This window comes from Alienimonas sp. DA493 (assembly GCF_043951915.1).
Lineage (GTDB): Bacteria > Planctomycetota > Planctomycetia > Planctomycetales > Planctomycetaceae > Alienimonas.
The window spans coordinates 1-57,671 of the sequence record NZ_JBINJD010000007.1; the positions used below are offsets into that span (position 1 = coordinate 1).

Sequence of the window (57,671 nt, forward strand, 5' to 3'; positions counted from 1 at the left end):
GAGCGGGAACTCGGCCGACGCACGGCCGGAGCTCGCGCTCCGGGCTCATGCACTCTCGCCGCCTCGCTTACCGCTGGGAGACGTCGCCGCTCTGCCAGGCTTTTTGCAGAAAGGCGTCGATCCGCTCCATCGTGGGGGTGAACCACGGTTCCCAGTTCCATTCGCCGTGCAGGCCGCCGGTGAGGACGAAGGTGTCCACGCTGACGCCGAGGTTCGACAGCTTGCCGCGGAGGCTCTCGAAGCTGTCCAGCGAGTTCTCCCCGATCAGCAGCATCGGAGGGGCGTCCGCCGTCGCCCAGTGGGCCGGGGAAGCCGCCGTGTACTGCTCCGGGACCTCGTCGTACGTGCCGCCGAGGAACAGCCGGTAGTTGCTGTCCGGCCGGCGGGAGCTTTCGATCGCCCGCTCGGACTCCGTGTCCGTCGGGCCGGCGATGACCACCGCGGCCTGCACCCGGGCGGAGACGGCGTCGATTCCCTCCTGCTCCTCGGCCGGCGGGTTCATCGCGGCCAGCAGGGCGGCGAGGTGAGCCCCCGCGGAACTGCCGACGGCGGCGAAGCGGTCCTCGTCGTAGCCGTACTCGCCGGCTTTGCTCCGCAGGAACTGCACGGCGGACCGCACGTCCTCGATCGCCGCGGGAAACTTCGCGGTGTCGGCAAGGCGGTAGTCGATCGTCGCCGCGGCATAGCCGCGTTCGGCCAGCCAGAGGGCCTTGTTCCGTTCGCCGCCGCGGTCGCCCTTCCGCCAGCCGCCGCCGTGGATCAGCACGACCAGCGGCGGCTCCTCGCCGGGCTTGGCGTTCGGCCCAGGCAGATACAGATCGAGCTTCAGCGGACCGGTCTCCCGCTCCGCGAAGGTCACGCCGAGCCGCTCCGTCACGCCCTCGGCCGGTTCGAGGTTCGGCCGGACGACCTCATACCCCAGCGGGGCGAGGGCCGCCTTCAGCTCCTGGAAGTTCTGCGGCCGCTTCCCCTCCGGCAGGGCCGGCGGCATCGCGGCGGTCCCGGCGTTCGACTCGGCCGGCGCCATCGCGGCGTCGACCGCGGCGCCCGGCTCCAGGCCGCGGAGGTAGGCCAGCAGCTCGAAGATTTCGTCCTCGGTGAACCGGTCCAGGAGGGCTTTCGGCATCAGCGAGACGTCCGACTGGACCATGTCGAGCACGTCGTCCCGCTGGATCACCGTCGGCTCCTTCGCCTCCGGGTCAGAGAGGATCGACACGGAGTCCTCGTTCTCCGCCACGACCAGCCCGGTGAACACCTGCCCGTCGAGGGTCAGCACCTGCCGGACGGCGTACTTCGGGTCGACGTGGGCGCTGGGGTCGAGCATCTCCCGCAGCACCTTGCGCTCGTCGCCCTTCCACCGCTCGAATACGCCGACGAGCGACGGCCCGACAAGGCTCTCCGCGGAGTCAGACCGGTGGCACTGGGCGCAGGTGGCCTCCGTGAAGATCCGCTGCCCGATCTCCGGCGAGCGGCCGGCGAGCTTCTGCTCCGCGTCCGCCCCCTCTGGCAGCAGGTCGTTTACGGTCCACTTCTGCACGAACTCGCGGGTGTTGCCGATCGGGTCCTCCGGCACGGTCGGGTTCGCCAGCCAGGCGTCGAGGTCCGGCACGACGACCATCACGCCGTACATCCGCATCCAGTGGCGGGGGAAGGTGCAGACGTAGGGATACTCGCCCGGTTCTTCGGGGGCGGTGAAGGTCAGGCGGGAGTCGGCGTGGGCGGCGACCAGTTCCGTGGCGAACAGCACGTCGTCGCCGTCCGGCACGTACGGATTGCCCGCCGAGCCGCCCTGCGGGCCGACCTCCATCCCCCGCTGGGCCACGTCCCGCAACTGCCCCGGCGCCGTGACGACCAGGTTGTGCGGCATCAGGTCCTCGTTCTCCAGCCAGATTTGCACCGGCCGGCCGGCCTCCACGGCGAAGTAGGGCAGATCGTAGCGCATCTCCTCCTCGACGGTTTTGACGCGGACGACCCGCACCGTGACCTCCCGCAGCCGGCTCCGCAGGGCCTTGGCCTCCTCGACCGGCAGCCGGGCGAACAGGCCGTCGGCCAACTGCATCGCGTTGAGGAAGTCGTCGGTGGTGCGATCGGCGGCGGCGGTGTTCTCCGCCAGTTCGACCAGCACCGCGGCCGCCGCGGCGCTGACGGCGGGGTTGCGGTCCTCGGCCGGCACGGTCAGCAGCGTGCGGACCGCCGTGGGCCGAAGGGCCGGGTTCTTCAGCAGCGGGGCGAGCCGCACGAAGGTGTCCGCCCGCTCCGCCGGGATCGCGGCGAGGGCGGCGATCGCGGCCTGCTTCACCGCCGGCTCCTGCGCCCCGAGCAGTCCCACGACCTCCTCCCGCAGCCCGTTGCGGGCGTCCTCCGAGGGGACCAGCGGCACGGCGGCGAGCCAGTCGACGGCGGCGCCGCTGTTTCGGTCGGAGAACTCTCCCGCCTGGATCAGCGCCGCGAAGGCCGCGACCCGCAGCGGCCGGTTCTCCGCCGTCGTCGCCTCGGTCAGGGCGTCCGCCTTGGCGGCCAAGGCGTCGACCGGCTGTTCGAGCAGCAATTTCGTCAACTGGTCCGCCGCCCGGCGGTCGCCGCGGTCCTCCTCGCCAAGCGGTTCGAGCACCCGCAGCAGTTCGGTCACGGCGTCCGAGGCGTTCAGTTCGACCAGCCCCGCCAACGCCGCGGCCCGCTCCTTGGGGGAGACGCCGGGGCGGGAAACGATCGCCTCATAGACCGGGGCGTACTTCGGGTCGGTCGTATCCCGCTCCACCAACAACAATCGGGCGTCGTCCAGCCGTTTGAGCTGGTATTCGACGATCCGCGGGCTCTTGTCGAGGAACACCGTCGGCGGCTTGGGCTTCTCCGCCGTCATGCCGGGCAGGTCGTGACCGGCGTGCCCGCCGTGGTCGTGCTGGGCGAATCCGGGGGCCGCGACGAGGCAAAGCGCCGCGGCGAAAGAGAAACGAAGCATTGGGGAAGGGTTCAAACGGGCGAAGAGGGAAGATCAATATAGAACCGAAGCGGAGACCCGATCGGGGCTCCGCTTCGGACGGGGCGGCGCCGAGCCGGCTACTCGTCGAGCGCCCGCATCGTCTCGTCCAGCGTGTACTGGAGGAACGTGTCGAGGTCGTTCTCCAGCACGCCGAGGGCCAGCTCGATCGCCTCGGGGCCGTCGAGGAAGCTCAACGCCCGCACCGCCTCCAGCCGCACGCGGGGGTGCTCGTCGGCGATCCGCTCCTCGAGCAGCGCCAGCGGCTCCTCCACGCGGTCCAGCCAGAAGGACAGAACCCGCACGGCGGCGGCCCGCGCCCGGTGGTCGTCCGCGGTCAGCAGTTCCTTCAACAGCGGCTCGTTGAGCGTGTTGTGGGTCTGGTACTGCCAGAGCCCCTCCAGCCGGGAGCGGACGTAGTTCGGGTCGGACTCGTCCAGCCCCTGCAGCCACTCGTCCACGGCCGGCAGCACCTCCGCGGTCTCCCGGGCGGCGAGTTGCCGGCGGGCCCGGTAGCGGGTGCGGTACTCCGGCGCGTCCAGCAGGTCGAGCAGCGCCGGGATCTCGGCCCCCTCAATTTGAGGGGCGTCGACCAAGGGCCGTTCCGGATAGGTGACCCGCCAGATGCGGCCGTGAGAGTGGTCGCGGTTGGGGTCGCGGAGGTTGTGCTGGAGGTGGCCGATCAGGGCGTTGTGCCAGTCGACGATGTAGAGCGAGCCGTCCGGGGCGAACTGGAGGTCGACCGGGCGGAAGTTCCCGTCGCCGCCGTTGACCAGCAGCATGTCCCGCTCCGTCGCGGTGAAGCCGGAGCCGTCCTCCTCCACGTCGTACTGCAACACGGCCCGGTCGCCGATCACGTTCGTGATTAGGTAATCGCCCTGCACCTCGTCCGGGAAGTGCCGGCTGGAGACCAGCTCGTTCCCGGCGGTCGGACGGATCCGCTTCTTGAAGAAAGGCGGGTACGGATTGTTGGGGTCGAGGTTCATCTCCTTCACGACCCGGTTGCCCTGGCTGCCGCCGGGGTGCTTCTCCGGCCAGTCGATGCGGCCGGAAATCGGCGTGCCCCAGTAGTTCTCGCCCGGGGAGGCGTCGGCGAGGAACTCCTGCCCCCAGTCGTCGAAGACGTGGCCCCACGGGTTGGCGAAGGCGAAGGAGATGTGCACGTCCGTGCGTTCGGTGCGGGGGTTGTACCGCCACACGCCGGCCTCGCTGAGCCGATCGACGCCGTACGGGTCCTCGACCTGGCTCATTTTGAAGGTGCCCTCCTGGAAGTAGAGGTTTCCGCCCGGCCCCCACTCGAACGCGGCGATGCCGTGGTGGCTGTCCGCGGTGCCAAAACCGGAGAGTTTGCGAATCCGCACGTCCTGCCCGCCCTCCGTGAACTCCCGACGGACGTCGACGTGGTCGTCGCCGTCGTTGTCCTTGAGGAACAGGATGTCCGGCTGCTGAGCGACGAAGACGCCGCCCATGCCGAACTCGAACCCGGTCGGCTGGTGCAGGCCGCCGGCGTAGGTCACGCAGCGGTCGGTTTTGCCGTCGCCGTCGTCGTCCTCAAGGATCAGCAGCTTGTCGTTCAGTTCCGTTTTGGGCTTCCAGTGCGGGTAAGACGGCATCACCGCGACCCACAGCCGGCCGGCGTCGTCGAAGTTCAACGCGACGGGATTCGCCAGTTCCGGGAACTGCTCCTCGGAGGCGACCAGTTCAATTTCGTACCCCGGCGGCAGGGTGAAGGATTTGAGCTGTTCCTCCGCCGACAGGTAATCCAGCGACCCCAGCTTGCCGCGTTTGCGGTTCGGGTCGTCCTCCCCGCCGACGTTCGACTTCGGGGTGATGAACGGCAGCGTGTTGGAGTCGTCCACCTCGTCCGGCACCGTCCCGCCGCCGGCGAGCGTCCAGACGCGTTCGTCCCGGTTGGCGGTCATCTGATCCAAGATCGCCAACTCCCGGTTCATCACGTCCCGGTTGTTGTACGTCCCGTCGGAGCCGGCCAAACCGCGGGGTCCCCAGATGGAGTAGCCGTTGACGGCCCGGTAGCGGTGCCACCAGTGGAAGTTTTTATCGTTCAGCTCCGCGACGACCGCGGGGTTCGGAGACTCCGGCGTCCCCTCGCCGAACAGGCCGGCGTCGAGAATCGGGGCGAGGGCTTCGTAGCCGGCCTCGTTGAGGTGGGCGCCGTTGAGCGTCAGCCGTTCGTCGGTCTCCCGGAACAGCTTGAGCGTCGGCCGGAACAGGTCCACGAAGCCGACGCCGGTCGTCTCGGCGACGCTTCGGAGGGCGTCCGTATACATCTCCAGCCGGGCGTTGTGCTCGCTGCCGTCCGGCAGGTTCGGGTCGCCGGTGTTTTCGAAGGCGATCGGGGAGACCAGCACGATCCGCGGGGGGCCGTCGCCGCTGTAATCCTTGGTCTTCGTCTCCTCGACCAGCTTCTGCATGTCCGCTTTGAAGTCCTCCAGCCCGGCCTCGCCGGCGAAGGACTCGTTGAAGCCGAAAAAGTACAGCACCACGTCGGCGCCGACGTGCTTCAGATGGTCGTCCGGGGAGCCGAAGTCCCGGGTGCGGATCCGCAGGAACGGTTCGTCGCCGGGGAAGGCGAGGTTCCGCACGACCAACTCCCGATCCGGGAACCGTTGATAGAGCAGCGCCTCCCACTCGTTGTGATGTTGCAGGCCCTCGGCCAGGGCGTTGCCGACCAGGGCGATGCGGTCGCCGGGTTCGGGATCGAGTTCCGCGGCGAACAGCGGGGCGGGCAGGAGGCAGGCGAAGAGCGCCAGCGGCGAAAAGCGAAGCATATTCCGGGGGGCGAGCGGACCGGGGGCGGGGCGGCGTCCGCCGACGCGGTCGCGTCGGCGTACGCCGATCCGAGGACTGTACGGGCGCGAAGGGGAGAAGGCGACCGTCGGATCGACGCGGACCGCTCCGAAGCGGCCGACCCGCCTCACGTCGGCCGCATGACCGTCAGTCGGCCGCGGGGGGAATCGGCGCCTCGTACCCGGCCAGATCCGCCGGACGAACCCCCTTCACGTGCCCGCCGTGCCGGAACGTGGTCGGCCGGTAGGGGCCGACGAGGTCGACGTTCAGGTCCGGCGTGATTTTGTCCTCCAGCCCCGCGGCCCAGAAGCAGGCGTTGACCAGCATCCGCCGGAACCCGTCGTTCCGCAGGTCCTCGGAGGCGCCGTAGGTCGTCGTGAACACCCGACCGGACCCGGCGTCCTGCAGCGACGAGGCGCCCGGCAACCGGTAGGTGCGCACCCAGGCGCCCGGGCAGGGCTTTTTGTCCTCGGCGGGCGGGCTGTCCGGCGTCATCCCCTGCAACGGCTGGGCGTACGCCAGCACGGTGGCGTCGGCGGGCGGCTCCGCCCAGTACCCGCCCGCCTCGACCCACGCCCGCTCCACGCCGCGGAGGACCGGGTGGTCGGCCTGCTGCTCGTTGACGTCCAGCCGGGTGCTCATCTGGTGGTTCTTGCCGTAGTGGCCGACCCACGTTTCCCCCAGCACCTGCTCGCCGAAGCCGCCCTCGTAGCCGGGCGCTTTCGACTGGAAGTCGAACCGGGCGTAGTCGCTGTCCTTCGACATCTTGAAGGCGTGCGTCGCCGTCCGCAGGCCGATCACCGGCCCGCCGCGGCGGAGGTAGGCGTCGACGTGGGCCATCTGGTCGTCCGGCAGGTCCTTGAACCGCAGGAAGTTGACCATCAAATCGGCGTCCGCCAACGCCTCCAGGCCGGGAATGTTGTCGGCGGCAGGGTCGATCTCGCCGGCGTCGTTCAGGCTGAACAGCACGGTGCAGTCGAACCCGTGCCGTTTGGCCAGAATGCGGGCCAACGCGGGGATCGTCTCTTCGGAGCGGTACTCGTGATCGCCGGCGATCAGGACGACCTTCACGCCCTGCCCCGGCCCGGCGTCGCCGGCGTAGGTGAGGGGGGCGGGAGCCGCGTCGGCGGGGGCCGCGGCCAGCAGGGCGGCGAGGAGGGGAAGCGCGCTCATCGTCTTCGGTCCGGGGAAGGAAGGATCGGAGAATCCCAACGGATCCCGCTCCGAAACGCCAGCGTCGCCGGGCCGCCGCGGCCTCTCCCTCACCCGCGGCGCCTCAAAAAGAAATCGGCCCGCCGAACCGTCGGCGAGCCGCTGACAACAAATCCCCGACTAGGGGACGAACTCGACGGGACCGACCCCTGTATTTGTAGCATTACCGTGGTCACCTCACGAGGAGGCGACGCAGAATCCGACGCATCTGACTCACGGGCCCCCGCAGACCCGGGTCTGGCCCGCCTGGTGGCCGCGTGGCCCCACTTGCCTACGGTGGTGCAAGCCGGCGTACTGGCGATGGTAGAGGCGAGCGCCAGGGCTCGTGAGTCTGGCGAGGGCGAGCCGTAATCGGTGCGAGCGGCTGACAATGCGGCCACACTCTCTCCGCTACAGTCGCCACTTACGCTCGACTTTCTGCTCATCTGTGCCGACCGCTGACGCTCTGTTCGCGCTATGCGAAATGCCTCCTCAGCAACGGGCGCGGACCCGTGCCCCCTCCCGCGGCACGGGAAGGAACTGCTTACCCGAGAAACACCTTCCGCCGGTGCCATCGCAGACACTTCGGGTCCGGCCGGTTCGCCTCCACGTTCGGCAGCCGCACAGCTCGCCCGGCGTAGTCCGCCAACGCCCGCTGGTCCGGGGCCGCCTCCCGGAAGTACCGGTCGCTCGCCACCAGCACCGTCAGGTCGTCGGTCAGCGACCACAGCCCGTTGTCGAATAGCCAGTGAGGCAGCTTCGACAGGGCGATGCCGTTCCGCGGGGCGTTGTTGCGGCTGGCGGCGTGGGCGTGGATGTGGGCCGCGTCCACCGGCGAGCCCACGTCCACCGCGTCCAGCCGGTAGCCGGTCAGGGCGCGGGTGTAGTCGTAGGAGCTGAGCACCGTCAGCCGGAACCGGGCCGCGTTGCCCAAGCTCGGTGTGGCCTCGGGGCATAAGACTCTCAGTGCTTATGCAACGTGACCTTCAAGCGACCTGAATGGAAGCATTAAGACGCGAGACCGTCAATCAACCCCTGACACCCCTGACAGTTCCAGCCGCCTGCTTTCGCCGAGCCCTCGCGAACATCCACTGACCGTGGGCATTCATTCTGTTCACCGACCTGCTGCCCGGACCATGTCAGCGTGCCCCACTCCTACGACCGAGGCAAACGACTCCGCCACACCCGGGCGCCCCGGCTGCGGGCGAAGTACGGCATCGAACTGACCCGCACCGTGCTAGGGCACAGCGACATCGGCACCAGCGAGATCTACGCCGAACGCGACCTCGCCGGCGCCGAGCGGGTGATGCGGGCGGTGGGATAACGGTGGGGGGCTCTGAAAGATTCGCCGGACGATGCTTCGACTGCGTCGCTGCGTCGCCCGGCGGGCCGGGGCTGGCGCGGCGACGCAGCGATGAGCAGGGTTTGGCCGAGGTAGCCTGTGTCGGTCGGCAACGGCGCGGTGAACTGCGTGTCATCACGCTATGCCGATCGTCGACCGGATGTTCTGTGTGCGCTAAGTATGCGGCTAAGCGGCGGAATCCGAGGCGGAGCAGGGCGTGCCTGTCGCTACAGAGTTCCCATGCCGACGGGCGTAGGTTCGCTTCTCAACTTGACCCGTTCGAGGATTCGGTCCGCCATCTCGACGTGCAGATCGACGCCCGTGCCGACCGCGACGTCGAGCGTCACCGCCAGCCCGTACCGAACCGCCCCCGAGAATCTCCCCGCCGCTTCTCTGCAGTGAACGTGGAAGTCGGCCTCGTCGGCGACGGCGAACGGCCGGTGGTGCTCCCAGACGGCGTGCTCTACGGTCCCCCGCTGCGACGCCTTCTGGTTCAGGCTCGTCCGCTTCACGTCGAGCGGGTCCTCTTCACAGTCCCGGTCGCCCGGCCGGGTCATCCAAAGGTGCGCCTGCCGGTAAGCTCGGTGTCGGACGTTGATCGGGCTGTTCCACGCCAGCGTCGCCGTCACCCGCCGCTTAATATTCGACGCGGCGGGGATGGATGCGGGCAGCGGCAACTTATAAGCGTGGGCCTCCCCGCCCTTCAGCACCCCCGTGGCGACCGCGGTGACGCGAGACGGGGTGTTGAACAGGACCTTCTCGGGATCGACAAGCCCGTAACCGAGGAACCGGCTGAACATGTCCTGCTTCAAGAAGTAGGACACCTTTTTATCCTTCGTGCTGACGAACTCCTCGAACTCCTCCATGAGCGTCTCGGTCATCCCGCCCCACGACGCCCCGTGGACGAGCAGGGCCTTGAGCAACACGGCGACGCCCTCGGGGGAGATCGATCGCGTGTCGCCCGTGCGGGTGCCGATCTCGACGACACGTACGGCGGCGAGCCCGGCCAGACGCGAGGCTAACGCCGCCGCGTTACTCGACCCGCGGGTGTGGATCGCGTGCCCGGAACCCTTCCCGGGCGGCGGCGGGGCCGCGGTCAGCTGTCCCGGGGGGCGGGTGTAGTTGCTTGAGACGAGCCGGGTGACCCCGTCCGGCGCGGTGCCGTAATCGCGGTCGTACATCACCCGGCCGCCGGGCATCAGGATCTCGGGTTTCACCATCCGGCCGAAACCGGTCGCGACGGACGCCTGCGGGCTCGGGAGGGCCGCCCCCTCGAACAGATCGAACCGCCGCCGGTCGTGCTCCGAAAGCGTCGAGGCGTCGCTGTGGTGCGACCCGACCGTGAGCGCGTTGATCGCCTCGGCCGGCGCGAGGGGTCGCCGGTGCCGGCGGACGTCCCACAGCGCCCGCAGCACGGCCCGCCGGCGTTTCGCGACGTCAGCCGCCTCCCAGTCCTTCGGCGACATCGCGACGTCGATCTTCTCTGGGTGGTTGCCCACGCTGACGACGAACAGCAGGTCGTATTTCCGGGCCAGCCAGTCGAGCAGGCGGGCGAGGGGGCTCATCTCCCACAGGAACGGGCGGTCCTCGTCCCCCAGCGACAGGTTGACGACCTTCACCGACGGGGCGACCGGCTCCGGCCCGTCCTTCATACGGACGACGGCCCGGTGGATCAGGTCGACGATCAACTCGTCAGGCGGGAACTGCTCGGCGAGACCGCTCGGCGTACTCGCCGGCTGGGGCAGGAGGACCGGCCGGACGTACAGCTTCGACGGGAGCGGCTCCCCCCGGTCGTTGAGGTCGCCGTGGACGATCAGGGACGCCATCGCCGTGGCGTGGCTGCGGTGACGCACCTCGACCTCCGACTGCCAATCGTCCGGGTCGTCGAGGACGATCCGCTCGTGCAACGCGTCGTGGGCCTGCATCGGCACGCCGTCGAGCAATGCGACGACGGGCGGCGCGTCCGGCAGCGGTTCACCGGCGGCCTCCTGAACCGGGTCGGGCGGCTGCGCGTCCCCGTCGTCGGCGGGCACGGCGAACGACGTCTGCGGCCTCGGCCGGAAGAACATGACGCCCTCGCACCGCAACATGGCGGTGTGGGTGTCGTCCTCGATCCCGTCCAGCAGTTCGCGGATGCCGTCGGCCGGCAGTTCCGCGAGAAGCCCGTGGTAACGGATCGCGGGCAGCACCGACCTCGTGACAATTTTCCCCCCGGCCTCCCTCACCAGCACCCGGGTCGCGGTCTCCGCGGCGGCCTGCCGCTCCGGCCGATCGTGAAACCATAACTCGATCTCGAACCGGGCGGCGTCCCGCCGCTCCTCAAGATCCGCGCGCCATGCCTCGACGACGCGGTTGTCCGCCAGGCGGTCCTTCACCTCCCACCGCCGGACGTCCTTCAGGAACTCGAACACGTCCTTGAACCGCCCCAGCCCGTGCGGCACCGCCCCCGTCGCCTTCCAGCTCCGCCATAGCCCCAGCACCGTTTCGATTGCCGCCTGCGTCGCCGATACGCCGTATATGCGGACGGGGATCGATTCGCCCGGCTTCTTTTCGACCGCGAACCCGTCCGCGGGCGGCGCCTCGTCCACGTCGATGTCGGCCAGCCAGTACAGCTCCTCCACCTCCCTGGCGGCCATCGCGAAATCGGCCACCTTATCGCCGTAGGTCTCGAACACCACGACCTGCTCGACCGCCACCCCGGACGGGTCGAGCGTCGCCCCCGTGAACCCGGACAGCAGCGCCTCCATGCGGGCGTCCAGCCGGCTCACCTGCGCGTCCCGGCCCGGCGGGACGACCTTCGGGCGGGGGCGCTGACGCTTCGCCCTCTCGATCGGGTCGGGGTCGGGGAACTGCAGGAGGGGGCGGTCGTCCATGGCGGCCAAGATAGCACCTGTTCAGGATGCCCGCGCCCTGCTGTCCCAGTCCCGCAAACGCTCCCGGACGATAGCCTTCACGTCGGCGTCCGGTTGGTTCAGGAGTGCCCTGCGGGCCACGTCCGTCACGAAATCCTCGAGCTCCGAGAAGCTGGCCCCGTCCAGTCTGCCGGCGAGCGCGCGGGGCGAGAGTCCCTCGGCTAGCCCCCGGGCACGCTTCGCCGCAGACAGGAACGCCTCCCGCTGGGCCCGCGTCGGGGCGGGCAGGTCGAGCCGGACCTGAAACCGCCGCCACACCGCCCGGTCGAGCAGGTCCGCGTGATTCGTCGCCGTGACCAGCAGAACGTGACTCGGCAGGTCGTCCAGCGCGAGCAGCAGGCTGTTGACGACCCGCTTGATCTCCCCCGCCTCCCGCGCGTCGCCCCGCTCCTTAGAGACGGCGTCGAACTCGTCGAAGAACAGCACGCACGCCCGCGTCCGGGCGGCGTCGAACAGGCGCCGCAGGCGGCCGGCGGTCTCCCCGAGGTAGCTCCCGATCAGCGCGTCGTACCGGACCCGCAGTAGGGGCGTGAGCAGGGCGTCCGCCAGCGCCTCGGCGACGCTCGTTTTGCCGTTCCCGGGCGGCCCCGCGAGCAGCACGCGGTGCCGGGGCTCCAGACCGTGTGCGCGGAGCAGCTCAACGCGGTGGTGCTCCTCGATGAGCTCGTCGCAGCTCCGCCGCAGGTCGGCGGTCAGCACGAGGTCGTCGAACCCGCGGCGCGGGGTGATTTCCTCGTACAGGTCGTCCGCGCCGTCGACCGCCCGCAGGCCGCCGGTCGGGATCAGCCCGTGCCCGCTCCGGGGGCGGGCCGACCGGAGGGCCGAGTCGAGTCGTTCCGCGAGAACGCCGTGATTCTTCGCCCGCTCCTCGGCGATGACGGCCTCCACCGCCCGACGAAAGCGTCCCTCATCCCCGGTGGTGCCGGCCCTTACCAGCGATAGCAACAGGTCGGATCGGGCCATCGACGGAGGGACAAGGCGGGCGGGGGAGGGCGGAACGGCGGGTGTCGGGGCCGGTATCGGCTGATCCGTTGGGGCGCTCCGGCTAATCCGTGCGCCAAGGGCAAAGTTTACCGGGTCGAGGCTGGGTGTACTTGGTGGAGCACAAGTGTACACGCGCCCCCTTGGGCCGCGTAGCGCGACATCCCGAGGCGTACTCCACCGCCCTCGGCGGGCGGCGGCTACTCGGCGCAAAGCGATCGAACACCTGAAGAGAAATTGCCGGAGGCGGCGAGTCCAGCCTGAGAAATGAACATCCCTGTGGGGCTGAGCATCGGCGGGGGGCGACCGGGGCATCTGCTCTGAGCTGCGTTGGCGAATCGCCCGGGAGGCCCAGACGGTCGCTCTTCGCACCTTGTCGTGAACTAAACGGGTGGTCGAGACGCCGCACTGTTGGGCGACCCGCCGGCTTACGAGCCGGCCCCTCTCCCCCAGTCGGAAGACCCCATGCCCGACCCGCCGCCCGTAGCGGCCTCCCATCTACCCCTGACGCCCCTGACGGTCCCGCCGCTCGCCGCCGCCGGTTCCTCCGGCCCGTGGGCGAACGACCTGTTCCCCGCCGTCCTGCTGCTCGCCCTCGGGGCGGCTCTGGTGGCCCTGGGGGCGTGGATCGTTCAGCCCCCACCCCGCCCCCCGCGGCCGCCGGACAGGCCGCCGCGGGGCCGAGGGGGCCGCCGCCGCAACCGCGGCCGGCCGCCCGGCCCGACCTCGCAATACGCGAGCCCCCCGCCCGACCCGCTCCGCCGCCCGCTGCGGCTGCCGTAGCGGGCGGCGTTTCTCCCCTCACCCGTACACGAAAGAGAGGTGGCCCCTTGAGCCACGTCGTCACGATCGAGACGAAGCTGAGAGACCCGGCGGCCCTGTCCGCCGCCTGCGTGAGGCTCAAGCTCCCCGAGCCGCAGCGCGAGACGGTGAAGTTCTTCGACGGCGGCGAGCACGCCGGCCTCGCCGTTCGCCCGCCGGGGTTCGTCTATCCCGTGCTGGTCCAGCCGGACGGGAACGTCCGCTGCGACACCTACGGCGGCCGCTGGGGCGACGACGCCTTCCTCGGCCGCCTGAAGCAGGCCTACGCGGTCGAGGCCGCCAAGCTGCAGGCGAAGGCACGCGGTCACCGCTGCACGGAGACCGCCCTGCCGGACGGCTCGGTGCGGCTGACCGTCACCGCCGGGGCCGCGGGTTTCGAAACCGGCAGCCAGTACGGGGGGCTCGCCTGATGAACCCCCGCATCGAGATCACCGTCACGCCTGAGGGCGAGACCAGCGTCCAGACCAAGGGCTTCGCCGGTCCGGCCTGCAAAGCTGCCAGTCGACCGTACGAGGACGCCCTCGGCACCAAGAGCGCCGAGCGGCTCACCCCCGAGTACCACGCCACCGAACCGGTCGCCCAGGCCGCCGAACAGCGGGCCTGACGCCGAACGATCGGCGTCCGTTCTTTTCCAACCCTCACCCACACGAAGGAGACGCCGATGCCGCGTCGACGGCGGGGCGGGCCCCCGCAAGAGCGATCCCGAAGCCCCGGTCGAGCTTCCCAGAACCCGACGGACGCTCCGCAGCCGGCGGATCTGACCGTCCGCCTGACCGAACTGGTCGCCGCCGCCTTCGCCGGCGTGCTGGTGACGAGCGACGAGCCGGAGGAAGTGCTCCGCGACCTCGCCCGCCTGTGCGGCGAACGCAAGTGGAACCTCGCCACCTGGACCGCCGACAGGGACGAAGAGGGCCCCGCCGACCCGCTCGCCGCCGTGAAGGCCCTGCCGGCCTCCGGCGACGGCGAGACGCCCTCGCTGTTGGCGATGGTGCACGCGCACCGGTACTTTCAGTCCGCCGAACTGCTGGCGGCGATCCGGGCCACGTTGGCCGCGGGCAAGACCCGCCGCACCTGCTTGGTCCTGATCCAGCCGACGGCGGACCTGCCGCCGGAGCTGAAGCGGGACTTCGCGGTCCTCGAGCACCCGCTGCCCGGCCGGGAGGAGCTCGACGGCGTGGCGAAGGGCGTCGCCACGGAAGCCGGCGAACTGCCCGTGGAGATGTGGGCGGTGCTGGACGCCGCCGCGGGGCTGACCCGCTCGGAGGCGGAGAACGCTTTCGCCCTGTCGCTGGTCCGGCACGGCAAGCTGGACCCCGACCCGCTGTGGGAGCTGAAGGCGAAGCAGCTGACCGGCTCCGGGTCGCTGACCCTCCACCGTAATGGTCCCGGCTTCGACTCCCTCGGCGGCCTGAACGCCCTCAAGGTCTTCTGCCGCTCCGCCCTGACCAACCGGCACCCGCACGCCGAGCCGAAGGGCGTCTTGCTCCTGGGTATGCCCGGAACCGGCAAATCGGCGTTCGCCAAGGCCCTCGGCAGCGAGGTCGGCCGGCCGACGCTGTCGCTGGACGTCGGCGGCCTCATGGGTTCGCTCGTGGGCCAGTCGGAGGAGAACACGCGGCGGGCGTTGGCGACGGTGGAGGCGATGGCCCCCTGCGTACTGTTCGTCGACGAGATCGAGAAGGCCCTCGCCGGCACGTCCGGCGGGCAGCACGACAGCGGCGTCGGCACGCGGATGCTCGGCACGCTGTTGAGTTGGCTGGCGGACCGCCCGCGGGGCGTGTTCGCCGTGGCGACCAGCAACGACGCCAGCCAGTTGCCGGCGGAACTGACCCGGTCCGGCCGGTTCGACGCGACGTTCTTTCTGGACCTGCCCGCCGCCGAGGAGAGGTCTCTCATCTGGGACCGCTACCGGGCGGAGTACGGCATCGACGCCGGCGACCAGCCCGCCGACGACGAGGGCTGGACCGGGGCGGAGATCGAGTCCTGCTGCCGCCTCAGCGCCCTGCTGGGCGTGCCCTTGAAGCAAGCCGCGGCCTACGTCGTGCCGGTCAGCGAGAGCGGCCGGGAGCAGTTGTCGAAGCTGCGAAGCTGGGCCGACGGCCGCTGCCTGGACGCCGAGGGCGGGGGGCCGTACCGGCGTCGCGATCGCCAGCCGCAGGGCGATCAAGAGCGGCCCCGCCGCAACACGCAGCGGAAGCCGCCGGGCGAGAACTACTCGCTGAACTGACCGCCGGTCCCGTCCGCAATCCCCTCTATCACGCCCCGGCATTTCGCCGGGGCGTTTTTCATTTCCCACCCATTACACCCACAGGAGCCGCCATGACGCTGCTGATCGGCCCGCCGCGACGCGGGCGAACCCAAGACGACCCGGATCTGCCCGACGCCGAGACGGACCACGGGGCCGCGGAGGTCACCGTGCTGGACGAGGAGCGGGATCACCGCGAACAGGACCCCGCCGCACGGCTGCGGGAGGACGCCGCCGCGGTGCGGCTGCACGTGAGTTGGCCCGGACTCAGACGCACCCTCAGTGCCGAGCAAAAGGACGAGGCGGCGAGCCCGTTCGACGCCGAGAGCGGCAGCCTGTCCGCCAGCAAGAAGCTGCTGGACACCAAGCACCCGGCCCTGCGGGCCGCCGCCAAGGTGCGGCACGCCGCGGTCAGCCACTGGAAGTCGGCGAGCCTGCCGTACCCGGAGGCCGGCGTCCGCCTGCTGCCCCGCACCGACCTGCCGGCGTTCGAGCGGCGGATGACGGACCTGCAGGCCGAACTGGCCGACGCCGCCGCGGAGGTCGACCGCTGCCGGGACGAACTGGTCTCCCGGGCCCGCCGCCGGCTGGGCGACCTGTTCGATCCGACCGACTACCCGCCCAGCCTCGCCCCGCTGTTCGGGCTGTCTTGGGACCTGCCGGCGGTGGAGCCCCCGGACTACCTCCGCCGGCTCAGCCCCCGTCTGTACCGGCAGGAGTGCGACCGGGTGCGGCAACGGTTTGAGCAGGCCGTGCAGTTGGCAGAGCAGGCCTTCGCCGCCGAACTGGCCCAGTTGGTCGAACACCTGCGGGAACGGCTCACCGGCGGCGAGAACGGCGGGCCGCGGGTGTTCCGCGACAGCGCCGTCGAGAACCTCGCGGAGTTCTTCCAGCGGTTCCGGCGCCTGAACGTGAACAGCAGTCCGGAGCTGGACGCCGTGGTCGCCGAGGCGGAGGGCCTGATGCGGGGCGTGGACCCGGCTGACCTGCGGGCCAGCACCGGCGTCGGCTGGCTGCGGGACCGCGTGCGGGAGGGGCTGTCAGGGGTGTCAGGGGCTCTGGACGAGTTGCTGACCGACGCCCCCCGCCGCCGCGTGCTGCGGAGCCCGCGATGAGCGGCGTCGTGCAGGAGTTGTTCGTCACCGCCGACGGCTCGGCTCGCGGTCTCTACGGCGAGCTGATTGACACGAACTCGATCGGCCGTTGTTCGATCGCCCGAGCCAGCCATGTGGAGCCGCATCCAGACGGCGGCTGGACCGCGGAGCTGTCCCCCAGCGGCGGGCCGGTCCTCGGGCCGTTCCCGCTGCGGAGCGACGCGTTGACCGCGGAGGCCGACTGGCTGACCCGCAACCTGCTGAACGGGCCGGGCTGAAACGCCCGGCGAGGACCCACTGCGACCGCCCCCGAAGCGGCGGATCGGCCCGGTGCCGGTCCGCCGCTTTCTCTTTCCCCACCTCCAACCATCACGAACAGGAGCACGTTATGCCCCAACACGAACTGAACCGGCGGATCGCCGCGGCGACCGGCGAGAGCGTCGGCGCCATCGCCCGGATGGGCTTTCAGCTGGACGGCCCGCCGAGCTTCACGCACCTCGACGACGACCTCGGCCCCATCGACTGGGACGCCGAGCAGGCCGCTCGCCGCAGCGACCCCGCCCGGTGCGGACGCGGACGCGTCGCCTTCCACTGAACCGAAGGCGGCTTCCTGAGCGGCGGCGGGTTCGTCCCCGCCGCCGGCCTTTTCCTTCATCCCCTGCACCCGAACACGAGAGGGCCGCATGCCCCCGATCACGCTGCCCCGGCGGACGCTGCACGCGTTCCGGACCGTGGCCAAGAAACACTTCGGGCTCAAAGCCCGCGACGACGGCCCCTGCGTCCGCGTCGACGCCGGCGGCGAAGGCGGAACCCGCCTCACCGCAGCCGGCCCTGACGGACGCGGCGTCAGCTTATACATCCCCGGCGATCGTCCGCCCGCCGGGCTGGTCCTGCCGTTCGATCTGCTGTCACAGGCCGGAGCCGCCAAGAACGGCGACGTGCAACTGTCCGAAGCGGACCGCGGCGACGCCTTGGTCGCCAACTGGGACGAGCGGGGCGTTCCCCGCAGTATCCGCGGCACCTTGGAGAAGAAGGACCGGGACCGGGCGGCGAACTTCGCCCCGCCGGCGGTCCCTGGGTGGACCGACCCCGGCGAGGACTTCGGCGACGCCCTCAGAGCCGCCTGCGAGGTCACGGACATCGAGTCGACCCGCTATGCCCTCGGCTGCGTGCGGCTCGATCCCGCCGCCGGGCGGATCGAAGCGACCGACAGTCATCACCTGCTGATCGCCCGCGGGTTCCGGTTCGGCTTCGGGGAGCCCGTCCTCTTGTCCGCTCCGCACGTTCTCTCCGCCGCCCCGCTGCGACGGCACGACGTCCGGGTCGCGTTCGTCCCCGCTGGGAAAGCCGCCGGGATCGTCGTGCTGTCGGCCGGCGACTGGACGGTCTGGACGCCGGAGGCCCGGGACGCCCGGTTCCCGGAGCTGGACCGGGTCGTGCCCGGCGGCGAGGGGAAGGCGAGGGTCTCCCTCAGCACGATCGACGCCGCCTTCCTGTCGGACCGCCTCGACAGCCTGCCCGGGGCCGGCGACGACCGGAAGCCGGTCACGTTGGAGGCGAAAGACGGCGCGTTCCTGATCCGCGCCGCGGAGGAAGGCGGCACGCCGGTGGAGCTGGCGACGGGATCATCGCAGGTCACCGGCACGGCGATCTGCGTGGCGGACCGCCGGTTCGTCGCCAGAGCGCTGACGAACGGCTGCACTGACCTGGCGATGTTCGGCCCGGAGGAGCCGGTGCGGTGCGACGCCGGCGGCGACGGTCCCGGCACGACGGTCGTCTTCGCCACGCTGGCCGGCGACCCGGTCCCGGCGAAGGACGCGGTGAGGCTGACCGCCAACGCCCCCGCGGCGACGAACCGGCAAACTGCCCCTGACACCCCTGACGCGGTCCGCGACGCCCACGTCACTCACCCCGCTCCCCAGAAGAGGGCCTCGCCCCAGATGCCTCGCAACCGCATCACCCAGAACCTAAACGGGTACACGACCAACCGCAGCAATGGCCACGCCGTCCGCGGCGACGAGAACCCCGACGGCCCGCCGGACCACGACGCCCTGCTGGAGCGGGTCTCCGCCCTCGGCGGCACGCTGTCCGAGGCGGCCTCGGAGGCCAGATCGCTGGCGACAGACCTCCGCAAGCTGAAGAAGCGGAACCGGACGGTGACCAGCGCCCTCGCCGGGCTGAAGCGGCTCGGCTCCCTGGTCGTCTGACGGGTTCCCGTTTCGCAATACTCGAAGGAGAGCGACATGCTGAAGCTGAACGCGGGCCTGTCCCGCAAGGTCGGCCTGCCGAACTACGGCAGCCGGGGAGCCATGGTGAACGTGGAGATCGAACTGCCCGCCGACGTGCTGAAGGACCCGGAGAAGTTGCGTCGGCAGGTCCGCGGCTGTTTCGAGACGCTGCGGGTCGCCGTCGACGAGGAGCTGGGCGTCACACCCGAGACCGGCGACGACGTGCAGGAGGAACGCTGGCGTCCGACCGCGGACCCGCGGCGGAACGACACGAACGGCCGCGTCCCCGACGGCACCGGCTACGCCGGTAACGGCCGCTGCTCACTGCCGTGTACGGAAAAGCAGGTGCGGGCGTTGCACGCCTTCAGCCGCAGGGCCGGGGCGGACTTGGCCGCCGAGTTGCGGCGTTTGGGCGTGACCACCGCGGAGGACCTGTCCCGCCGGCAGGCCAGCGAGGCGATCGACCGGTTCAAGGAGAAGGCGGAAGCCTGAAGCGCCCCCGCGAGCGACCCCGCCCCGCCCGGGGTTCGGGCGGGGCGGGGTTTTCGCTTTAGCCGTCGGCGATCCGGCGCGAGCTCGGACGCCCCGCCCCCGGCGTCCTCCTGCCGGGGCGGCGTCCCCACGTTCGGCCTCACGGGCCGAACGTCGCCCGAGAATCTTTGGCCCCGTTCGGGGACGGCCGTCGCATGGGCCCGTGCGGGGCCGCCGGGCCGCCCCGCCGCACCCCCCGACGCTCCCGCGACGAAAGCACGCTCTTTGCCCCGCCCCCCGCGTTTCTCCCCACGATCCGGGCGGCCCTGTCGCCGCCGCTCCGGCTTCACGCTGATCGAACTGCTGGTGGTGATCGCAATTATTGCGATCCTGGTCTCCCTGCTGCTGCCCGCCGTGCAGCAGGCCCGCGAGGCCGCCCGGGGGATCCAGTGCCGGAACAACCTCAAGCAGCTCGGGCTCGCCCTGCACAACTACCACGGCGTCTATAAGGCGTTCCCGGCCGCCCGGCTGTCGCGGTCGCCCAAGTACGGGCAGATGGTCGCCCTGCTGCCGTATATCGAGCAGGGCAACCTCGCCGGGATGTTCGACGAGACGGCCCCCGGCGGCTTCGCCGATCCCGTGAACCAGGAGGTGGCGAACACCCGGGTCGGCCTGATCCGCTGCCCGTCGAACCCCTCGGACGCCCCCGTGAAAATGCGGGAGTCCAGCCGGACCGGGCAGTATTACGGCGACTTCATCACCGCGACCGGCACGACGTCCGACCCCAACGACCCGACGATCCTCACCGGGCAGGGGAACGACTACTGGGTCAACCACGGCATTAACTCGTCGAGTTACGCCCTCTACACCGACTCCGGGGTCTCGCCGAACCCCATTATGAAGGGCGACAGCCCGAGCATGCGGGACGTGACCGACGGCCTGTCGAACACGCTGATGGTCGTCGAGCACGCCGGCTACGACCAACACTACGTCGCCGGCGTCGGCATGCCGATGCCGGAGTCGGACGTCACGCTGGACCAGCCGGGGTCCTGGGGCACCTGGCTGGGGTGGTGCGCCTTCATGATCCAGACCTACCCGAACTACACGCCGGAGACGTACCCGAAAAATCTCTCCAACATCCCGTCCGGCACGGAATGCGCGATTAATTGCAACAACTCGCAGGGCGTGTTCGGGTTCCACCCGGGCGGGGCGAACGTCGTGCACGGCGACGGCAGCGTGCGGATGCTCAACGAGAGCATGGACGGGGCCGTGCTGATGTTCATGGCGACCCGGGACGGGCGAGAGGTCTTCTCCGAATGACCCGTTCCGAAGGCCCCGCGGTTCGCCGCCGCGGCCCCCGCGGGCAGCTCGCCCTGCTCGCCGCCGCGGCGGCGCTGGTCGGCTGCGGGGAGGAGGCCGCCGTCTCCACCGTCGCCGGGCGGGCGCTGGTGGACGGGGAGCCGGCCGGGGGCGTGTACGTCGTGTTCCACCCGCCGGCGACCGGCGAGGGACCGCCGATCGCCGTCCGCACCGCAGACGACGGGACCTACTCCAAAACGCTGCCCGCGGCGGGCGAGTACGCCGTGACCGCCTTCTGGCCCGCGGTGATCGAGCGGGAGGAGGAGACGGTCGAGGGGCCGGACCGGCTCCGGGGTCGCTACCGCAGTCCCGGCCGGCCGGCCCTCACGGCGTCCGTCGCCGGGGGAAAGAACGAACTGCCGCCGATCGAATTGAAAACTCGATAGCGCCCGCGTTGCGACAGCCTTTTTTATCTCCCCGCATTCAATTACTCGGATCAGGTCGGCTCGGATGAAACTTCCTTTGTTCCTGGCGTGCGTCGCCTGCGTCCCGTGCCTCGGCGACGGGGTCGCCGTCGCGGCGGAGGCCCCGCCCGCGGCGGCGGCGGAGGCCCCGCTGGTGCGGTCGCGGCAGTCCGGGCCGTGGTCGGCCGTGGAGACGTGGGACGCCGGCCGCGTTCCCCAAACCGGCGACCGCGTCGTCGTCCGGGCGGGGCACCATGTGGCCTACGACGTGGATTCGCGGGAGGTGATCCGGCTCGTGCAGGTCGCCGGGACGCTGGAGTTCGCCCGGGACCGGGACACCCGGCTGGAGGCCGGGCTAATCTCCGTCATCCCGAGCGAATCGCCGACCGAGGAGGGCTTCGACTGCCACCTCTCCCCCGACGCCCCGGGGCACGCCCACGGCGGGGCCCACGGGGGCGCCCATGACGGGGCGCCGGACGGCCGTCCGGCGCTGCTGATCGGCGAGCCCGGGGCGCCGGTCCCGGCGGAGTTTTCCGCCACCATCCGGCTGCACCACGTCCAAGGGACGGACCCGCAGTCCTGCCCGGCCCTGATCAACTGCGGCGGCCGGCTGGAACTGCACGGCGCCCCGATGCCCCGCACGTGGGTCAAGCTGCAACGGACGGCGGAGGTCGGGACGACCCGGGTGGCGCTGGCTGAGCCGACGCCGGGGTGGGAGGTCGGCGATCAGGTGATCGTCACCAGCACGGAGCGGCAGCGGGACCGCCGCGGCCCCAGCGGGGGCTTCTTCGACAACGCCCAGACCGAGCCCCGCCGGATCGTCCGCCTCGGCTCCAAAGACTTCACCGGCGGCTACCCGCTGGAACTCGACAAGCCCCTGCTGTTCGAGCACTACGCCGACGGCGACTTTCGGGCCGAGGTCGCGAACCTCAGCCGCAACGTCGTGGTCGAGTCCGCCGACCCGGACGGCGTCCGCGGGCACACGATGATCCACGCCGACTCCGCCGGCTCGATCGGGTACGCGGAGTTCCGGCACCTCGGCAAGCGGGACGTGCTCGGCCGCTACAGCCTGCACTTCCACCTGTGCGGGACCGGCATGCGGGGCAGTTCCGTGATCGGGGCGTCCATCTGGGACAGCCACAACCGCTTCCTGACGATCCACGGCACCGACGGCCTCGTGGTGCGGGACTGCGTGGGCTACAAAAGCGTCGGCCACGGCTTCTTCCTGGAAGACGGGACCGAGACGAACAACGTGCTCGACCGCAACCTGGCCGTCACCGTCGGGCCGGGCAAGCCCCTGCCGGAGCAGGTCATCCCGTTCGACCCCAACCGCGGGGCCGGGTTCTGGTTCGCCAACTGCCAGAACGTGTTTACCCGCAACGTCGCGGCGGAGTGCGCGGAGTACGGCTACCGGTTCGACTGCAAACGGACGGACGACTTCGACCCCGTGTTGCCGATCCGGTCCTTCAACGGCACGGTCGAGGCCCGCGACACGCGGACGATGCCCTTCGTCCGGTTCGAGGGGAACGAGGCCCACACGATGAAGTTCTTCTGCATGAACCTGCGGGGCGTCACCCGGCCGGAGCGGGGCCTGGACATTTATAACCAGAACGTCACCCTCGCCCGGGAGGCGGCCGAGGCCGTGCCGACACCCGGCTACCCGTTCTGGATCCGCGACTTCCGCTGCTGGGAGGCGAACTGGGCCCTGCACCTGGGCGCCCCGGGGGTGTTCGTGGACGGGCTAAACGTGTTCCGCAGCGACGTGGCGATCTGGCGGTCGGTGATGGACCGGTCCGGGTTCCGCCGGATGACGACCCGGGAGATGCGGGTGAACGACATCCACAACCCGCTGAGCGTCGGCCTGCCGGACGAGACGGAGGAGGAGAGCGCCGCCCGCCGCAGCTTCCGGGGGGTGTCGAGCTTCACCGACGACCTGCCGCCGACGACGCTCGTCACCCGGGCGGTGCGGGAGGGGACCGTCGTCCGCGTCGAGGGCTCCGTCGCCGACGCCAGCGACGTGAAGCAGGTGCTCGTCAACGGCCGCCCGGCCCGCTCCACGCGGGACCACTTCGCTGAGTGGGAGGTGGCGTTGGAGGCCCCCGCCGGCGAACCGCTGGAGGTGGTCGCCGTCGCCGAGGACGTCAACGGGCTCGTCGAACCGACCCCGCACCGCCTCACGGTCCCGACCGGCCCGACGCCGCGCCCGATGCACAGCGCCTCGGTCGACTGAGGCGGGGCCCGGCAATCATCCACAGCGGACAGATTTCGTGAGGGCCGCACGGATCGGCGCCGACTCCCGGTCGCGAAGTCCGGCGTTCCCGCGACCGCACGCTCTCGAAGAGCCCGACGGCCGTGGCCGAGTCCGCGTCGTCCGGCGGGGTCAGGTCCCCGGACCTCGGCGTCCCCGCCGACGACGGCGGTGAGTCGCGGGTCGGCCGCCGGCCGGGCCGCGACGTACCGGGCCGTCGCCGCGGCGACCAGCTCCCGCTCGGGGGCGTGGTCGCGGTCCCGGTCGCCTTCCGCCCCGCCGGACGACTTCAGGTGCGTCACGGCAACAACGAGGTTTAGGGCGGGCACGTCCGCGGCGAGAAATACGCGGTCCCCGCCGATGCCCGCGATCCCCTCCGGGTCGATGCGGTCCAGCTTCCGCTCCGGCGGGTAACCCGGCCGGCCGTTGCCGTCGCTCCCGCTGTCGTACTCCAAGGCGTTTGTCATCGGGAAGCGGGACAGGATCGCGACCTCCAGGCTGCCGTACTCGGCGTCGTCGTTCGGGTTAAAGTCGCTCACCACCACGTGGTCCGGCCCGGTCGGCAGCCCGTCGCCCTGCAGGTGGGCGACAACAAAATCACGCCGCGGATGGGCCGGGCGTCTGCAACTCGCAGCACGCTCCAAGAACATCCCGATCCATGCGACGACTGCGTCGCTGCGTCGCCACCCGGCTCACCCCAGCCCCAGCTTCGCCAGCCCCAGCTTCGCCAGCCCCAGCTTCGCCAGCCCCCGCCACCGGTACTCCGACCGCGGCCAATTGCCGACGAGGTAGCCCACCTCGGCGCACCCCGCCCGCCCGTCGCGAAACGCCCGCACCGTCGCGGCCATGGTTTCGGTCGAGCCGCCGAGCATGCCGACGGCCATCACCGCCGCCAGCTCCCGGCGGGAGAGCACTCCTGTGTCGCGACGAGCAGCCAGAGGTCTTCAGAGGGCGCCCCGGCGGCGGGGCTGGGCCGGGGCCTCCCACGGCGGAGGGCGGAGCGGTTTCACAGTTTCACGGCCACACGGACAAGAGAGAGCGGAGCGTGGAATCCCCCTCTACCACTTCATCTTTCTGAAAAGTTGTGAAATCGTGAAGGGGGCGGTTTCCTTCAGTCCTGGTTGGGAAAACGCCTTCACGTCGGTTTCACGCGGGCGGGGTCGCGGCGTGAAACCGTGAAGCCCCCCCGCCGGAACCGGCTGGACCCATCGGCTTCACCGACGTTGCCGACGAGCGCTCCCGTTCAGCACGCGGCGGAGCGACCGGAGGCCGCTCCGCCCGGTCGCTGGAAGGCGGAGGCGTGCCTCCTCGAGCCCGACAGAGTGCCGCCGGCCGGGGCACTCCTGCCGAGGCCCACCCGTTCCGCCGTTCCGGTCGAAAGAGAACACCCCTCCAAGGTTTTCTCCGCAACCCTACCTCTCTCCTTCGTATTCGGCGGACAGTGGAACAGGAGGCGGTAACCCGATGTCTGACTGAGGGTTACGTCGTTCCGGAGCCGGCCTCCGCGGCGGAACGGGCCGGAACGGCCGGAACAGCGTGGGCAGCGACTGGCCGTGCGTGCCGGGGATCGCCCCGCCCTCAACGCCGCCTCCCGCCGCCAGTCCTGAACTCCATGGCCTTTCGGGGAGTCACTCCTCGGGCCCGCTCGGCTTCGGCCGCGAAATCCATGAGGCGATCTCGACGCCGTCCGCGTTCCGGACCGTCAACGCCCGCAACCGCCCCTCGACACGCGAGGGCATCCCCTCCCCGAACGGCTCCCATCTGGTCATGAAGTAGTCCGGGGCCGCCCTCGGGGCGCCCCCGACCCCCATGCGTGTCAATTCAGCCTCCTTGACGGCGTTCAGGTCCTGGAGCGGGTCACGCTCGGAGTCGGGGGGGATCTTGAACCACCCCTGGGCTTTCTGGGGGGCGTAACGGAGGTCCTCGACGACGATCTCGGCCCGGCAGTCGCCCGCGTTGCGGAAGATCGCCTTCATCGCCTCCGGGTCGCCCTCCAGCGACACGGCCAGGTACGAGGTCTCCGCCTCGAGGGCGTAGACGATCCCGTCCAGCTGCCGGACCTGCTCGACCTGCCAGGGGTCGACGAACTGGACTCGGTCGTCCTTCGTCAAAAACCCCCGCTGCGGCCCGACGGACTGTAGGGCCAAGCGGTCGAACGCCCCGCCGCCCACGCCGTCGCCGTCCGCCCTGAACAGCTTGAGCGGCAGCTCCATCCCGAGGGCGATGCTCGAGCCGCGGTCGTCCAACACCTTGACGGCGTGGGGCACGACGTCCGTGAGCGAAAAGCGCCGGCCCGCGAGGTCCGCCTTCCAGTCCCCGAGGCTCTTCTCGACCTCGAGTCGGTCGAACTCGTCCCCCCGCTCCGCTTTCTCCTGGTTGTCGATCGTCCTGTAGCGGACGAAGGCTTCGAGCTGGCCCGTCCACCAGCGGGCGTTCCGGTCGTCGACCGGGCGATCGGCCCCGACGTCGTTCGCCTTCATCTGCGCCCGTAAGTCCTCCGCGTCGGGCCCCCCGCCGGCCGCCCCGCCGGATCCGCCGCACCCCGTGCAGAGCCCGGAGAGGAGGAGGGCGGCGGCGGCGAGGCGGTTCGTCGGCGTCGGGGCCATGGCGTTTCGACCGTCGGGCGGGCGGCGGATCCCGCGACCGCGGACCGTCGTTCGGCGACGCTACCCACGCCGTCGGTGCCGTGCAACCACTTCTGTGGGTGTCGCCCCCCTGTCCGTCGGGGCGACCTTCAGGTCAGGCGACCGCCATGGCCAAGAAGAGCACCCCGACCCGCCGCGTCGACCCCGAGAATCAGCCGGAGATCGTCCGGCGGTTCGCCGCGAACCTGCGGCGGCTGCGGCACGAGCGGGGCCTGACGCAGGCGGAGCTGAGCCGGCGGGCGAAGATCGCCCTGAGCTACGTCGGCCGGCTGGAGGCCGGCACCTCCGCCCCGGGCATCGACCTGCTGGACCGGTTGGCGGGGGCGCTGGGGGTGTCGCCCGCGGATCTGCTGCCGACCGACGACGACCGGCGGGACGAGGTCGCGGCCCTGCGGCAGCGGGCGGGGGAGCTGTCGGCGACGCTGGTGGAGACCGCGGGCGCGGACACCCTGCGGATGCTCAACCCGCTGCTGGCCCGGCTGATCGAGGGGGAGCGGCGGGGCGGGTGAGGTCAGACGCGGGGCGAGCTCGGAGCGGTCGCTCGTTGTCAGGTGGTCGTGCCTCGGCCGCGGCGGAACGACAACGATGACGCCCCAACTGAGCCGGAAACCGCTCCGTCTCTTCACCCACCCCCTCCGTCCACCGAAGCCGTTGGTGACGCGGGCGGCCAAACACGGCAGCGCGGCCGAGCCCGCAGGATCCGCGGCGTCAGCCCGCCCTGGAGAGTTTCACTCTCTGAGAGGAGCAGGAAGCAAGGACCTCGCGATTGGTTGTGGTCCTACGGCAGCGGAACCCGAATCAGCGGGACGACCTAGCTCTGGTCGCCGGCGTCGGCCGCGTGCCGTTCAGTCTTATTGCGACCCGATATTCGCCGATCGGTCAGCGGAGTCCTGCCCGTTCCGACTCCCTTGATTGGTACGCGCCCTCTTGCCCTGTCCGACCGCACGTCAGCGAGAAGTGGCGGGCCGCCGTGTCGCCCCTGACCGCGATCACTGCGGGGCGGTTGCAGGAAGGCGCCGGACACTCTCGCCCAACCAACTAATTCGTCACGCTCGACCCGCCAGCCCTGAGTGCCGTTCCGAGGGCTTGTGCACGTCGAGCACGCCGACGAGTCCGTCGGTCAGACGGCGCTGATCCACAAATTATCTGCCGGTCGCGTCCTGCAGCTAATTCACGAGAGAAGTGCAGCGGTTTTTGCTTGACGTTCTAGGCCCTGTCTGACGGGGCGAGGAGGCGGAGATACCGCCGGAGCATGGCCAGATGAACGACCGCGGGGTAGCCCGCGGCCAGCTTCTCGACCCGGTGCGCCGCCCGCCGGCTCTCCCGCAGCCAGCCGACGCAGCGTTCGACGGCGCTCCGGCGGCGGTACGCCTCCCGGTCGAAGCGGGAGTTTGCCCGCTGGTCATTGCGAGCCGGGATGACCGCCCGCGCGCCCCGGCGACACGGGTACCGCCGGATGCGGGCATAGCTGTACCCCTTATCGCCGGCGACCGCCGCCGGGCGGGTGCGGGGCCGCCCGCGCCGCCGAGGCAGCCGGACCTTCCCCGGCACGGCCTCGAACTGCGTGCTCTCGTGCCGCTGCCCGGCGAGGACGACCGCCGCCAGCGGCACGCCGGCCGCGTCGGTCACCAGATGCACCTTCGTGCCGTACCCGCCCCGGCTTTTGCCGAGGGCGTGGTCGGCCGGCTCGCGGGGCAGATCAGGCCTCCGCCTTTTTCCCCCCGGCGGCGGACCGCCCGGCCCGCACGATCGGCGCGTCCACGCACCACAGGTCCGTCGCGATCAAGCCCTGCTCGTCCAGTTTCAGTTGCAGGACTTTCAGCAGCCGGTCGATCGTCCCGTCCCGGCTCCACCGCCGGAATCGGTCGTAGACCGTCCGCCGCGGGCCGTAGCGGTCGGGCGCCTCCCGCCACTTCGCCCCGGTTTTCAGGGCCCACAGGATCCCGTTCAGCACGGTGCGGTGGTCCCTCCACCGACCGCCGCGGGCCCGACCGGCCGGCAGGTGCGGCTCGACCAGCTTCCACTGGGCGTTCGTCAGTTCTTGCCGCCGCCGCACCGTCGTGGCTCCGTCGGGACAGGGCCGGAAGCGTACGGGCGGGACGATCCGTCAGACAGAGCCTAGTCGGGCATGACGAAGACGACCGGGCCGCCCCGCGCCCCGGTCGTCGCTCATAGGGTTGCCATCTCTCGCGTAGCCCGCCGAACGGCCTCGACTCTAGGGACCGGCGGGTTGACCGTACGCGTCCGCGACCGGCTTCGCCTTTAAGCTATGGCTTCCTACTCTGAGATGACCTCGCCGGCGATTCGAATCTTTTGTGGATTCAATCCCGGCGGGTTCCCCGTTGAGAAATAGTCCGAACGCTTTCTACCGAAGCGGATCGCCGGCCGCCCGGGCGGCGGCGAGGTACTTCGCCGGCTCCGCGTGAACCCGTTTGATGCAGCCTTTGCAGCAGACGTAAACCGTCCCGCCCTCGACCGGCACCTTCCAGGGGGCGCCCATCGAGCCGAGCGGCTCGTCCATCACCGGGCAGACCCCCTGGGCCGCGATCGCGGCGGCGTCGGCCTGCGTGGCCGGGGTCGCCGGCGGGGGCGGCAGCAGGGCGGCGTACTTCGCCGGCTCCGCGACGACCTTCTTGATGCAGCCCCGGCAGCAGACGAACACCGCCCGGTCGCCGACCGGGATCTTCCACGGCGTGCCCATCGAGCCCAGCGGCTCGTCCATGACGGGACAGTCCTTCTGGGCGGCGATCAGGGCGGCGTCGGCCTCCGTCGCCCGGACCGGCGTGCCGGCGGTCAGCGGGGCCGCGGCCCGCGGGTCGGCGATCACGACCGTCCCGCGGACGACCGCCCCGTTCGGCCCGGCCCCCGGCACGCCGGCGAACCGGGCGGCGAAGGACGCCTCCCGCCCGACGGCCTGCGACAGGTCCAGCGGCAGCGACACCAGGTTCGCCGGGGCGTTGCCCCCGGCGGCCGGGTACAGGTCGTACCGGAGGCTCTTCGGGTTCCCGGCGACCCGCAGCGACATCGCCCCCCGCACGCCGTGGGCGGCGACCGGTCGGCCGTCGGCGTCGGTCAGCCAGAATTGCGCGCCGCCGGCGTTCAGCACGGTCTCGCAGCGGACGCTCCCGACCGCGGTCACTTCGCCGCCGTGGGCGGACCGAGCGGGTGAAGCCGGGCCGGGGGCGGCGTGAACGTGAGCCGCGGACCCTGGGACGGCTTGGGCGGTCGCGAGGGCCGGCACCAATAGCAGGGCGGCGGAGAAGGCGAGTCGTCTCATCGGGAAGTCCTTTCGGAACGGGGCCGCACGATTCGCGTGCGGCCGGACGGTGAAGGCGGAGGCTCGCACAAACGGCCCCCGGTGAATACCCCAGTCGGGTATTAGTGAATGGGCCGGCGTCAGACGGCGGGGGACGTGAGCGGGGCCGCGGCGGGGCCGCCGAGTTCCTCCGGCGGCGTGTCCTCCACGCCGGCCCAGTGGCGGTCGGTGAGGCCGGCTTTCAGCTTGAATTCCTTGAACCCGCAGAACAGCACCGGCACCACGAACAGCGTGACCAGTTCGACGGTCATCCCGCCGAACACCGGCAGGGCCATCGCCCGGGCCACGTCGGCCCCGCGGCCGTCGGCCAGCAGCACGGGGACCAGGGCCAGCACGGTCGTCGCGGTCGTCATCAAACAGGGGCGGATGCGGCGGGCGCCGGCGACCACGGTCGCGGCCCGGATGTCGGCGACGGTCCGCAGTCGGCGGCGGGTGAAGACCTGATCGAGGTACGTCGCGATCACGACCCCGTCGTCCACGGCGATGCCGAACAGGGCGATAAAGCCCACCCACACGGCGGTGTTCATCTCCGTCCCGGCCAGCGCCAGACAGATCATCCCCCCGCCGAACGCCACCGGGATGCCGGCGAACACCGCCAGCGTCAGCGGGACGGCCCGGAACTGGAAATAGATCAGCAGCAAATTAATGCCGATCACCAGCGGGACCAGCCACATCAGCCGGCGGTTCGCCTCGATCTGATTGCGGAAGCTGCCCACCAGTTCGAACGAATACCCCGCCGGCAGGTCGAGCCGGCCGTCGGCGCCCTCCGGCCGGGCGGCGGCCCGCCGGAGCGACTCTTCGATGGCCGCGACCGCTTCGAGGTCGCCGACGGCCCCGTTCGTGGCGAACGCCACGTGGGCCACCAGCCGGGCGTTCTCGCTGCTGATCGCCCCCGGCCCCCAGGTGGTGGTCAGCGTCGCCAGTTCCGACAGCGGCACCGTCTCCCCGTCGTGGGAGACGACCGGCAACTCGCCCAGCTCGTCGACCCGCTCCCGCAGGTCCCGGCGGTAACGGACCCGCACCGGATACCGTTCTCGGCCCTCCACCGTGCGGTCGACGTTCATCCCGCCCAGGGCGGTCTCGATCACGCGGTTCACCGCCTCGACGCTCATCCCGTAGCGGGCGGCAGCCTCGCGGTCGACGGCGAACTCGACGTACGGTTTGCCGAGCACGATGTCCGGGTTCACCGTGCCGGAATTGACGTACGGGCTCTCTTTTAATTTCGCCGCGACGGCCCGGGCGGCTTTGGCCAGTTCGGCGAGGTCGTCGCCGTAAATCCGCACCGCCGTGGGCGCCTTGATGCCGCTCTGCAGCATCACCACGCGGCCCTCGATCGGCTGGAGGGGCGACGCCGGGGTGACGCCCGGCAGCGTGGCGACGGCGTTGATCTCCTCCCACACGTCCTTCCCCGTCACGCCCGGCCGCCACTGCTCCCGGGGTTTGAGCATCACGTAGGTTTCCACCATCGCCGCCGGGGCCGGGTCCAGGGCGCTGTCCACGCGGCCGATCTTGCCGAGCACGTTCTCCACCTCGGGGATCTGCCGGATCAGCACGTCCTGGGTCTGCAGGACCCGCATCGCCTCGGAGAAGCTGGCGGCGGGATAGAGGGTGGGCATATAGAACCAGCTGCCCTCGTCCAGCGCGATCCAGTCGTCGGTGGAGAGGCCCATGAACTGGCTTTTTGCGTTCAGATAGCCGGGGACGGCGTTGAGGTCGGCGCCCAAGACCGCCGCCCCCCGCTCGACCGGCTTCAGCACCGTGCCGAGCCCGAACCACGCCCCCAGCCCGAGCAGGACGATGAGGCCGGGGGCGAGCAGGAAGCTCCCTTTGTGCCGCAGGAAGAACCGCAACGTCGGCTCGTAAACCCAGACCACGAGCCGGCTGACCGGGTTCTCGTCGACCGGGCGGAGGCGTTCCCGCAGCATCAAATACCCGACCGCGAACCCGGCCGCGGCGGCGGCGAGGACGACGTGCACCGGGGACACGGCGTACCCGCCGCCGGGAAACAGTTCGGCGGTCAGCCACGCCGCCGCCCGGCCGCCCCAAACGACCGCCGAGGCCGCGAACACCGCCGCCCCCACCAGCCCGGCCCACGCCGCGGTCCACCGGGACCGCCGCCGCCCGCCGAGCAGCAGCCGGCAGGCCGGCGGGACCAGACACACGGCCACGATCAACGCGGCGACGATGCTGAACGTCTTCGTCCAGGCCAACGGGGCGAACAGTTTATAATCCCGGCCGGTGAGGAAGAAGACCGGCAGGAAGCTGACGACGGTGGTCATGACGGCCGTGAACACCGCTGGGGCGACCTCTCCCGCGGCCTCCTCGATCACCTCGACGCGGGAGCGGTCGTCGGGCTTCGCGGTCCACTCCGCGAGGTGCTGATAGACGTTCTCCGAGACGATAATCCCCATGTCGACCATCGTGCCGATCGCGATCGCGATCCCGGCGAGCGACATGATGTTGGCGTCCACCCCGCCGACTCGCATCGCCCCGAACGCCAACAGCACGGCGATCGGCAGCGTGCCGGCGACGGTCAGACTGCTGCGTAGGTGCAGAAGAAAGAGGAGGATCACCGCGGCGGTGATCGCGATCTCCTCCCACAGGGCCGTGGTCAAGGTGGCGACGGTCTCGTCGATCAGCCCGCTGCGGTCGTAGACCCCGCGGATCGTGACCCCGCCCAGGGCCGGTTCGATCTGCCGGATCTTGGCCTTCACCCGTTCGATGACGGCCCGGGGGTTCTCGCCGTACCGCATGACGACGACCCCGCCGACGGCCTCGGCGCCGTTCAGGTCGAGCGCCCCGCGGCGGAAGTCCGGGCCGAGCTGCACGTCGGCGACGTCCTTCAAACGGACGGGAACGCCGCCCCGCTCCGCGATCACGGTCTCCTCCAAGTCCTGCACGGCGTCGCCGTCGCCGCCGATAAAGCCGCGGCCGCGGACGAGGTATTCCAGCCCGCCGCTCTCGACGGTCTTGGCCCCGACGTCCCGGCCGCTGCCCTTCACCGCGGCGACGACCGCGTCCAGCGGCAGGTCGTGGAACCGCAGGCGGTCCGGGTCCACGTCCACCTGATACTGCCGAACGTACCCGCCGATCGAGGCGACCTCGCTGACCCCGTCCACCGCTTGTAATTCGTAGCGGACCACGAAGTCCTGCAACGACCGCAGTTCTGCCAAGTTCGTTCCGCCGCCGGGCGGCGGTTGCAGAACGTAATAGTAGATCTGTCCCAAACCCGTGGCGTCCGGCCCCATCCGGGGCGTGACGCCGTCCGGCAGGCTCGCCGCGGCGACGCCGAGTTGCTCGCTCACCCGGCTGCGGGCCCAATAAAAATCCACGGAGTCCGCGAACGTCACCTGCACGAAGCTGACGCCGAACAGGCTCTTGCCCCGTACGCTCTCCGCCCCGGGGACGGCCAGTAAATTCACGCTCAGAGGGTAGGTGATCTGGTCCTCCACGTCCTTCGGCGACCGGCCGGGCCAGTCGGTGAGGACGATCACCTGGTTCTCCCCGACGTCCGGGATGGCGTCGATCGGGACGGCGTTCACGCTGTACGCGCCGAACCCGACCAGCCCCGCCGTCACCAGCAGGACGATCAACGGTTCGCGGACGCAGAAGCGGACGAGGGCGGTCAGCATGGACGTCTTTTTTGAACTCACTACGGTCGAACTGGGGACGAGGCCCGGCCCCGGCGAAATTTAAATCCCTGTGCGCTCATGCCGAGCGGACCTTCAACTCGGGAGCGCCCGGCGTCGCACCCGGGAGGCGGCAGTCACGCGGACGCGGGTTCAGCCGAGTCGTAGAGGTGCGCCGTCCCCCCCCGGAAAGTGATCCGACGCTGGAACCGCAACCCGATCTTCTCCGCGACGCGGACGGACGCGAAATTTTCCGGGGCGATGAACGCGGCCACCCGATCTAACCCGAGGTGACGACGGCACTGGTCGAACGCGGCCTGCGCCGCCTCGGTCGCGTACCCCGCTCCCCGGTGATCGGCGCCGACCCAGTACCCCAACTCCGCCCCCTGGTAGCCTTCGACGGCGTACCAACCCACGGCGCAAACGCCGATCCGCGCGCCGTCGGCTTTCTTCGCGACCGTCCAGCTGAAGGCGTTGTTGGCGAGGTCGCTGACGAAGCCGAGTTCGGCCCACCACGTCGGGGCAGGCGATCGGCCCGGCCACGGCTGGCCCAATTCTGCCGACGGGAAGATCCGGGCCAGGGGGACCAGGTCCTCCGCCGCGAGCGGTCTGAGGACGAGGCGGTCCGTGTCGACCGCGCCAGTAGCGAGCTGCGAGACGTCCGGCTCGCAGCCGGGGGCCTGGGGCCGAACCTTCGCCACGGCGAGGCGCCCCGCCTTTCCCGCCGCACGCCGCGCGAGGCCCGGGGAGGAGACCGCCCAAGCCGCCATGCCCGGCAGGTCGCCGGCTTTTCGGCGGGCGGCGTACCAACGCAGCAGACGTGCGGACGAGAGCGTGCCGGCGCCGCCGGCCCCCGGGGGCTCCCGCGTCGTCGTCCGTGCGGCGAGTGCCGCCGGTGTTTTCGCAGCGCGATCGACCATGGGTCTCGTAGAACTAAAAATGGGATTCGGACTGTCGAGTCGTCGGTCGAGTCGGAAGGGGGCGTCACGCGGCGAGTCGTCCCGCCGCGGCGGCCCCCCCACCACGCTCAAGATCAGTTGCGTCCGCCGGCCGCCGCGGCCGCGGCGACTTCCCCGACCTTCTCCCCGCAGGTCAGCATCTGACCGCCCCAGTAGGGGTTCCGCAGGGCGTCCCGGGGGAGGCCGCCGGGCTGGAGCCAGTCGCCCCCGCCGCCCTCCACCATCGGGCAGTAGAAGTGGGTGAACGCCGCCCCGGAGTCCGGACCCCGCACCGCCGCCGACAGCCGCAGCACGGCGTGGCTGAGCGGTTTGAACGCGACCCGGGCGGCCTCCAGGTCGTCCGTTTTGAGTTCCGCCGCGTGCCGCTCGATCACCGCGACCTGATCGGCCGCGGCGGCGAGGTCGGCGGCGTCGAGCCGGTCAGCGGCCGCGGCGAGCGCGGCGACCGCGTCGGCCGGCGGCGGTTCGTCCGCGGCCAGCGCTTTTTGGACGTCAAAATAGGCGGCGAAGAGGGCGTCCAGTGCGGTTCCTGCGTTCCCTTCCACCTTCAGGACGGGCTCGTCCGGCAATGCCAGCGGCCCGTCGGCCGACACGGGGGCCGACGCCTTCGCCCGGGTGGGATCGATCAGCGACGGATTGCCGGCGAGCTGCATCTGGGAGTCGATCAGGAAGTTCCCGCCGGTCGCCACCTGCTCGCCGGCTTCCAGCCCGCCGAGGACCACCGTGCGGCCGCTCGCGGTGGGGCCGAGCTCCACGTTCCGGATCTCGAACCGGCCGGGCTCGGTCTCGACGTACACCACGCTGTTCCCGCCGGCCCGGAGCACGGCGTCGCGGGGCACGGTGAGGACCTGCCGGTCCGCGGTGCGGCTCTCCGCGAAGCCCAGTTCGCTGGCGGGCACCAGGTCCATCCCGCAGACCGGGCACTCGCCCGGCTCGTCCCGCACGATCTGCGGGTGCATCGGGCTGACGTACTTCATCGCGAGGTCCGGGTCGTAGACCGGCTCGTCCGGCCCCGGCGGGACGGCCGGGACCTCGACCACGGCGGCGGCGAGGTCGCCGGGCCGCAGCCGGCCGTCCGGGTTCAGCATCTCCACCCGCACGCCGACGGTGCGGGTCGTCGGGTCGACGGTCGGGTCCACGAAGGCGACGCGGCCGACGAACTCCTCGCCCGGCAGGCTCCGCAGCGTCGCCCGCACCTTCGTGCCGAACCGCACCGCGGCGGCGTCCTCCGGGAATAAGTCGAGCATCAGCCAGACGGCGGAGAGGTCCGCGATCTTCAGAATCGGCTCGCCCCGGGAGACGTACTGCCCCTCGGTCTTCAACTTTTCCACCACCGTGCCGCCCAGCGGGGAGCGGATCCGCAGCCGCGTCTCGGCCGACCCCCGCTCCCGCAGGGCCTCGATCTGGTCGGCGGTCATGCCGAGTTCGATCAGCTTGTCGCGGGCGGCGAGCGCTAATTCTCGGGTGAGTTGATCGTCGGCGTTCGCCCCCGCGGCAAGGGCGTCCCGAGCCGATAGATATTCTCGCTGGGCCGTATACAGGTCCGGGCTGTAAAGCACGGCGAGGTCGTCGCCCTCCCGCACCGGCACGCCGACGTAATCGGCGAACAGCCGTTCCAGCCGGCCGTCCACGTAGGCGGCGATGGTGGCGTCGCGGCCCTCGTCGAAGGCCAGCTCGCCGACCGTGCGGATCCGGCGGTCGAGGGTCTCGAGCGTCGCCTCCGCCGTTTCGATCCCCGCCAAACGGCGGGCCGCCGGGTCGAGGGTGACGGAGACGCCGTCCCCCGCCCCGCCGCCGGCGGACTTCACCAGTTCCATTCCGCAGACCGGGCAGCGGCCGGGCTCGGAGGACGGCGGGGTGCACATCATCGGGCAGATGTACTGCTCGCCGTTCTCGTCGACGTGGGCGTGGTCGTGCCCGCCGGCAGACGGGCCGTCGGTCGGGACGAGCTCCATCCCGCAGATCGGGCACTTGCCGGGTTCGTCCTGCCGAATTTGGGGATGCATCGGGCAGGTGTATTCGACGGCGCCGCCCTCAGAGGCGGCGACGGTCCCGCCGTCGGTCAGCCAGCCGAACCGCTGGGCGACGCCCACGCCGGCCAGCAGGCCGACCAGGGCGAACAAAAAGGCCGCCGTCCGCACCGCCGTGTCGACCCACCACCGCCCGCCGGACCGCGTCGCTCCCGCCGTTGCGGACGGCGGGAGCGGGGCGGTGTCGGACGCGGGGGCACGCTGCGCCGCCCCGCCGTCGGGCGGGGGCGACGCGGCGGGTCGGGACAGTCGGCGGCGGAGGGCGGCGAACATCTCGGGGGCTCCTCGAGTGAAGCGGGAGTAAAGACGGTGACTCAGGCATCGCCGTGGTCGTGGTCGCCGTGGTCCATATGCATCTCGTTCTCCGTCTCGCCGGCCTGGGCGGCGGCGAGCTTTTCGGCTTTCTCCTCCTCGGTCAGCTCCTTCCATTCGGGAATGCACTTCGCACAGCAGAAGCCGACCGTTTGGCCGTTCCATTCGGTGGTGACCGCCGGGTCGACGTCGCCGCCCATTAGCGGGCAGGTCTCGTTGACCGGTTCGGAGGCGGCCGCGGGCGTGGCGGCGGGGGCGTCGGTCGCGGTGAGGTCGCCGTCGGTGGGCGGCTCGACGGCACAGCCCGCCGCGAGGGCGGTGAGGGCGGCGACGGACAGGGGCAGCAGGGGGCGGAAGGTCATCCGGAGGTCCTTCGGAAGGGGACGGGAGCGGGACGGAGCGGCCCCCGTGCGGGGCCGCTCCGGCGACCGCGGCGGACCGCGCACGGGTCGCCGGGGCCGGGAAGAGAACGTGACGCACCACAGCGCCGCGAAAGCAGAAGGGACCGGGCGCAGCGGGCGCGCTCCGTCAGCCCCGAAGAATGGCCGCTACGTGAGCCAGACGCTCAACACGAGCTGGGCGAACCGCGACGACCGCACGCACGCGGCGGCGTCGCAATCGAATGCGACGGACAGAGGGCGGACCGCGTCGTCCGGCCGGCCCGCCGGGGGGGCGTCGACGGCCTGCACGACCTGCCGCGGACCCGGTTCGGGCGCGACGGGGGCCGGCCGAGGCGCCCCGCAGCCGCAGACGTGGGTGGACGGCTTGCCGGCCGTTGGGCAGGCGCCGCACCGGCAGTTCTCGCCGCAGCACCCGCGGGCGGGTCCGGCCGATTCGACCGACGCCGCCTTCGCTCCACAGCAGGCGTGGGGCGCCGCGTCGGCGGACGCCGAGTCCGGGCGGACGGCGTCGTCCGCCGCCGTCACCGTACAGGGAGCGGCCGGCAACGCCGACGCCGGCCCGCCGGCGAGGCAGACCGCCAGCGCCAGGCAAACTGTAACGGCGGTGCGGAAGGCGCTCAATGCGACGGTCGGCAGGGGACGAAGTACCCACTGAGGGTATCCCGAGCTTCGCACACTGAGCGGATAATGCAAGACCGATTTCGCCGCCGACCGTCGCTCGCGCTGGCGTCGCTGCCATTGGCGGGGGTCGTTTCGCTCGCCGGGGGCTGCGTCGCCGACGGCGACTGCTGTCGGCAGACCGCCGCCCGGCCGATCGCCGCGGAGCGTCCGGCGCTCGCCGCACGGTCGGAGGGCGAGGCGTCCGCCGTCCGGCTCGCCGCCTATCAGGACGGGGGGGCTGAGCCGCCGGCGGATTCCTTCTTCGACCCGCTCCTCGACGCCCCGCAGGACCGTCCCGGCGGCCGACCCGGCCCGGAGACCGGGCGGCCGGAGACCGGCGACCAGGGCGACGAGTTCGCCGACCCGCTGCTGGACGCCCCCTCCGGCGCCACGTCCGCGGACGCACCCGCCGCGGCGCCGCCCGGGGGGGCCGACTTCGTCCCCGGAGAGGCGCCCGCCATCGGTTTGGACGAGTCGGCGAGCCTCGCCGTCGCTCGGTCGCCGCGGGCGCGTGCCGCCCGGGACCGCGCCGCCGCGGTCGCCGCCCGTCTCCCGCAGGTGACGGCGCTCGACGACCCAATGGTGATGAGCACGAGTTACCCGCTCCGCGATCAAGCGCTGCAGACCGCCGGCGGTCGCATCCAGACCGGCGTGCAGGTCACGCAGCGGCTGCCCTGGCCGGAGAAGCTCGGCGCCCGCGGCGAGGTCGTCCGCCGGGAATACCAGGCCGCCCTGACGGAGGCGACGAGCGCCGAACTGGACGCCGCCCTCGCCGCCCGAACCGCCTGGTTCGAAGCTTGGTACGCCGACCGGGCCGTGGAGGTCACGCTGCGTAACCGGGAGTTGCTCGAACAGCTCCTCGACGTGGCCGTCGCCCGGGTGCGGACGGGCGGCGGGCAGACGGACGTGTTGCGGACGCAACTCGAAATCGACCGCCTGGACGACCGCCTGCTGACGTTCGGTCGGCAACGGGACCTGGCGCGGGCGGACCTCGCCGCGGCGCTGCGGTTGCCGCCGGGGGCGGACCTGCCCACCGCGGCCGCGGACCTGCCGCCGCTCGACGCCGCCGCGGAGGTCGACGCCCTGTTCGCCGCGGCCCAGCAGTGCCGGCCGGAGTTGCAGCGGATCGGCTGGGAGATCGCCCGGGACCGGGCCCAGCGGCGGGTCGCCTGTCTGGCCGCGAAGCCGGACTTCACCGCGGGTCTCGGCTACGCGGTCGTCACGGAGGAGGACGCCCTCGCCGGAAACGCCAACGGCCGCGACAACGTCTCCGTGCTGTTCGGCCTGACGCTGCCGATCTACCGCGACAAGATCCGGGCCGGCGTGGCGGAGGCGGACCGCCGCATCGCCGCGGACTCCCGCGCCCTCGACGCCGAACGGGACGACACGCTCCGGCAGATCCGGCGGTTGGCCTTCCGCCTGGAGACCCTTGCGGACCAGCTCGCCCTGCTGGAGGACCGTATCCTGCCGCGGGCGGAGCAGACGCTGGACGTGAGCCTGGCGGACTACCGGGGCGAACGCGTCGGCTTCACCGAGGTCTCTAACAGTTACGCGGACCTGTTGCGGGTGGAACTCCAACGGGCCCGCCTGCGGGCGGACGCCGGCGCCGCCCTGGCCGAGTTGGAGCGGGCCGTCGGCTGCGATCTGACGACCGTCGCCCCGTCGGCCGTCGCCCCGTCGGCCGTCGCCCCCCCGCCGGCCGTCGGGACGCCGGAGCCGCGACCGGCCCCCATGCCGGCGCCCGCCCCGGACCCGGCGCCCGCTGTCGGAGACGTGCCGACGCTCGCGCCCGGCCTCGCGCGTCCCGCCTCCGACTCGGCGGCCGACGACGGATGGCGGCGAAACGACTCTTTCAAGTGAAAACGATCTTCCCAAGTGAATCGGGGTCATACCCCCCCGCCGTACGCCCCGATACTCCCCTCACCCGTTTCCGCCCCGATTGATCCGATGTCTCGCCCCCACGCCCGTTCGCCCCGCCGCCTCCGTCGGGGGGCGACGACCCTTGCCGCGGTCGTGCCGCTGGCTCTCGGGGGGGCGGCGACCGCTCAGGACGGGCCGGCGACCGCGGACGGCGCCCCGCCCCCGCTGCCGACCCTGCCGCAACGCCCCGCCGACCCGGGGATGTCCGGCGACATGGGCTCCGGCGGCATGAAGCCCGAGGGGCCGCGGCCGTTCGTCTCCGAAGAACCGACGGCCGACCGCCGCGTGCCCCTGCCGCGGCCGGTCGCCCCCGCGGGCCGCCCGTCGGACGCGGCGCTGCGGTCGCAGCACGGAATGGCGGGTGGCTGTTGTCTGCCGTTCGGCCCGCCGGCGCCCTGCGGGGTGGGCCCGGCGGACCGCTGCGTGGGGCTGCCGTACACGGGCTTCCTTTACTACGGCACGCCGGCCTGCGACGACGACTGCCTGAACCGCACTTGGACGACGAACACGGCGGGGCTGGGCGAGCCCGCCGCCGCCAAGGTCGCGGGCCACGCCCGCCGCCACGAGGCGGCCCCCCGCGGCCGACGCGGCTGGCTGCCCTGGGGCCGCTGAGACCGCCCCCCGCCCCCCAAGTTTCCCCGTACGGCCGCCCGCCGCGGCCCCCCCCCCGGACACGGACGTCCCGATGCCCCGCCCCCTGCTGTTCTCCCGCGTGGCCGCCTCGGCCGTCGCCGCGAGCCTGTTCGCGGCACCGGCCTGGGCCCAGGACGCCGGCCGGGCGTCTCTGGACGGTCCGACGCGGGGCCCCGTCGCCGCCCCCCCGCCGGTCCCGACGGGCGGGAACCTGCCCGTGCCGGCGGACATCCCCGAACTGGCTCCCGACGACGACGACCCGGTCGGGCGCCGGTTCGTGGAGCCGCCGCCGGTGCCGACGGCCCCGCCGGGGACGGGTACGGTCGCGGAGCGGGGGCGGAACGCCGCGTTCGCCGGCGCCCCGCTGACGCTCGACGAGGCCCTCGAATTGGCCGCCGCGAACAACCCGACGCTGGTGCAGGCCCGGGCCCAGGTGCAGGGCACGCTGGGGCTGGCGGTCGAGGCCGGGCTGTGGCCGAACCCGGTCTTCCGCTACGTCGGCGAGCAGATCGGCGTGGACCGCGAGGGCGAGACGGACACCCCCGGCGAGTTCCAGGGGGCGACGATCACGCAGCAGTTCGTCACCGCGGACAAGCGGGACATCAGCCGGGCGAAGTTCCTGCAGCGCACCCGGGTGGCGGAGTGGGCGGCGGTCGCCCAGCAGTGGCGGGTCTGCAACGACGTGCGGGTGCACTTCTATCAGGCGCTGGGGGCGAAGGAGACGGTCGCGATCCGCGAGGACCTGCTCAAAGCCGCCGAGGACGCCGTCGTCACCGCCCGGGAGCAGTGGAACCTCGGGCAGTCCACCCGGTCCGACCTGCACCTGGCCAACGTCGCCCTGCAGGAGGCCCGTCTCAATCTGCTGATGGCGGAGAACGACTATCTGGAGCAGTTCCAGACCCTCGCCTCCCTGATCGGCCTGCCGCTGGAAACCGGGGCGGTCGTCGGCGAACTGGACGGCGAACCGGCCGAGATCGACTTCGAACAGGTCTACCAGGAATACCTGGAGGAGGCGCCGCAGGTCGTCATGGCCAAACAGAAGCTGCGCGAGGACCAGATCACGCTGAAGCGGGAGTTGGTCGAACCGATCCCGAACGTCTTCGTCGAGGCGGGCAGCGGCTACAACTTCGAGGCGCTGGAGACCACGGCGGTGGCCAGCGTGCAGCTCGAAGTGCCGATCTTCGACCGCAACCAGGGCAACATCCGCCGGGCCGAGTCGGACCTCGTGCGGCAGCGGCGGGAGATCCAGCGGACGGAGATGCTGCTCCGCCGCGATTTGGCGACGCAGTACCGCCGCTACCTCACCGCCCGGCAGCACGTCGAACAGTTCGCCGAGGTGATCCTGCCCGAGGCCCGGGCGGCCTATAAAAACCAGCTCGACGCCTACGCCGAAGACCGCCAGCAGTGGCCCGAGGTGTTGGCCGTGCAGAGCAGCTACTTTGACCTCCGGCAGCGCTACGTCGGACACCTCGTCGCCCTGCGGACCAGCGAGACGCTGATCCGCGGCTACCTGCTTCGGGACGGTCTGGCCGTGCCGGTCGCGCTGCCGCCCGGCCATCTGGACGTGACCGCCCAGCCGCGGTGATCCGGTCGTCGTCCCAGAAACGGTGAACCCCCGCATACCCCTGCGGGGTACACTGCCCCCGCTCGTCTCCTCCCTGCCGCACCGCGTGATGTCCGCTTCCGAAGCTCGTCGCTCCTTCCTCAAAGCCGGAACCGCGGCCGCGGCCGGCGCCTTCGCCGCCCGCGCCGCCAACCCGGCCGCCGCGCAGGAGAACCCGCGGCAGGACCCCACGCCCGCCCCCGGCGCCCCGACCGATCCCCCCGGCGAGTCGCAGCCGCGGGACGAGAACGACGTCCGGGCGGAGTACGACGGATTTAACCGCTACGTGCCCAGCCGCGGCCACGACCCCGACTCCAAGTGGTACATCGGCAAAGAGGTGCCCGGCTTCCGGAAGCGCTCCGACGGCCCGGCCCCGTTCGTCGCCCCGGACCTGGAGAAACTGCCCCACACGGTCGAGAACGGCTGGAAGGTCTTTCACCTCACCTGCGAGCCGGTCCGGCGGGAGTTCCTGCCCGGGTACTTCATCAACGTGTACGGCTATAACGGGTCGATGCCCGGGCCGACGATCGAGGTGACGCAGGGCGACAAGGTCCGGATCGTCGTCAAGAACGACCTCCCGGAGCCCACGGTGCAGCACTGGCACGGGTTCGAGCTGCCGGTGCAATACGACGGCGCCGCCCACGTCACCCAGAACATGATCCCGCCGGGGAAGGAATACGTCTACGAGTTCCACGTCCACGAGGAAGGCACGTTCTTTTATCACTCCCACGTCGCCATGCAGGAGGCGTTCGGGATGGTGGGGTGGTTTATCGTCCACCCGAAAACCCCGTTCGACCCGCCGGTCGACCGGGACTTCGGGCTGATCTTCCAGAACTTCCGCATCGACCCGATGACGACCGTCGTCGACAGCTGGGGGATGGACTTTAACTGGCACACGATTAACGGTCGCAGCGGCCCGTACACGACCCCGCTGGTCTGCCGGCACGGGGAGCGGGTGCGGATCCGCATTATGGACTTCAGCCCGATCCAGCATCACCCCATCCATATGCACGGGCACACCTTCTGGGTGACCGGGCACGAGGGGGCGAGGATTCCCAAAACCGCCTGGGTCCCGCGGAACACGGAACTCATCGCCGTCGCCCAGGCGAGCAACCTCGAATTTGTCGCCAACAACCCCGGCGACTGGGTCCTGCACTGCCATATGGTCCATCACATGATGAACCACATGGTACAGCACGTCGGCCCGCGGCTGCGGGGCCAGGCCGACACGGACCGCTATACCGCCGACTTGGACACCCGCCCCGCGGTGGATTTGAACTCCAAGGCCCTCGGCGACGTCCCGCCCGGCTACCCGCAGATGATGCAGGGGATGAAAATGGACCCGCGGGCGATGGAAAAGGTCTGGAACCGGCGCGAAATGAAGGGGATGCGGGCGACCGCCCCGAAAACGCTGCACGGCCTGTTCACCGCCGTCCGCGTGCTGCCGGACGACCTTTATCACCTGGTCATGGAGACCGACGAGCCGGTCGAGAAGGGCGCCGTGTTCGCCGAGATCGTCCGCCGGTTCGGCGACTACGGCCGCTACGACTGGGCCCCCATGATGGACATGGGCGGCGAAATGAACGGCGGCGGGATGAACGGCGGCGGGATGAACGGCGGCCGACGGACCCGATGAGCGAGGCGCTGCCGCGAATCGCCGGCGGGGCCCTGGTCCTGCTGGCGGCTTACGACCTGTACCGCACGGTGCTCGTCCCGCGGGGCCGCGGCGGGCCGGTGACCCGCGGCGTGTGCCGCGGGGTGTGGGGCGTCGCCTCGCGGGGCGGGGACCGCGTCAGAGCGCAGGCCGGCCCGCTGACGGTCGTCGGCGGCGTCGCGGCGTGGGGGGCGCTGTTGGCCGTCGGGTTCGCCCTCGTCACCTGGCCGGCGTTGGGGGCGGAGGTCACCGCCAGCGGCGACGCCGCCACGCCGACCGGCTTCCTGACGGCCCTGTACTACTCCGGCTTTAACCTCACGACGCTCGGCACCGGGGACCTCGTCCCCCGTACCGACGCCTACCGCCTGTTGATGATCGCCGAGGCGGGGGTCGGGTTCACCTATCTGACGTTGGCGCTGACCTACGTGATGTCCGTCTACGACGCCCTGAAACGGCGAAACGTCTTCGCCCTGGGCCTGCACCAGCGGACCGGCGACTCCGGCGACGCCGCGGCCTACCTCGCCGGCGCCCTCCCCGGGCCGCCGGCCGCCGCCTCGCAGGACCTGACGACGCTTTCGGAGGGCCTCGCCCGACTGTACGAGGCGCACCATTTTTATCCGGTCCTGCATTACTTCCGGCTGCCCGAACCGCGGTACGCGATGGCCCGGGTCCTGTTCGTGACGCTGGACGCCGCCTCGCTGATCCGCTCGGCCCCCGACGGGCCGGACGCCGAGACGCTGGCGGAGTCCGCGGCGGCCGAGGGGCTGTGGCGGGCGGGGTTGCGGCCGGTTCGTGAACTCGCCCCGCTCTTCCTGCCGGACCGTACGTCCGACGAAGCGACGGATCAGTCCGAACGCGACCTGTGGCGCGCCCACTACGACCGGTCCGCGGCGACGCTGCGGGCGGCGGGCGTCGCCTGTCGGGCGGACGACGCCGGCTTCGCCCGCTACGCGGAACGGCGGGCCGAATGGGACGCCGTCGTCCGGCGGTTTGCCACGTTCATGGCCTACGACTGGAACGCGATCGCCGCGCCCGCTTCCGGGGGTTGAAGTGGGCCGGTGGGGGCCTGATCGGGCCGCGAAAGGGCACCTGCTAAGTCACCCCGGCGCTCGACTGCGGGTGCGGGCCGACCGGGCGGCGACGGGGGAGATCGGAAGGAAAACCGGATACCCTAAGAGGGTATCCCGCCCGACCGTGCGGTGAACCCCTGTGTCGGCGTTGCGGGGGCGAGGAGATGCTAGGTGAAGCGTGGGCCAGGTTGGTCCGACGCGCCGCTCGCCCTCAATTCGGAGCCCTCTGATGAATCGTCGCCACGCCCCCGCCGCCTCCGGGGCCGCGGGATCGACCGCCCCGGCCGGCCGCGTCTTCCGGACCGTCGCCCTCATAAGGGCCGGACGGGCCCGCCGTCTTCAGTCTTCTTCTCGCCTGTTCTACGGTGCCGTGGCGGCCTTCGCGGTCGTTATAGCGGTCGGCGGGACCGAAGCTCTCGCTCAGGAGGGCGGCCGGTCTTCGGTCGAACGTCGCCTGCACCCCGGCCGCGGGTTCTTCTCCAACGACGCCGCATCTCGCCGCATCGGTCACGCGCTGGACTATTCCCGCGGTCTTCAACGGTACGGGGGATACGTGGCGGAACCGTCCCGCCCGATCGTCGTCGGGCCGGGTCGGTCGGTCCTCATTACGCCCTCGGCGGTTCAGCCCCGCGCGCCCCAGCCCGGCGTGGGGCAATCCCGCGAGGTCCGGCCGGCCCCGCGGCCCGACAGGACGGCAGTCACGCCGAGCGATGAGTTGGTCACGACCTACCTCCGTGAGGTCGGACGGAATATCGCGGGCGCCCGGGAACGGCTCCAAGAGGTCTCCGCCGACGCCGAAGCGGCCGGCGACGAGGCCACCCAGGCCGAGCTGAAGTCGATCGGGGACCGGCTCGCCGCCGCCGCCGCCGAGCAGCAAAAGTGCATGGAAGAATGTCAATCAGAGACGATGGACATGGCCCGGATCGTGGAGCGGTGCCGGGCGATCACGGCGGCGCTGGAGAAGGCGAAGGCTCAGCACGACGAACTGATGAATCGCCTCTACCCCGCCGACGACGGGCTGACGGCCCCGGCGGATTGAAACGGTCGGTCGCGCCGCAGGCGCCGCCGGACCGGACTGATGACCAGCCGGGACGAAGCGGCGTTCGCGGCGTCGCTGCCGCCCCAGAACTGGAGTCGCCCCGTCACCGCGCTGGCTCCAGACGTCACGAATGCGCCTTCGCCGGCACGATCCTGTACAGAATCGCTTGGTGCGCTGAAAGGACGTCGTGCCGTGCGACGCGACCGTTGCATACCGGCCCAGGGTATCGTAAACAGGTCGGCGCCGTGCCGAGCGGGAGAGCCCCCTCTAAAATTATTTTCAATCGTACCCGGGTGTAGGTTCTGTTGTCGCCCCCTCTCATCTTGCAGACAGCCATGTCGATCCCCGCCGCTCGTAGGTCCCGCCCGCAAAAGGCCGTCGCCGCGGCTTTTCTTGCCTGTGCGGCCGTCGCTGTTCCGTCCGTCGCCTCCGCCTGGAATCAGGACGCGACGCCGAACGGCAGCCCCCACGCGATTCATGCCGCTCAAGATTCCTCCGAGCCGCTCGCTTCGCAGCTTCATGAGTTGCGAGCGAAGGTCGCTCAGTTGGAGGCGGCGTTGAAGGAAAAGCAAGCCCCGTCGACGACAACCGGCGGGGGCATGGCCGGGATGGGCATGGGGGCCATGCAGTCAGGCCGAGCCCAAGGGGGCATGAACACGGGAGGGATGGAAGGCGGCGAAACGCCCATGATGGGCGGCATGGGATCTCAAGGAATGTCCGGCATGGGCATGGGCATGGATGGCATGGGCATGATGTCCAAGGGCGGCATGGGCATGATGTCCGGAATGGGTTCCATGCAATCCGGCCAAGGTGGGTCGGGCATGGGCGGCATGTCCGGCATGGGCATGATGGGGCGGATGCCGGGGACTGGGCAGATGCAGATGCCGTCGGCGCTGCCGGGATTTCCCGGCGCGTCACATATATATCACATCGGTGCGACGGGATTCTTTCTGGACCACGCCGGGCGTCTCGCGTTGACGGGCGAGCAGCAGGCCGGGCTGAACCGCATTAAGGAGAAATCCCTGCGCGACCGAGCCGCGGCGGAGCGTGCGATCGAGGAAGCGGAACAGGAACTGTGGACGCTGACCGCCTCGGATCAGCCCGACGCCGCGAAGATCGAAGCGACGGTGCGGAAGATCGATGAACTCGGCGGAGACAACCGACTGGCGTTTATCAGAGCGGTCGGCGACGCCGCCGAACTGCTGACGGAGGAACAGCGTCAGTCCCTCTTGGGAAGCGACGCCCCCGACCCGGGCGGGGTCGACCGTCACGACCCGTCGAACTGATCTGTCCGATCGACGTCTCGGGGGAGCCGCCCCCCCGTTTTCATGAGGAGATCTATAATCAATTTTCTCTGGCCGCACACGAGGCACGCGGTTTTTGCGGCGGCATGCGTCGCCTCGGTCGCGCTCGCCAAGCCCGCCCCCGGACAGGTCTCGCCAGAAGAGCACCGGCGGCATCACCCGGAGCGGTTCGGCAACGAGGCCGGCGATCCGGACGCGCGGGGGGACGGGCACGACGGGTCGCACGGCAACGCCCCCGGCCCCCCGGGCGACGACTTCGGGCGGAGCGGTGACATGTCGGGCGGCGGGATGATGGGCGGCGGGATGATGGAGCGAATGGGCGCGCCGCCGCCCCGGGAGATGTACCCGACGCTGATGGGTCTGCCCGACCTCTCGCCGGAACAGCGGGACGAGGTGGAGCGAGAGGCGCATCAGCGGATGATGCGCGGAACCGCCCTCCTCTCCGAAGGACTGGACGCCCTGCCCGCCGCCGCGGAGCGCGACGACTTCGAAGCGATGCAGGCGGCCACGACTCAAATGCAGGAGGGGCTGGCTCAATTCGAGAGCGGGCTGGCCGCGCAGCGGGCCCTGCGCGACGGGGAAGCCCCGCGAGAGGTCGCGCTGCACTGGTTCAAGCGCGAGATGAACTTGCTGCCGCCCGCCCCGGAGGACGTCGGCTTCCGGTTCTGGGGCATGGGCCTCTTCCACACCGCCGTGATGGCGCTGCTGGTCGCGTTCGCCGCGGCCATGCTTTGGATGTATTTCTTCAAAATGCGGCGGGCGGCGGCGCTGCTCCGGGATCTGACGGGCGGGGCGGCGGGAACCGGAACTCCCGCCGCCGCGTCGTCCGTCGCCGCGTCGTCCGTTGCTTCGGCGGCGGCGTCCGGCCTCAAGGGCCCGGCGTCGCCCGAGAAGCCGCAGAAGTGGTCGGGAAATCTCCGCGTCAGCCGGATCTTTCAAGAAACGCCGAACGTCAAGACATTTCGCTTGATGAATCCGGCCGGCGGGGCGCTGCCGTTTCGGTTCCTTCCGGGACAATTCCTGACGGTGACGGTGTCGCCGGACGGCAAGCCGGTCAAACGCAGCTACACGATCGCCTCCTCGCCGACCCAGCAAGATTACGCGGAAATCACCGTCAAGCATGAGGATGGCGGCGTCGTCTCCGGCTACCTCGACGACCGGGTGGAATCGGGCGATCTGCTGGAGGTCTCCGGGCCGGCCGGGGCGTTCGTCTTCACCGGCCGACAGTGCGACTGCATCCTGCTGATCGGCGCCGGCGTGGGCGTGACGCCGCTGATGAGCGTGCTGCGCTACCTCACCGACCGCAGTTGGCCGGGCGACGTCTTCCTGCTGTACAGTTGCAGAACCCCCGACGACATTATATTTAAGGAAGAACTAGACTACCTCCAACGCCGCCACCCCAACCTGAAGGTGGTCGTGACCGTTTCCCGTCCCGAAGGCACGTCTTGGGAGGGGCCGAAGGGGCGGATCAGCAAGGAGCTTATTACGCAGTCGGTGCCCGATCTCGAATCGCGGTACGTGCACGTCTGCGGACCCGTGCCGATGATGGAGGCGGTTAAGCGCATGCTGGTCGAACTCGGCGTGCCGCGGGAGCGAGTCAAGGTCGAGGCGTTCGGCCCGGCGCTGGGCAAGCCGGAGCCCGTCCCCCGCACGGTCGAGCGGGGACCGGACGAACGGGCGGCCCGGGCGAATTTGCCCACCGTCCGGTTCGAGGTCTCCGACAAGTCCACCCCGCTGCCGCCGGACGAGCCGATCCTGGACGTCGCCGACGAGATCGGCGTCGAGATCGACAACTCCTGCCGCGTCGGCACCTGCGGGCTCTGCCGCGTCAAACTCCTGTCCGGCGAGGTGACCCAGGAGGTGACCGACGGCCTGGAGCCGGGAGACGAAGAAGCGGGGATCGTCCTCGCCTGCCAAGCGAAATCGACCGGCAACGTCACGGTGGAGGCGTGAGGCGATGGCCCCCTTCTCCCCGACAGGCGGCCTTTCGCAGCCGTTCCGGCCCGGAGGCCATGATGAACGACCGTGAACGCCTGACCGTCAGCGGATTAGTCGTCCTGCTCCTCCTTTTTTGGCTGGGCTTCCTCGTCCACCGGTCCCCCCGATTCGCCGGCAGCTTCTGGGGCGGCGCGCTGGCCGTGTCCGGCTCGACGTTGATGCTCGTCCCGCTGGCCTACCTCGTCGTGAAACGCGTCGGACCGCTCAAACGGCGGGTGACCCGGCACGTGTCCATGCGCACGTTGCTGGCCTGGCACATCTACGCCGGCGTGCTGGGCCCGATCCTGGTGATCCTGCACACCGGACATAAATTTCACAGCCCGCTCGGGGTCGCGCTGACCGCGGTGACGCTGCTGGTCGTGCTCAGCGGGTTCGTCGGGCGTTATCTCATGCGGCATTTCTCGCAGACGATCCGCGAGAAAAAAGAAATGCTGACGCAATTGGAGATCGCCTACCGCGACACCGCCACCGAACTCTCCGCAGAGCCGCAACAGGCCGCGACGCTTCGGCCGCTGTCCGGCGTCCTCACCCGGACGCTGGCGGGATGGTTCGTCAAGACCGGGACGGAGCGTGGGGGACCGACGCCCGCCGCCGTGCGTGCGTTGCGTCTGAGCGAGTCGATCGCCGACCTGGAGTACGCCGTCAAGACGCACGATCATTTTAAGCGGTGGTTCGCGAGCTGGTTGCGGTTCCACATCGTCATCAGCTTGATCTTATACGGTCTGCTGGCCTGGCACGTGTGGGCGGCGGTTTACTTCGGCCTGAGGTGGTTCGAATGAGGCGGCACGCCGCGATGATCGCCGGGCTGATCGCCGTCGTCGGCGGGTTGCTCGCTTGGTTCGTCGGGCCGAGCGACGCGGCCTTCAGGCGGCCGAACGCCTGGCAGCGGATGTCCTCGCCGGGAGCCCTCTCCGCCGCCCACGCCCATTTGGAACGGGACTGCGCCGCCTGTCACACGCCGGTGACCGGCGTGACCCGGGCCCAATGCGTCGCCTGTCACGCGAACGACAAATCAATTTTGAATCGGCAGCCGACCGCATTTCACGCCGACGTCGGCAGTTGCGTGGAGTGCCACCGGGAGCACCGCGGAACGGCCCGTCGGCCCACCGACATGGACCACACCGCCCTGGCCCGGCTCGGTCTGCGACAGTGGGAGGCGGGGGACGGCGATTCGACGGACCTCCGACGGCTGGTGGACCGGACGACCGACGCCCCCCCGCCGTACCCGCACGTGACCGCCCAGGAAGCCGCTCTGGATTGCGCCGCCTGTCATTCCAACGACGACCGTCACTTCGGATTCTTCGGCGCGGACTGCGCTCGATGCCACGCGACGGAGAAGTGGACGATCCCCGAGTTTCGGCACCCGTCGCCGAGTTCGGTCGACTGCGCCCAGTGTCACCAGGCCCCGCCGAGCCACTACATGATGCACTTTCACATGGTTTCGGCCCACGTCGCCGGCAAGCCGCACGCCCGCGTGGAGCAGTGTTTCCAGTGCCACCAGACGACCTCCTGGAACGATATTCAAAACGTCGGCTGGTACAAGCACCACTAGCGCGGATCGTAATTCCTGACGGCACGCTCGCTCGCCGCCGGGTTCCCCGAACGCCCGTCTGAGCGAAAGCAGGGCGGCCCCGCCGGAGGACGGCCCGGACGGCCCCTGTGATCGTCCGCGTCGTCCACGGCATCCCGGGAGCGCCCTGAGGATCAACGGAGCGCCGAAGACAGTTCGGAGCGCCTGCGAACCCCGACAGTCGATCGGGGACCGCGAGGGCGGCGGCGATTGCCGTAAAATTAATGATCGCCGCGTCCGGGCGCCGGGGCGGCCGGACGCGAGTCGCCGAGGTTCCCGCCGCCGTCCGTCGCCCGGCCGAGGAACATCCGCTCCCCGAGGAAGACGACGGCGATTCCGACCGCCGCGACGCCCAAGACCAGCGGGTCCTCGATCGCCCTCGTCCACAGGAACGCTCCGAGGATCGCGAGGTCCAGCAGGATGGCCGTGCCGACGATCCACGCCCGGGCGCCGACTTCTTGGCGGAGGCGCCGCAGCACGCCCCAATGCACGGCGAGATCCATGACCAGATAGAAAATGGCTCCCAGCGCGGCGATCCGGGTCAGGTCGAACAGGATCGTGAGCGTGATCGCCAACACGACCGTGTAGACCAACGTGTGCTTCTGGACGCTGCCCGGCATGCCGAAGTGCCGGTGCGGCACCAGCTTCATCTCGGTCAGCATCGCCAGCATCCGGGAGACGGCGAACGTGCTCGCCACCAGCCCGGAGACGGTGGCGACGACCGCAAGTCCCACAGTGAACGACGTACCGAACTGCCCGAACGCCGGCCGCGCCGCCTCGGCCAGGGCGAAGTCGCGGCTCTCGATAATCTCCGCGACGGACAGGTTGCCGGCCACCGCGGCGGCCACGAGCAGATAGACCACGACGCAGATCGACAGCGAGATCACAATCGAGCGACCGATATTTCGCTTCGGATCGACGATCTCCGCCCCGCTGTTCGCGATCGTCGTAAAACCCTTATAGGCCAGCAGGGCGAGAGCGGTCGCGGTGAGGAACCCGCCGGGCGAGGCGCGGGCCGTCGGCGCCGCCGTCTCGACGCTGAGTTCGGCGACCCAGAGACCGGCAGCGGCGAACAGGAGGATTCCGCCGATCTTCACCACCGCCGCCACAGTCGACAGCGTCCCGATGAAACGATTTCCGAGCAGGTTCACCGCGAACGCCGTCACCAACAGGCCCGTCCCGAGCGCCGGCACGAGAAAGGCCCGGTCCACGTCGCCGAACAGTTGGAGTACGTACGTCCCGAACGTGCGGGCGACCAAGCTCTCGTTGATCACCATCGAGGCGTACATCAGCAACGCCATGCCGGCGGTCACGGTTCCCTTGCCGTAGGCCTTCATCAAAAACATCGCGATCCCGCCGACCGAGGGATACCGCTGTGCCATCTTCACGTAGGAGTACGCGCTGAAGGCCGCGACGACGCCGGCGCTGAGGAACGCGAGCGGGAAGAGACTGCCGGTTTGTTCGGCCGTCTGGCCCGTCAAGGCGAAGACCCCCGCGCCGATCATCACGCCGGTGCCCATCCCCACCGAACCGACCAGCGACAGGCTGCTCGACTCGTACTGCGTGGCGGTCGAAGTCGAGTCGTTCATCGCCCATCGCGTTCGAGGTACATCGTCCCGGGCCGCGGCATACGTCGCGCGGCGGGACCAATTCGAGATACCCACAGAGGGTATTCGAGCGAGGATGCCCTCGATAGGCCGATGCGCCTCGCCATCACTGCGGCGTAAGGCCGAATCGACAACGCGACCGCTTTGAGCGGGCTCCGATGACGGAGACCTGACGAAACGACGTGCCGTCCGACTGCGGCTGACCGCAAGCCGGGACGGCCGCCCGTTTCCGATCCGCCTGCCCGTCAATCATCGACGGGAGTGATCTTCCAGATCACGCCGGTGCCAGGCTTCGCGTGCGGGCCGTTCTTGTCGACCGGCATTAGGCCGAAGTCGGCGACGTACATCGCGGACCCGTCCGCGGTGAATCGCACGTCCATCGGGCGCCGCGGTCCCGCCGAACCGCCCGGCTCCTGCCCGTGACCGCCCTCGCCGTGGCCGCTTTCGCCGTGGCCGCCGTGGTGGTGGGACTTCGGGCCGAAGAAGGTGGTCGATTCGCCGGTCGCCGGGTCGAACCGCACGACCCGGTGGCCGCCGTGCTCCTCCGGCGGCGTCCCGGTGCGGGGCGTCATATGGCCGAAGAAGGCGATAAAGAGCTGGCCCTGATAGCCGAAGGCGCCGCCCGGGGAGGCGTCCAGCTTCGTGATGGCCGAATGCTTCGGGTAGGTCGCCACGGGCCGCTCCACGGGCGGGTGGTCGGCCAACAGGAACGTCGGCTGCGGTTTGCCGTCGGGCTTGAATCGCGGGTCGGTCACCGGGTCGCCGGAGCCGAAGTCCGGCCAGCCGTAGAAGGCGCCTTTCTTGACGACGTACAGATCCTCCAAATCGTTCGCGACCGGCCGGCTGCCGCGAACGTCCAGGCCGTTCTCGGTGACGTACAGGGTGTCGCCGACCCACAGCAGGCCGAAGGGATTCCGCAGACCCCAGGCGTAGACCGTCGGGTTCGAGCCGTCGGCGTCGAACCGCAGCGCCGTGCCGTTCGCCTTCGTCGTCCCCGGGATCGTCGCCCCGTCCGGCGCGGCGACGTCGAACGGCTGATAGGCGGAGGTGCGGGCCGTGTCGTCCGCGGCGCCCTCGGACAGCGGGTCTTTTGTTTGAAAGACCTCGCCGCGGGTGCGAAGCGGCACGGGGGCGAGTTCGTGGACGTCCGGATGCTCCTTGAGCCACTTTTTATTGTCGAGGCCGACGACGCCGGAGTTCGTCGCCGTGCCCTGCCCGACGTACAGCCCGCCGTCGGGGCCGACGGTGAGTTGATTGTTCTCGTGGTCGCCCAGGCTCGGCAGCCCCGTCACGAGGTCCCGCAGCGTCGGGTCGGCGCCGAGCGGATCCTCCAAGGCGGAGATCTTCGTTTTATGAGAAATCAGCAGGGCGCCGTCGCGCATTAGCAGGTCGTTGACGGGCGCCCGCAGACCGTCGACGGGCACGGTCCGGCGGAACCCGTCGGCGTCGAAGTGCAGTAGGGCGGGCTCGGCGGACGGGTCGCCCGGGGCGACGCCGGACAGGGCGACGAACAGCCCCCCGGCGCCGTCCGGCTCGACGCTGGTGGGGTAATCCAGCCCGTCGGCGAAGACCTCGATCCGATAGCCGTCCGCCGTCTCCGCGGCGGACGGATCGGGTTCCGGCGGAGCGGCGCCGGCTGGCGCCACGAAGAAGAGGCCGACGAGCGCCAGCGGCGCGGCGGCGTGGGGGAGCATCAACATGGGAGGCTTCCTGCATGGGGGGACGAACGCCGCAATCGGCGACGCGATCAAACGTCCTCATCCCATCACAAATCCTGCCGGCGGGGGACGGGGAGATCGGCCGCGACGGCGCCGAAGATACCCCCGGGTCGTATCCCCATGAACGGAGGGAGGCCGGCCCCTGTGCCGGCCGCGGGCCGCATGCGTCAGCCTAGATCTCCTACGGAGAGGGACGCCGTCGCTCCCTCGCAGCCCTCCCCCGCGTTCAAGGAGTTCCTGATGAACCGCCGCCACGTCCTGTCCGGCGCCGCCGCCGCCGCCGCCGGTCTCGCCGCCTTGCCCGCCGCTCGGGCCGACCACCATGAAAAGCAAAGCGGCGATCACGGCCACGAGCTCACCGGCAAGAAAAAGGCCGACGTTCAGCAGATGACGGAGCACGTCGTTCTGCTGAACCGCGTCGCCGAGCACTGCCTGGAGCAAATCAAGGAGAAGCAGGGCGACGTGACCGACCACGCGCAGAACCACGAGCACGTGATGGACTGCGTCCCCGTCTGCCAGACGACCGCCGCGTTCATGGTCCGCGAGAGCCCGCTGTCGCAGTCGATGCACCGGGCGAGCGCCGAATGCTGCGAGAAGACCGCGAAGGCGCTGGAGGCCTCCTCCGACAAGTCCGCCGTCGTCGCGGAGTGCGTGAAGTCCAGCCGGGAGTGCGCCGAGATGTGCCGCACCTATATTTGAGCGAGGCGACGTCCGAACCGGCGCCACCGCCGTGCGAGGCCGCCCGGGCCCCACCGGGCGGCCTCTGTTCCTATCCGCCCCCCCGCCCCCGCTCGATCGAACCCGATGAACGCCTACGTCCGCTTCGGCCTGATGATCGCCACCTCCACCGTGGTGATGTTCGGCCTGATGTACTTGAACACCTACGCCCTCGATCACGTCTTCTTCAGCGAGACGCGCCTCTATATGGCGCTGCTGATGGGGGCGACGATGGCCGTGATCATGATGGGCTTCATGTGGACGATGCACGAGAACAAAAAGGCGAACGTCGGCATCCTCGCCGCCGCCGCGGCGGTGTTCGTCCTCACCCTGTGGCTGGTGCGGTCCCAGGAGACGGTGCAGGACGAGTCCTGGATGCGGGCGATGATCCCGCACCACTCGATCGCGATCCTCACCAGCGAGCGGGCGGAGATCGACGACCCCCGCGTCCGCGATCTCGCCGACCGCATCATCGAAACCCAGCGGGAAGAGATCGCCGAGATGAAAGGGCTCATCGCGGACCTCGAAGCCGCGGAATGATCCCCCCGGGGCCCCCGCGACCGGCGGCTACGGTCGGTCGGGCGGCGCCGGGCCGGCCCGCCACGCCCGCAGGATCCTGCCGGGCAGAACGAACACGAGCAGCACCCCGGCCAGCAGCCCCCCAAATCGGCCGCGAGCGTCGCCGGGCCGAATGCCGCCTGCGGTTCGCGAACCGCCACGGAGATCGCGACCCCGATCAGGCAGACCGCCCCGAGCCGCAGGCTCTGACAGCCCAGCGTGCAGACCCGCCGGAGCGTTTCCCTTCGGCTCGGAACCAGCACGGACAGGATCAGCCCGAGCGGCAACACGACGTAGCCGACAAGCAGCAGGACCACGGCGGCGTACCCGATGAACACGGGACGATTCTGACGGCGGCCGGTCCGGCGCCGCCAGCGACCCGCTCAAGCCGGCCCGCCCCTCGCCGACGCTCCCTCGGACCGATAGGATAGGGGACGACCGGTCCCGCGGTCGGTGCCTTTCCTTCCCACCGCCCGGTCCGTCGGCTGCTCCCGCCCGCTGTGAACCTCGACGACGAACAGAAGGAGGCCCTCCGCAAACGTCTGCGCCGGGCCGAGGGTCAGGTCGCCGCGGTGGGGCGAATGATCGAGGAGGACAAGTACTGCGTGGACGTGCTGATGCAGGTCCGGGCGGCGATGGCGGCGCTGGGCAAGGTGGGGCACATCGTGCTGGAAAACCACATGGACACCTGCGTCGCCGCCGCGTTCAAGGCCGAGGACGACCAGGACCGTAAGGAAAAGATCCGCGAGTTGATGAGCGTCTTCGCCAAGTACGGCAACTTCGGCGGCCGCTGACGGTCCCCGTCGGCCCCCGGCCGCTGACGGTCTCGCCGCACGGCCGGCCCGGCGTCGGGCACGGGGGCGGCCCCACCTGGGCGGTCCGCCTTCCACGGTTCATACCCTCGCGGGGTATGAATAGAACGGGACGCTCGCCGGCCGACCGGTCGGCCGGCGCGACGAACCCGTTCCCCCGCGACGACGAGGACCGACGATGAGCGACGCCAAGATGAAGCAGTGCATCGACACCTGCCTGGAATGCCACCGCGTCTGCCTGGACCACTTCTCGAACGTGTGCCTGGAAAAAGGCGGCGAGCACGTCGAGCAGGTCCACGCCAAGCTGATGCTGGACTGCATCCAAATCTGCGCGACCAGCGCGGACTTCATGACCCGCGGCAGCGAACTGCACGAGTACGTCTGCCGGGCCTGCAGCGAGGTCTGCAAGAAGTGCGCGGACAGCTGCGAGAAAATCGGCATGACCGAGTGCGCCGCCCAGTGCCGCAAGTGCGCCGAAAGCTGCGGCTCCATGGCCGCCTGAAGCGCGTCCGCGTCCCCGTGTCCTAACGCCGAGGCTCGGCCGGGCCTCGGCGTTACGCGTTTCCCGCCGCCCGGTTCGGCCGTCGCGAGATTCCGCCGGCTCACCCACCGGACGGATACCCCATCGGGGTATTCAGGACGAGGGCGGAGTCCTATCGTTCCCCCGATCGGGCCGGCGCGTTCGCCCCTCGAGATTCCCCCAGCCCGCCGGAGAACCCGATGGCTTCCCTGCCCGTCCTGAACGCGACGCCGACGACGGTCGACCCCGTCTGCGGGATGACCGTCCCGGCCGACGCCCCCCGCGTCGCCGAGCACGCCGGCGAGACCTACCGCTTCTGCTCCGACGGCTGCCGGGAGAAGTTCGTCGCCGACCCCGACCGCTACCTGGACCCCGCGGGCGCCGCGGAGTCGCGGGGCCGGACGGGCGGCGGGTGTTGCGGCGGCGGCGGGGCGAAGCCGGCGGCGGAACCCGCGGCGAAGAGTTGCTGCTCGACCGGCGCCACGGCCGACCGCCCGCCGGCACGTCGATCCAACGCCCGGGCCGCGGGAAAATACACCTGCGCCTGTCACCCGGAGGTCGTCGCCGACGGCCCCGGCGACTGCCCCAAGTGCGGCATGGCCCTGGAGCCGAGCGGCCCGCCGGTCAAAGCGGTCGGCGGCAAGACCGTCTACACCTGCCCGATGCACCCGCAGATCGAGCAGGACGCCCCCGGCGACTGCCCGATCTGCGGCATGGCCCTGGAGCCGAAAACCGTCGCCGTCCGCGGCGCCGAGGACGAGCCGGACGCGGAACTGGTCGACATGACCCGCCGGTTCTGGATCGGCCTGGCCCTGGGGGTTCCCGTCCTGCTGCTGGCGATGGGGCCGATGATCGGCCTGCCGGTGCACGACTGGGTCGGCGCCCGGGTGTCGCAGTGGCTCCAGCTCGCCCTGGCGACGCCGATCGTGCTCTGGTGCGGCTGGCCGTTCTTCGTGCGGGGATGGAAGTCGGTCGTGAACCGCCACCTCAACATGTTCACGCTGATCGCCTTGGGCGTGGGCGCGGCGTACCTATACAGCGTCGCCGCCGTCGTCGCCCCGGGGCTGTTCCCGGAGAATTTTCGGGAGGAACACGGCGGGCTGATCGGCGTTTATTTCGAGGCGGCGGCGATGATCGTCGTGCTCGTGCTGCTCGGGCAGGTGTTGGAACTGCGGGCCCGCCGGAAGACCGGGGCGGCGCTGCGGGAACTGCTCTCCCTCGCCCCGCCCACCGCCCGGGTGGTGGACGAAGACGGCAACGAAAACGAGGTCCCGCTGGACGACGTGACCGCCGGCGCCCGCCTCCGCGTCCGGCCCGGCGAGAAGATCCCGACCGACGGCCGCGTGGTCGAGGGCGGCGGCGCCGTGGACGAGTCGATGGTCACCGGCGAGCCGGTCCCGGTCCGCAAGGAGGTCGGCGACGCGGTAATCGGCGGCACGGTCAACGGGTCCGGATCGCTGCTGATCGAGGCGGAACAGGTCGGCGAGAGCACCGTGCTCTCCCGCATCGTGGCCCTGGTGGCCGACGCCCAGCGGAGCCGCGCCCCGATCCAGCGGGTCGCGGACCGGGCCGCCGGCTATTTCGTGCCGTTCGTGCTGGCGGCGGCGGCGCTGGCGTTCGTCGTCTGGTGGGCGGTCGGGCCGGAGCCGGCGTTCGCCTTCGCCCTGGTCAACGCGGTCGCCGTGCTGATCGTCGCCTGCCCCTGCGCCCTGGGCTTGGCGACGCCGATGAGCGTGATGGTGGGCGTCGGCCGCGGCGCCCGGGAGGGCGTGCTGTTCAAGGACGCCGCCGCCCTGGAGACGCTGAAGGGCTGCGACGTGCTGGTCGTGGACAAGACCGGCACCCTGACCGCGGGCAAGCCGACGCTGACGGAGGTCCGCACCGCGGAGGGGTTCGAGGAGGCCGATTTGCTCC

Annotated in this window: 46 protein-coding genes (1 of these 46 running past the window's edge); 29 read left to right on the plus strand and 17 right to left on the minus strand. The window is 70.8% G+C overall.

What is annotated here, in order from left to right; translation table 11 throughout:
• Positions 1-67 precede the first annotated feature (67 nt).
• From ACG2DA_RS01820 to ACG2DA_RS01835, 4 genes are all read right to left on the minus strand, one after another.
• Positions 68-2,959 (minus strand): alpha/beta hydrolase fold domain-containing protein, encoded by a 2,892-nt coding sequence (locus ACG2DA_RS01820; protein ID WP_395253754.1) that lies wholly within the window; start codon positions 2,957-2,959, stop codon positions 68-70.
• 98 nt (positions 2,960-3,057) lie between these two features.
• Positions 3,058-5,766, minus strand: coding sequence for a PVC-type heme-binding CxxCH protein (locus tag ACG2DA_RS01825; RefSeq protein ID WP_395253755.1), 2,709 nt, complete (start codon positions 5,764-5,766; stop codon positions 3,058-3,060).
• A gap of 166 nt (positions 5,767-5,932) precedes the next feature.
• Positions 5,933-6,958: a ThuA domain-containing protein gene (locus tag ACG2DA_RS01830; RefSeq protein ID WP_395253756.1), complete on the minus strand. Its 1,026-nt coding sequence runs from the start codon at positions 6,956-6,958 to the stop codon at positions 5,933-5,935.
• A gap of 562 nt (positions 6,959-7,520) precedes the next feature.
• On the minus strand, positions 7,521-7,910 hold the full coding sequence (locus tag ACG2DA_RS01835; protein ID WP_395253757.1) for an HNH endonuclease: 390 nt from the start codon (positions 7,908-7,910) through the stop codon (positions 7,521-7,523).
• Positions 7,911-8,120: 210 nt separating this feature from the next.
• Here ACG2DA_RS01835 and ACG2DA_RS01840 point away from each other — a divergent pair, with 210 nt between their 5' ends.
• Positions 8,121-8,300, plus strand: coding sequence for a hypothetical protein (locus ACG2DA_RS01840; RefSeq protein WP_395253758.1), 180 nt, complete (start codon positions 8,121-8,123; stop codon positions 8,298-8,300).
• A gap of 245 nt (positions 8,301-8,545) precedes the next feature.
• Here the strand turns inward: ACG2DA_RS01840 and ACG2DA_RS01845 are convergent, their stop codons facing one another.
• Positions 8,546-11,191 (minus strand): S8 family peptidase, encoded by a 2,646-nt coding sequence (locus tag ACG2DA_RS01845; protein ID WP_395253759.1) that lies wholly within the window; start codon positions 11,189-11,191, stop codon positions 8,546-8,548.
• Positions 11,192-11,212: 21 nt separating this feature from the next.
• Positions 11,213-12,193 carry an AAA family ATPase gene (locus ACG2DA_RS01850; protein ID WP_395253760.1) on the minus strand — a complete coding sequence of 327 codons (981 nt, stop codon included), beginning with the start codon at positions 12,191-12,193 and terminating at the stop codon, positions 11,213-11,215.
• Between the two features lie 483 nt (positions 12,194-12,676).
• On the opposite strand from ACG2DA_RS01850, the gene ACG2DA_RS01855 reads away from it, so the two are divergent.
• The 12 genes from ACG2DA_RS01855 to ACG2DA_RS01910 all read left to right on the plus strand — a co-directional run bounded on the left by ACG2DA_RS01855 (position 12,677) and on the right by ACG2DA_RS01910 (position 23,064).
• A complete protein-coding gene (locus ACG2DA_RS01855) occupies positions 12,677-12,994 on the plus strand; it encodes a hypothetical protein (protein ID WP_395253761.1) in 318 nt (105 codons plus the stop codon).
• A 47-nt stretch (positions 12,995-13,041) separates the two neighbouring features.
• Positions 13,042-13,443: a DUF1257 domain-containing protein gene (locus tag ACG2DA_RS01860; RefSeq protein WP_395253762.1), complete on the plus strand. Its 402-nt coding sequence runs from the start codon at positions 13,042-13,044 to the stop codon at positions 13,441-13,443.
• The gene (locus ACG2DA_RS01865; protein ID WP_395253763.1) at positions 13,443-13,637 is read left to right on the plus strand and encodes a DUF2997 domain-containing protein; all 195 of its coding nucleotides are present in this window, start codon (positions 13,443-13,445) and stop codon (positions 13,635-13,637) included. Before ACG2DA_RS01860 ends, ACG2DA_RS01865 begins: the two co-directional genes overlap by 1 nt.
• A gap of 57 nt (positions 13,638-13,694) precedes the next feature.
• Positions 13,695-15,260, plus strand: a complete 1,566-nt coding sequence (locus tag ACG2DA_RS01870; protein WP_395253764.1) for an AAA family ATPase — start codon at positions 13,695-13,697, stop codon at positions 15,258-15,260.
• A gap of 92 nt (positions 15,261-15,352) precedes the next feature.
• Positions 15,353-16,393 carry a hypothetical protein gene (locus tag ACG2DA_RS01875; protein ID WP_395253765.1) on the plus strand — a complete coding sequence of 347 codons (1,041 nt, stop codon included), beginning with the start codon at positions 15,353-15,355 and terminating at the stop codon, positions 16,391-16,393.
• On the plus strand, positions 16,390-16,650 hold the full coding sequence (locus ACG2DA_RS01880) for a hypothetical protein (RefSeq protein ID WP_395253766.1): 261 nt from the start codon (positions 16,390-16,392) through the stop codon (positions 16,648-16,650). Before ACG2DA_RS01875 ends, ACG2DA_RS01880 begins: the two co-directional genes overlap by 4 nt.
• A 110-nt stretch (positions 16,651-16,760) precedes the next feature.
• Positions 16,761-16,967: a hypothetical protein gene (locus tag ACG2DA_RS01885; RefSeq protein WP_395253767.1), complete on the plus strand. Its 207-nt coding sequence runs from the start codon at positions 16,761-16,763 to the stop codon at positions 16,965-16,967.
• A gap of 88 nt (positions 16,968-17,055) precedes the next feature.
• A complete protein-coding gene (locus ACG2DA_RS01890) occupies positions 17,056-18,579 on the plus strand; it encodes a hypothetical protein (protein WP_395253768.1) in 1,524 nt (507 codons plus the stop codon).
• Between the two features lie 36 nt (positions 18,580-18,615).
• Complete coding sequence (locus tag ACG2DA_RS01895) at positions 18,616-19,092, plus strand: hypothetical protein (protein WP_395253769.1); 477 nt, start codon at positions 18,616-18,618, stop codon at positions 19,090-19,092.
• Positions 19,093-19,356: 264 nt separating this feature from the next.
• Complete coding sequence (locus ACG2DA_RS01900; protein ID WP_395253770.1) at positions 19,357-20,391, plus strand: DUF1559 domain-containing protein; 1,035 nt, start codon at positions 19,357-19,359, stop codon at positions 20,389-20,391.
• Positions 20,388-20,816, plus strand: a complete 429-nt coding sequence (locus ACG2DA_RS01905) for a hypothetical protein (protein WP_395253771.1) — start codon at positions 20,388-20,390, stop codon at positions 20,814-20,816. The genes ACG2DA_RS01900 and ACG2DA_RS01905 overlap by 4 nt, the downstream gene beginning before the upstream one ends.
• A gap of 64 nt (positions 20,817-20,880) precedes the next feature.
• Positions 20,881-23,064 (plus strand): G8 domain-containing protein, encoded by a 2,184-nt coding sequence (locus tag ACG2DA_RS01910; protein WP_395253772.1) that lies wholly within the window; start codon positions 20,881-20,883, stop codon positions 23,062-23,064.
• Positions 23,065-23,774: 710 nt separating this feature from the next.
• On the opposite strand, the gene ACG2DA_RS01915 is transcribed toward ACG2DA_RS01910, so the two are convergent.
• Entirely contained in the window at positions 23,775-23,996 is a 222-nt protein-coding gene (locus ACG2DA_RS01915) for a hypothetical protein (protein WP_395253773.1), read from the minus strand.
• A gap of 714 nt (positions 23,997-24,710) precedes the next feature.
• The gene (locus tag ACG2DA_RS01920; RefSeq protein ID WP_395253774.1) at positions 24,711-25,688 is read right to left on the minus strand and encodes a hypothetical protein; all 978 of its coding nucleotides are present in this window, start codon (positions 25,686-25,688) and stop codon (positions 24,711-24,713) included.
• Positions 25,689-25,834: 146 nt separating this feature from the next.
• Between ACG2DA_RS01920 and ACG2DA_RS01925 the strand changes: the two genes are divergently transcribed.
• Positions 25,835-26,236: a helix-turn-helix domain-containing protein gene (locus ACG2DA_RS01925; RefSeq protein WP_395253775.1), complete on the plus strand. Its 402-nt coding sequence runs from the start codon at positions 25,835-25,837 to the stop codon at positions 26,234-26,236.
• Positions 26,237-26,933: 697 nt separating this feature from the next.
• Here the strand turns inward: ACG2DA_RS01925 and ACG2DA_RS01930 are convergent.
• From ACG2DA_RS01930 to ACG2DA_RS01960, 7 genes are all read right to left on the minus strand, one after another.
• Positions 26,934-27,783 (minus strand): IS5 family transposase gene (locus ACG2DA_RS01930; protein WP_395253776.1). Its coding sequence is split into 2 segments (ribosomal slippage): positions 26,934-27,437 and positions 27,439-27,783, totalling 849 coding nucleotides; the frame shifts between segments, so codons are not numbered across the junction.
• A gap of 309 nt (positions 27,784-28,092) precedes the next feature.
• The gene (locus tag ACG2DA_RS01935; RefSeq protein ID WP_395253777.1) at positions 28,093-29,004 is read right to left on the minus strand and encodes a hypothetical protein; all 912 of its coding nucleotides are present in this window, start codon (positions 29,002-29,004) and stop codon (positions 28,093-28,095) included.
• 119 nt (positions 29,005-29,123) lie between these two features.
• Positions 29,124-32,675, minus strand: coding sequence for an efflux RND transporter permease subunit (locus ACG2DA_RS01940; RefSeq protein WP_395253778.1), 3,552 nt, complete (start codon positions 32,673-32,675; stop codon positions 29,124-29,126).
• Between the two features lie 134 nt (positions 32,676-32,809).
• Positions 32,810-33,592 (minus strand): GNAT family N-acetyltransferase, encoded by a 783-nt coding sequence (locus ACG2DA_RS01945; protein ID WP_395253779.1) that lies wholly within the window; start codon positions 33,590-33,592, stop codon positions 32,810-32,812.
• Between the two features lie 113 nt (positions 33,593-33,705).
• Entirely contained in the window at positions 33,706-35,934 is a 2,229-nt protein-coding gene (locus tag ACG2DA_RS01950; protein ID WP_395253780.1) for an efflux RND transporter periplasmic adaptor subunit, read from the minus strand.
• 41 nt (positions 35,935-35,975) lie between these two features.
• Positions 35,976-36,335 (minus strand): hypothetical protein, encoded by a 360-nt coding sequence (locus ACG2DA_RS01955; RefSeq protein WP_395253781.1) that lies wholly within the window; start codon positions 36,333-36,335, stop codon positions 35,976-35,978.
• A 186-nt stretch (positions 36,336-36,521) separates the two neighbouring features.
• Positions 36,522-36,995 carry a hypothetical protein gene (locus ACG2DA_RS01960; RefSeq protein WP_395253782.1) on the minus strand — a complete coding sequence of 158 codons (474 nt, stop codon included), beginning with the start codon at positions 36,993-36,995 and terminating at the stop codon, positions 36,522-36,524.
• A 66-nt stretch (positions 36,996-37,061) separates the two neighbouring features.
• Here ACG2DA_RS01960 and ACG2DA_RS01965 point away from each other — a divergent pair, with 66 nt between their 5' ends.
• The 10 genes from ACG2DA_RS01965 (at position 37,062) to ACG2DA_RS02010 (ending at position 49,807) form a co-directional block, all read left to right on the plus strand.
• The gene (locus ACG2DA_RS01965) at positions 37,062-38,894 is read left to right on the plus strand and encodes a TolC family protein (protein WP_395253783.1); all 1,833 of its coding nucleotides are present in this window, start codon (positions 37,062-37,064) and stop codon (positions 38,892-38,894) included.
• Positions 38,895-38,981: 87 nt separating this feature from the next.
• On the plus strand, positions 38,982-39,566 hold the full coding sequence (locus ACG2DA_RS01970) for a hypothetical protein (protein WP_395253784.1): 585 nt from the start codon (positions 38,982-38,984) through the stop codon (positions 39,564-39,566).
• A 73-nt stretch (positions 39,567-39,639) separates the two neighbouring features.
• Complete coding sequence (locus ACG2DA_RS01975; RefSeq protein WP_395253785.1) at positions 39,640-41,172, plus strand: TolC family protein; 1,533 nt, start codon at positions 39,640-39,642, stop codon at positions 41,170-41,172.
• 88 nt (positions 41,173-41,260) lie between these two features.
• Positions 41,261-42,826: a multicopper oxidase domain-containing protein gene (locus tag ACG2DA_RS01980; protein WP_395253786.1), complete on the plus strand. Its 1,566-nt coding sequence runs from the start codon at positions 41,261-41,263 to the stop codon at positions 42,824-42,826.
• Positions 42,823-43,893: a potassium channel family protein gene (locus ACG2DA_RS01985; RefSeq protein ID WP_395253787.1), complete on the plus strand. Its 1,071-nt coding sequence runs from the start codon at positions 42,823-42,825 to the stop codon at positions 43,891-43,893. Before ACG2DA_RS01980 ends, ACG2DA_RS01985 begins: the two co-directional genes overlap by 4 nt.
• Positions 43,894-44,143: 250 nt before the next feature.
• Positions 44,144-44,953 carry a hypothetical protein gene (locus ACG2DA_RS01990; protein WP_395253788.1) on the plus strand — a complete coding sequence of 270 codons (810 nt, stop codon included), beginning with the start codon at positions 44,144-44,146 and terminating at the stop codon, positions 44,951-44,953.
• 335 nt (positions 44,954-45,288) lie between these two features.
• Positions 45,289-46,239, plus strand: coding sequence for a periplasmic heavy metal sensor (locus tag ACG2DA_RS01995; RefSeq protein ID WP_395253789.1), 951 nt, complete (start codon positions 45,289-45,291; stop codon positions 46,237-46,239).
• Positions 46,240-46,281: 42 nt separating this feature from the next.
• On the plus strand, positions 46,282-48,210 hold the full coding sequence (locus ACG2DA_RS02000) for an FAD-binding oxidoreductase (protein ID WP_395253790.1): 1,929 nt from the start codon (positions 46,282-46,284) through the stop codon (positions 48,208-48,210).
• Positions 48,211-48,269: 59 nt separating this feature from the next.
• Positions 48,270-49,034, plus strand: coding sequence for a hypothetical protein (locus ACG2DA_RS02005; RefSeq protein ID WP_395253791.1), 765 nt, complete (start codon positions 48,270-48,272; stop codon positions 49,032-49,034).
• Positions 49,031-49,807, plus strand: a complete 777-nt coding sequence (locus ACG2DA_RS02010) for a hypothetical protein (protein ID WP_395253792.1) — start codon at positions 49,031-49,033, stop codon at positions 49,805-49,807. Before ACG2DA_RS02005 ends, ACG2DA_RS02010 begins: the two co-directional genes overlap by 4 nt.
• Positions 49,808-50,046: 239 nt before the next feature.
• Here ACG2DA_RS02010 and ACG2DA_RS02015 read toward each other — a convergent pair whose 3' ends face one another.
• Positions 50,047-51,414, minus strand: a complete 1,368-nt coding sequence (locus ACG2DA_RS02015) for an APC family permease (protein WP_395253793.1) — start codon at positions 51,412-51,414, stop codon at positions 50,047-50,049.
• Between the two features lie 263 nt (positions 51,415-51,677).
• Positions 51,678-53,132: a PQQ-dependent sugar dehydrogenase gene (locus ACG2DA_RS02020; RefSeq protein WP_395253794.1), complete on the minus strand. Its 1,455-nt coding sequence runs from the start codon at positions 53,130-53,132 to the stop codon at positions 51,678-51,680.
• A gap of 258 nt (positions 53,133-53,390) precedes the next feature.
• Here ACG2DA_RS02020 and ACG2DA_RS02025 point away from each other — a divergent pair, with 258 nt between their 5' ends.
• The 5 genes from ACG2DA_RS02025 to ACG2DA_RS02045 form a co-directional block, all read left to right on the plus strand.
• Positions 53,391-53,849, plus strand: a complete 459-nt coding sequence (locus ACG2DA_RS02025; RefSeq protein ID WP_395253795.1) for a hypothetical protein — start codon at positions 53,391-53,393, stop codon at positions 53,847-53,849.
• A gap of 105 nt (positions 53,850-53,954) precedes the next feature.
• The gene (locus ACG2DA_RS02030; RefSeq protein WP_395253796.1) at positions 53,955-54,407 is read left to right on the plus strand and encodes a DUF305 domain-containing protein; all 453 of its coding nucleotides are present in this window, start codon (positions 53,955-53,957) and stop codon (positions 54,405-54,407) included.
• A gap of 518 nt (positions 54,408-54,925) precedes the next feature.
• Positions 54,926-55,219, plus strand: a complete 294-nt coding sequence (locus ACG2DA_RS02035) for a metal-sensitive transcriptional regulator (protein ID WP_395253797.1) — start codon at positions 54,926-54,928, stop codon at positions 55,217-55,219.
• A 196-nt stretch (positions 55,220-55,415) separates the two neighbouring features.
• Positions 55,416-55,739 carry a four-helix bundle copper-binding protein gene (locus tag ACG2DA_RS02040; RefSeq protein WP_395253798.1) on the plus strand — a complete coding sequence of 108 codons (324 nt, stop codon included), beginning with the start codon at positions 55,416-55,418 and terminating at the stop codon, positions 55,737-55,739.
• Between the two features lie 218 nt (positions 55,740-55,957).
• A protein-coding gene (locus tag ACG2DA_RS02045; protein ID WP_395253799.1) for a heavy metal translocating P-type ATPase crosses the window boundary here: on the plus strand, positions 55,958-57,671 show its 5' portion. It continues 875 nt past the right edge of the window; the window shows 1,714 of its 2,589 coding nt (coding positions 1-1,714); it begins with the start codon at positions 55,958-55,960; its stop codon lies beyond the right edge, outside the window.

What these genes read in the sequence shown, in the direction of transcription:
- ACG2DA_RS01820 (WP_395253754.1), bottom strand. Translation starts at nt 2,959, where the DNA reads ATGCTTCGTTTCTCTTTCGCCGCGGCGCTTTGCCTCGTCGCGGCCCCC.
- ACG2DA_RS01825 (WP_395253755.1), bottom strand. Translation starts at nt 5,766, where the DNA reads ATGCTTCGCTTTTCGCCGCTGGCGCTCTTCGCCTGCCTCCTGCCCGCC.
- ACG2DA_RS01830 (WP_395253756.1), bottom strand. Translation starts at nt 6,958, where the DNA reads ATGAGCGCGCTTCCCCTCCTCGCCGCCCTGCTGGCCGCGGCCCCCGCC.
- ACG2DA_RS01845 (WP_395253759.1), bottom strand. Translation starts at nt 11,191, where the DNA reads ATGGACGACCGCCCCCTCCTGCAGTTCCCCGACCCCGACCCGATCGAG.
- ACG2DA_RS01850 (WP_395253760.1), bottom strand. Translation starts at nt 12,193, where the DNA reads ATGGCCCGATCCGACCTGTTGCTATCGCTGGTAAGGGCCGGCACCACC.
- ACG2DA_RS01855 (WP_395253761.1), top strand. Translation starts at nt 12,677, where the DNA reads ATGCCCGACCCGCCGCCCGTAGCGGCCTCCCATCTACCCCTGACGCCC.
- ACG2DA_RS01865 (WP_395253763.1), top strand. Translation starts at nt 13,443, where the DNA reads ATGAACCCCCGCATCGAGATCACCGTCACGCCTGAGGGCGAGACCAGC.
- ACG2DA_RS01870 (WP_395253764.1), top strand. Translation starts at nt 13,695, where the DNA reads ATGCCGCGTCGACGGCGGGGCGGGCCCCCGCAAGAGCGATCCCGAAGC.
- ACG2DA_RS01875 (WP_395253765.1), top strand. Translation starts at nt 15,353, where the DNA reads ATGACGCTGCTGATCGGCCCGCCGCGACGCGGGCGAACCCAAGACGAC.
- ACG2DA_RS01880 (WP_395253766.1), top strand. Translation starts at nt 16,390, where the DNA reads ATGAGCGGCGTCGTGCAGGAGTTGTTCGTCACCGCCGACGGCTCGGCT.
- ACG2DA_RS01885 (WP_395253767.1), top strand. Translation starts at nt 16,761, where the DNA reads ATGCCCCAACACGAACTGAACCGGCGGATCGCCGCGGCGACCGGCGAG.
- ACG2DA_RS01890 (WP_395253768.1), top strand. Translation starts at nt 17,056, where the DNA reads ATGCCCCCGATCACGCTGCCCCGGCGGACGCTGCACGCGTTCCGGACC.
- ACG2DA_RS01895 (WP_395253769.1), top strand. Translation starts at nt 18,616, where the DNA reads ATGCTGAAGCTGAACGCGGGCCTGTCCCGCAAGGTCGGCCTGCCGAAC.
- ACG2DA_RS01905 (WP_395253771.1), top strand. Translation starts at nt 20,388, where the DNA reads ATGACCCGTTCCGAAGGCCCCGCGGTTCGCCGCCGCGGCCCCCGCGGG.
- ACG2DA_RS01910 (WP_395253772.1), top strand. Translation starts at nt 20,881, where the DNA reads ATGAAACTTCCTTTGTTCCTGGCGTGCGTCGCCTGCGTCCCGTGCCTC.
- ACG2DA_RS01920 (WP_395253774.1), bottom strand. Translation starts at nt 25,688, where the DNA reads ATGGCCCCGACGCCGACGAACCGCCTCGCCGCCGCCGCCCTCCTCCTC.
- ACG2DA_RS01925 (WP_395253775.1), top strand. Translation starts at nt 25,835, where the DNA reads ATGGCCAAGAAGAGCACCCCGACCCGCCGCGTCGACCCCGAGAATCAG.
- ACG2DA_RS01935 (WP_395253777.1), bottom strand. Translation starts at nt 29,004, where the DNA reads ATGAGACGACTCGCCTTCTCCGCCGCCCTGCTATTGGTGCCGGCCCTC.
- ACG2DA_RS01940 (WP_395253778.1), bottom strand. Translation starts at nt 32,675, where the DNA reads ATGCTGACCGCCCTCGTCCGCTTCTGCGTCCGCGAACCGTTGATCGTC.
- ACG2DA_RS01945 (WP_395253779.1), bottom strand. Translation starts at nt 33,592, where the DNA reads ATGGTCGATCGCGCTGCGAAAACACCGGCGGCACTCGCCGCACGGACG.
- ACG2DA_RS01950 (WP_395253780.1), bottom strand. Translation starts at nt 35,934, where the DNA reads ATGTTCGCCGCCCTCCGCCGCCGACTGTCCCGACCCGCCGCGTCGCCC.
- ACG2DA_RS01955 (WP_395253781.1), bottom strand. Translation starts at nt 36,335, where the DNA reads ATGACCTTCCGCCCCCTGCTGCCCCTGTCCGTCGCCGCCCTCACCGCC.
- ACG2DA_RS01965 (WP_395253783.1), top strand. Translation starts at nt 37,062, where the DNA reads ATGCAAGACCGATTTCGCCGCCGACCGTCGCTCGCGCTGGCGTCGCTG.
- ACG2DA_RS01970 (WP_395253784.1), top strand. Translation starts at nt 38,982, where the DNA reads ATGTCTCGCCCCCACGCCCGTTCGCCCCGCCGCCTCCGTCGGGGGGCG.
- ACG2DA_RS01975 (WP_395253785.1), top strand. Translation starts at nt 39,640, where the DNA reads ATGCCCCGCCCCCTGCTGTTCTCCCGCGTGGCCGCCTCGGCCGTCGCC.
- ACG2DA_RS01980 (WP_395253786.1), top strand. Translation starts at nt 41,261, where the DNA reads ATGTCCGCTTCCGAAGCTCGTCGCTCCTTCCTCAAAGCCGGAACCGCG.
- ACG2DA_RS01985 (WP_395253787.1), top strand. Translation starts at nt 42,823, where the DNA reads ATGAGCGAGGCGCTGCCGCGAATCGCCGGCGGGGCCCTGGTCCTGCTG.
- ACG2DA_RS01990 (WP_395253788.1), top strand. Translation starts at nt 44,144, where the DNA reads ATGAATCGTCGCCACGCCCCCGCCGCCTCCGGGGCCGCGGGATCGACC.
- ACG2DA_RS01995 (WP_395253789.1), top strand. Translation starts at nt 45,289, where the DNA reads ATGTCGATCCCCGCCGCTCGTAGGTCCCGCCCGCAAAAGGCCGTCGCC.
- ACG2DA_RS02000 (WP_395253790.1), top strand. Translation starts at nt 46,282, where the DNA reads ATGAGGAGATCTATAATCAATTTTCTCTGGCCGCACACGAGGCACGCG.
- ACG2DA_RS02005 (WP_395253791.1), top strand. Translation starts at nt 48,270, where the DNA reads ATGATGAACGACCGTGAACGCCTGACCGTCAGCGGATTAGTCGTCCTG.
- ACG2DA_RS02010 (WP_395253792.1), top strand. Translation starts at nt 49,031, where the DNA reads ATGAGGCGGCACGCCGCGATGATCGCCGGGCTGATCGCCGTCGTCGGC.
- ACG2DA_RS02015 (WP_395253793.1), bottom strand. Translation starts at nt 51,414, where the DNA reads ATGAACGACTCGACTTCGACCGCCACGCAGTACGAGTCGAGCAGCCTG.
- ACG2DA_RS02020 (WP_395253794.1), bottom strand. Translation starts at nt 53,132, where the DNA reads ATGTTGATGCTCCCCCACGCCGCCGCGCCGCTGGCGCTCGTCGGCCTC.
- ACG2DA_RS02025 (WP_395253795.1), top strand. Translation starts at nt 53,391, where the DNA reads ATGAACCGCCGCCACGTCCTGTCCGGCGCCGCCGCCGCCGCCGCCGGT.
- ACG2DA_RS02030 (WP_395253796.1), top strand. Translation starts at nt 53,955, where the DNA reads ATGAACGCCTACGTCCGCTTCGGCCTGATGATCGCCACCTCCACCGTG.
- ACG2DA_RS02040 (WP_395253798.1), top strand. Translation starts at nt 55,416, where the DNA reads ATGAGCGACGCCAAGATGAAGCAGTGCATCGACACCTGCCTGGAATGC.